The sequence below is a fragment of the Nocardia sp. NPDC024068 genome, assembly GCF_040638875.1.
Lineage (GTDB): Bacteria > Actinomycetota > Actinomycetes > Mycobacteriales > Mycobacteriaceae > Nocardia.
Map to the genome: position 1 here is coordinate 285,955 of NZ_JBEZYU010000003.1, position 56,753 is coordinate 342,707.

Genomic DNA, 56,753 nt, shown 5'->3' on the forward strand with positions numbered 1-56,753 from the left:
TGCACGCCGAGGACTTCGTGGTGCCGGGCGCCGGCGACGACCTTCAGGAAGCCTTCGGTGTCGCCGACCGAGCGCGCTCGCCCCAGCGCGGCGAACGGGAATTTGGCGGTGACGATGTCATGGCCCGCGGCGCGGGCGGCGGCCTCGGTGAGCCCGACGCTCGCGATCTCCGGATGGGTGAAGGTCGCGGCGGGGATGACGTCGTAGTCGATACCGACATCGTGGCCCGCGATGGCATCGGCCGCCGTCAGACCCTGATGGGAGGCGACGTGGGCCAGCAGCGCTCTACCGGTGACGTCACCGATGGCGTACACGTGCTCGACGCCGGTCCGCAGCCGGTCGTCGACGGGGACGAACCCGCGCGAGTCGGTGGCGACTCCCGCGGCGTCCAGGCCGAGTGCGGCGGTGTTGGGGCGGCGGCCGACGCCGACGAGCACGATATCGGCGTCGAGCGCACGCGGGTCTGTTCCGTCGACGTCCACCCGCAGCCCGTCCTCGGTCTGCTCGATTCCGGTGACCGTCGCCCCGGTGAGGACCGTGATCCCGCGACCGGTGAAGGACCGGCCGAGCGCTGCGCCGATCTCGGCGTCCTCGGCCGGGACCAGGCGATCCTGCATCTCGACGACGGTCACCGCGGTACCGAAGGTGGCGAAGAGGCTGGCCCATTCTGCGCCGACCGCGCTACCGCCGATCACGACCAGTCGTTCGGGTATCCCGGTGAGTCCGAACGCTCCGTCGGAGGTGATGACGCCGGGCAGGTCGGCGCCGGGTATCGGGAGCGTCGCCGGCACCGAACCGGTCGCGATGATCACATCGCCGGCGTCCACCGTGCGGATCGGAATGCCGGTCGGCGCGGCCGCATAGCGCGGACCACCGTCGAATACCGGAGATGGACCCGCCTGGAACACCTCGACGGTGGTGGGGCCGGTGAACCGGGCATGGCCTTCGATGACGGTCACGCCGTTGGCCTGTAGCAGGCCGGCCACACCGCTGGTGAGTTCGTCGACAATGCCGTTCTTACGTTCGCGCACCGTGGCGAAGTCCACCTGCACGTCCTTGGTGCTGATCCCGAAAACCGCCGCGGTGTTCACGGTCTGGAAGACCTCCGCGGAACGGAGCATTGCCTTGGTCGGGATACAGCCCCAGTTCAGGCAGACGCCACCGGGGCGCTCCTTCTCCGCCAGCGCGACGCGGAGACCGCGCTGGGCCCCGCGGATCGCGGCGGCATAGCCGCCCGGGCCTCCACCGACGACCAGAAGATCGAATTGTGGCACTTGTGGTGCTCCTCATCCTGAATGCGTGACCCGGCCACCGGTTTGTGGTGTGGGTCAGGATTGGGAGTCTGCTGGGTGGTGAGAGGGCGAACAATTCTCCCCGCGCCCAGAAATCGAGCCCGTTGATTGGGCGCTGCGCCCAATCCGGGCGTACCGATGGCCGGTGCCGGCGGCTCAGTCGGCGACGGGATCGACGAGCGTGTGTGCGAGGAGCGCCAGGTAAAGCTCCAGGTGGAAGCGCTGCCCGTCCAGCGGGTGCCCGATGAGTGCCGCGGTGCGTTGGAGCCGGTTGATCACGGTGTTGCGGTGGCAGTGCAGCAGCGGTGCCGCATGGGCGGCCGAGCAGTCCTGGGCCAGCCACACCCGCAGCGTCGTGAGCAGTAGGTCGCGTTCTTTGACCGGTAGTTCGAGAATCGGGCCGAGGAGCCGGCTCACCAGCAACTGCGCCAGGTCGGGCGAGCGCAGCAGCAGGGCTTCGGGGTAGCGGTCGTGCAGCGAGATCACGACACCGTGGGTGTCTTCCGGGATGGTGTCGAGCGCCAGGACGGCCAGCGTATGAGCGGTGTCGACTTCGGCGATTCCGGTCACCGCGGGTGAGAGCGCGGCGCGCCCGCGGACGAGGGGCTCCAGGACGGTGGCCAGATGCGCCGGCGAGTGCTGATCGAGGGCGATGACGCCGACGGTGTACTCACCGCGGTCGTGCCAGACAGAGCGATATCCGTCGGCCGCCAGCGCGGTTTCGGTGCCCAGCCGGAGCGGGTAGGCGTCGCCGCGGGCAACGACCACGAGATAGGGGCCGATGACCGGAATGTTCAATTCCCGCGACGCGCGCTGGGCGAACCGTGCGTCGCGGCCGCGTCCGGCGAGCACGTCCTCGATCAACGCGTGGCGGCGGCGCTCGTCGAGCCGCACCCGGTCGAGTTCTGCTCCCCGATAGGAGGTGACCAGTGCCGAGGACATTCCGTCGATGACCGCCCACATGGCCGTGCCCAGTTCCCGGAACTCCGCCGCCGAGATCGCGCCTGCCCGGTCCAGCAGCGCCTCCCAGATGATCCGGCCACCCAGGCGGAAGGTTCGCAACATCGCTTCCAACGGCACGCCCTGCACCGCCCGGTGCGCGCCGATCGCCGCGGCGACGTCATCGCGCTCGGCGTCGAGTCCCTTCTCGTCGACGAGATCCAGCACGCGGGTCAGGAACCGCCGGCATCCGTCTTGCAGGTCCGCGCGGGCCACTGCCGAATAATCCGTCCACTCCGGATTGTCGGTGAAGATCGCGGCGATGAGTCGTTCGGTCAGCGCAGGGATGTTCCCGCGACAGGCCGCCACCAATTCCGCGGAGCTCGTCACGGGCCCGGAATGATCAGAGTCGGCCACGTCGGCCACAGTACGTCGCACCGTGGCCCGGTTGCCGCGAGTATCCCGGCGCTATCCGGTCCGGAACCGTATGGGCCGACACCTACCGGGCCGTGAGCTACCCGGCCCCGTTCGGCGGTTTCAACGATTCGGGTCCAGGCCGCCGGGGGAACGGCCGGGCCCTGTGCCGTCGAGCCATTCGGCCGATGGCCATGCCCCCGACTCGACGAGAGCGCGTACCACTGTGACGATTTCGCGTGCGACGACCTCGACGGCCGGTGCCGGGCGACTGGTACGGGGGAGGCCGAGGACGAGGTCTCGGGTCGCCTCGGGATCGTCCAGCGGAGCGGCGCTGAACGAACCCGCCGCCACGTCCGAGGCCACTCCGGCGGCGGGCAGAATCGTCCATCCGGAGCCGGCCAGGACGAGTTGTTTCTGGACGTGCATGGAGTTGGTTTCGATCGCGATCCGCGGTGTCTGCCCGGCCCGGGCGTACACCTGGTCGATCAGGATGCGGAGCCCGTGGCCGGCCACGGGCATCACCATCGGCCGGGCGACCAGGTCGGAAAGGGGCACCGGCCGGTCCATGGTGAGGTCCGCGTGTGGCGGCGCGACCGCCCACAGTTGCTCCCGGAGCAGCGGACGGACGCGCAACGACGGGGTGCTGCGCAGATTGTAGAGCAGAGAAAGGTCCACATCGCCCTGGTCGAGCCACTGCTGGAGATGCCCGGAGTAGGCGGTGAGCAGGCGTAGCCGGATACCGGGCTGGTGGCGCCGCATATGGTCGACCAGGGGTGCGATGACCACATCGAGCGCGCTTTCCAGCAGGCCCAGGGTGGCGATACCGGTGACGGGTCCGGGTTCGGGGCGGATCTCGGCGCGGGCCCGTTCGAGTTCGGTGAGAGCCCGGCGCGCGCGTTCGACGAGGACGGTGCCGGCGGCCGTGAGGCGCATGCCCTGCCGGGTGCGTTCGAACAGCGGGACCCCTAGTTCTTGTTCGAGGGATCTGATCTGCCGTGTCACGGCGGGCTGCACGAGGTGCAGCAGCCGGGCGGCCCCGGTGACGCTCCCTGCCTCCGCGACCGTCACCAGCGCGGTGAGCTGTTTGAGGTCCATGTCGCACTCCTATGAGCCCGAAGTATCGGGGCATCACCAGTTGGCATTTCACAGTATATGTAATCAGGGAACATGATTAATAGCGGATCACGCGCCGACCCCTGTCGCCGCCCTCTGCGTTGCCGACAACGATGAAAGGGCTCGCGTCCGGAGAACAACCACCGAGCCGGCCGCCGCCGGCTCGGCACCGGACGAGCCCGCCGTGGCGCCCGTCCCGCACCGGTCGCCCGGTGACCACCTCTGCGAAAGGATTTTCCGGAATGTATGAATTGGACGAGGACGAAGCGGCCATCGTGGCGCTGGTGGCGGATTTCGTCGATCGCGAAGTCGTTCCTGTCGTCCGTGAACTCGAACACAGCAACACCTACCCGGAGAAGCTCATCGAGCAGATGAAGCGGATGGGAATCTTCGGGCTGGCGATACCCGAACCCTGGGGTGAGGCCAGTGTGTCGGCGCCCTGTTATGCCGCCGTCACCGAGGAACTCGCGCGTGGCTGGATGAGCCTGGCCGGGGCGATGGGCGGGCATACCGTTGTCGCGAAACTCCTGCTGGCGTTCGGGACTCGGGAACAGCAGGACCACTACCTCCCGCGGATGGCGACCGGTGAAATCCGTGCGACCATGGCGCTGACCGAACCCGGTGGTGGTTCGGACCTGCAGGCGATACGTACCTGGGCGAAGCGCGACGGCGACGACTACGTGATCAACGGCGCCAAGACCTGGATCACCAATGCCCGCCGCTCCCGGTTGGTCGCGCTGCTGTGCAAGACCGACCGCGACGCGGTGCCCGCGCATCGCGGGGTGAGCATTCTGCTGGTGGAGCACGGGCCCGGCTTCGAGGTCTCGCGGGATCTGCCGAAGCTCGGCTACAAGGGTGTGGAGAGTTGCGAACTGAACTTCGCCGACTTCCGGGCCCCGTTGAGCGTGCTGCTCGGCACCGAAGAAGGCCACGGTTTCGCGCAGATGATGCGCGGACTGGAAATGGGCCGTATTCAGGTGGCTTCGCGCGCATTGGGTGTCGGGCGTGCCGCACTGGAGGATTCACTGCGCTACGCGCAAGAGCGCGAGAGCTTCGGCCGTCCCATTTGGGAGCATCAGTCCATCAGCAACTACCTCGCGGAGATGGCGACGAAACTGACCGCGGCCCGGCAGTTGGTGATGTATGCGGCCCGGCGCTACGAATCCGGGCAGCGCGCCGATATGGAAGCCGGCATGGCGAAGCTGTTCGCCTCCGAGACGGCGATGCAGATCGCGCTCGACGCGGTCCGGATCCACGGCGGTTACGGTTATTCCACCGAATTCGATGTCGAACGGTACTTCCGCGACGCCCCACTGATGATCGTGGGCGAAGGCACCAACGAGATCCAGAAGAATGTGATCACCCGTCAGTTGATCAAACGTGGCAAGGAGCGCGGATGACCGGCCCACCGTGTATCCATCCCGCCCGGAGTGCCCGGGACCGGTGGCGAAAGGTAGGACATGTATCCACTCGAGGGCATCACAGCCGGTTCACCGCCGGTTCGCGCTCGGGTCCGGCAAGCATCACCTGCCTGGATTGATTAAGCAATCTCGCTTAATATATGCGATGTGAGTGAGACAGCACACCGAACCCGGCGCGCGGCGCCGCGGCTGGGCCGGTCTGCCGGTGCCGTGGGTGATAGGCCATGACCGGGGATTCCGAGGTTCGCCGAATCGACGTCGGTCACGACCCCGAGCGTTATGCCCGGGGCTGGCACTGCCTGGGATTGGCGGATTCCTTCCGGGACGGCAGGCCCCACGCCGTCGAGGCATTCGGCACGAAACTGGTGGTCTGGCCGGACGGCCAGGGCGATCTCCATGTTCTCGACGCCTATTGCCGGCATATGGGCGCCGACCTGTCACAGGGCAGCGTCAAAGACGGTTCGCTCGCCTGTCCGTTCCACGACTGGCGATGGGGCGGTGACGGCCGGTGCACGCTGGTGCCCTACGCGAAGCGGACCCCGAAACTGGCCCGTACGCGCGCCTGGACCACCACCGAGGAGAACCTGCAACTGTTCGTATGGCACGACCCGGAGGGCAATCCGCCGCCGCCGGAGCTGGCGATTCCGCATATCGATGGGATCGGCACGGCGCGATGGAGCGACTGGACCTGGGATTCGGTGCTCATCGAGGGATCCCACTGCCGCGAGATCATCGACAACAACGTCGATATGGCGCATTTCTTCTATATCCACGGCGCCTACCCCGTGTACTTCAAGAACGTCTTCGAGGGCCATATCGCCACCCAGCTCATGCATTCCGAGCCGCGGGCGGACATCCAGAAGGTCGAGGACGCGCTGCTGCGGTCCGAGGCGTCGTACTACGGGCCGTCCTACATGATCAACTATCTGCACAACGATTTCGCCGGTACCACGATCGAGGTGGTGCTGATCAACTGCCACTACCCGGTCACCCACGATTCGTTCGTTCTGCAATGGGGCGTCAGCGTCGAGCGGATGCCGGGTGCTACCCCGGAGGACGCCGCGAAACTCGCGGGAGCCTTCTCGAAGAATTTCGCGACCGGCTTCCTGCAGGATGTCGAGGTCTGGAAGAACAAGACCCGCATCGACAATCCTCTGCTGACCAGTGAGGACGGACCGGTGTATCAACAGCGGCGCTGGTACGAGCAGTTCTACGTGGATATCGCCGAGGTCACCGACGATATGACGGCTCGATTCGAATGCGAGGTCGATACCCGGCGGGCCCGTGGCGAATGGGATCGCGAGATCGCCGCCAATCTCGCCCGCGCCGGCCGGGTCTGATCCGCCGGGCGGCGCCCGTCGCCGACGACGCCCCTCCGAACCGCAGAAAGGCCGACCATGAGGTTCACCTACGCCGAAACCATGACCGACCCCTCGTACTACGTGCCGCTGGCACAGGCCGCCGAAGCCGCCGGGTACACCTCGATGGCACTCGCCGACAGCATCGCCTACCCCCGCGACTCCGACGCCACCTACCCCTACACTCCGGACGGCAGCCGGGAGTTCCTGGAGGACAAACCGTTCGTCGAGACCTTCGTGCTCGCCGCCGCGCTGGCCGCGGCCACCACCACCCTGCGGTTCACTCCGTTCGTGCTGAAGCTTCCGATCCGCCCGCCGGTACTGGTGGCGAAGCAGGCGGCCTCGGTGGCGGCGCTGAGCGGCAACCGGCTCGGGCTCGGTGTCGGAATCAGTCCGTGGCCCGACGATTTCGAGATCTTCGATGTGCCGTTCGAGAAGCGCGGCAAGCGGATGGACGAATGCCTCGATATCGTCCGCGGCCTCACCGCCGGCGGATACTTCGAATTCCACGGCGAGTTCTACGATCTGCCGCCGATCAAGATCTCGCCGGTGCCGACGGCACCGATTCCTTTACTGGTCGGCGGGCACAGCCGGCCGGCGCTGCGCCGAGCCGCGCAGCGTGGCGACGGCTGGATGCACGCCGGAGGTGATCCGGCCGAGCTGGACCGCCTGCTCACCGAACTCGCCACGCTGCGCGCGGAATACGGTGCCGCCGAGAACTTCGAGGTGCACGTCATCTCGCTGGACGGTTTCACCGTGGACGGTGTGAAACGGCTCGAGGACAAGGGCGTCACCGATGTGATCGTCGGTTTCCGCAACCCCTACACCCGCGAGCACGACACGGAGAGCCTGGACACCAAGATCGCGAATCTGTCCCGTTTCGCCGAGCGTGTCATTGCCCGCACGCGGTGACGGCGCCGAGCCCCAGGAGGCGGAAATGACCGATCTGTCGAACAAGGTGGCACTGGTGACCGGTGCTTCTTCGGGCCTGGGCGCCGCGGTCGCGCGCCTCTTCGCCCGGCGCGGAGCCGCGGTATTCGGGGTGGCGCGCGATGAGACCCGGCTGACGGAGGTGTTCGCGGAGGTGCCCGGAGGGCGGTTCACCACCGCCGATATCGCCGCTTCCGTCGAGTGCCGGTCGGTGGTGGAGCGGTGCGCGACGGAGTTCGGACGCCTCGATGTCCTGGTCAACGTGGCCGGCGCGCACCGGATGCGCCGCACCGGCGACGTGCGCGACGAGGAATGGGACCACGATCTGGCGGTGAACCTCAACGGCCCCTTCTATCTGTGCCGCGCCGCCTTGCCGTTTCTTCTCGAGACCGGCGGAAATATCGTCAATGTCGCATCGATCGCCGGCGTCGAGGGCCAGGCCTACTCGGCGGGCTACTGTGCCGCCAAACACGGCCTGGTCGGTCTGACCCGGGCACTGGCGGTGGAATTCACGGCGGACCGGCTACGTGTCAACGCGGTATGCCCCGGCGGGATGCTCACCCCGCAGATCAGCGGATTCTCCCTGCCCGACGGCGCCGATCCGAACCTGGTGCTGCGCGCCGCGGCGCCGCGGGGAATGAACGAGCCGGAGGAGGTCGCCGCTGTGATCGCATTCCTGGCCGGCGACGACGCGTCCGCGGTGCACGGCGCGATCTACCTCGCCGACAACGGCAAGACCGCGGGCTAGGCGGATGTCGTTCGACCGGTGGGCGTGGCGGGTTCACCGGCCGCGGCGGCCGGGTGAACCGGTGCGGTGAGCATCGCGCCGAGCATCGTGACGATCTCCTCGGGGAAGTTCACCGCTGTGGCGTCGGAACGGGAGGTGCGTTCCCATTCGGCCAGCAATGCGAACATCGCGGTACCGACCGCACCGATCCGGCGCCGCTTCGCCGCCGGGTCGGTGGTCGGGATCGCGCGGGCGAGTTCTTCGAGTACCCGCGGCCATACCGTGCCCTGGGTTCCGTCCAGGTCGGTCGGCAGATAGAGCGCCGCGGCCTGGAGGAACCGCGTGTAGTAGTCGCTGTCGACGGTGGTCAGCGGCTGCACGAGTATCCGCAGCATGGATTCGACATCGTGGATATCGTCGAGGGCCGCCAGCATCTCGGCCCGTTCCCGTTCCATCGGATCCAGCCGTCGTGCGACCACCGCGCGGATCAGCTCACGCCGATTGTGGAAGTAATAGTTCACCGCGGAGTTGTTGCGCTGTCCGGCCGCGATCGCGATCTCGCGCAGTGGCACCCGCACGCCCCGCTCGGCGATCAGCTGTTCGGCGGCGTCGAGAATATCGGACCTTGCCTGCTCACCACGACCCACAGCAGTTCAGGATAGCTGCGCGGCAGCCGCCCGGGGACCGGCGGCCACGGTGTTCAGAGGGCCGGGTTGGGCGTCCGCCGTGGTGGTCGAGCCGCTGTGACGCCGGTATCGAATCGCCCCGGCCGCCGGGCCGGGATTTCGCACAGCTAGGGATACAACTTGACCAATACTTTCGATGCCCACCGATGGGTGCCTCCACTGGAATATCCCGCGGGCGCCATCAATGGATACAGGCCGTGACTCAACTCCCAGGGTTCGAGCGCTTCTACCCATCTCAAGTAGTAGTCCTTCTCCGCCCCCTTGTTGAAGATTTTCTGATGGCCGATGAGCTCGGCGGAATCGGCGAGCTTGAAATTATATGCGAGTATTCCGCCATCGGAGAGCGATCCGGCAGCCTTCTCGATCACCTTGTCGAGCTGGTCGTCGGAGAGATGCGGTACACCGCCGTTGATGGATATTCCATCCCACGGGCCGCCGAAATCATCGGTGATCATATTGATCTTTCTGGCGTCGAAACCGGATTCTCGCAGCCTCTCGACGCTTCGCGCGGACGCATCGCTGAGAGTGACGTCGAAGCCGTTGTCCCGGTAGAAATGGCCGTCGCGTGGTCTCGGCCCGCTGGCCAGATCGAGTACCCGCGGTATCTGCCCGCACCGCGCAGCCCTGAGTTTCAGCGATTCCGCATATACGTGGAGCCATCCGCCTAGACTATGGTAGTCCGGATCCGGTTCACGGGTCGACGGCGAACGGGTGAGGTACTCGGCTATGTTGCTGTCGTATGCCTCGATCGTCCGGTCGTTTCTTTTTATAGTCGCCGCGATGTCCGAATCGAGACCCGGCGCGTATCTGCCGAGTTCGTCGACGTTACTACTGATTCGGTGGAGTCCGCGATAGTGGGTGGCCGCAGAGCCGAAAATGAAGTTTTCTGCTTTGGTTGTGATTTGAAGGAGCAGCATAGTGATGTAATTGGGCAAAAGCGTACCTCTGCGATAAAGTTCGGAAACCGACCGATGTTCTCCCCTGCGGTGCAGGGCCACGATCGATGACATGGAATACCCGGCCAAGGAACGATCGCCAGTCGACCGAAGTCCCGGTATGATCGGCGATCGGATGGATATCGGAGATGCCCGGCGCGCCGCCGGGTGCGCCGGTATATACGACTCGAACAGGGCGACCATTCTGGGAAACGAGTGTTCCTGCGTGCGAAGATCGTCGCCATCACCTCAAAATCCTATACCAACGTCGGACATTCCATCATCGACATTGCGTTGTGCAGTATGTACAAAAAACCCTTTCCGGAACGTGTCATGGACACAAACTTCTCGAAATCCCGGGTCGAGATCGTTGTCGCAATCAACCGCTTCGGTAGCGGGTGTGGGGAAGCGGCCGCGGCCAATGTCACCGCGCCCCATTTCCTGCCCGGGAGCGGCGTGGGCAAGAGGGGACGGGCAGATCCTGAGTTCCGCGCGGAGGATATGCGGGCGAGCCGCTCGGGCGGATAGTCGGCGGCTACCGGCACTGGCGCGACCAGGCTCAGCGAATGTTCACCGACCGCACGCTTCGACCAGGCCGCCGCATTGGTGGAGGCATACACGGAGGTTGAGCTACGCGCGTACGGGCAGGCGCGCCCGCCGTAGCGCCGCACCAGTCGCCGATGGACACCGCGCGCCGGGGAACCCGATATCAGGCCGCGGATCGCGGTTCCCCGAGCATTGCCGAGTCGATCCGACAACCGCGGTCGGCGCGGGCGAGGTCGATTCGTCCGGCCGCCGACCCTGCACCGCGGTCACCCGGGTGTGCACAAAGCACTGTCGTCCGTCCGAATTCTGGTCTTTCGGGGCATTTCGTCATCCGCGCGCCCTCATTAACCTCGGGAAGCGTCTTCTGCGTGGAGATCATGTCTCGTACTCGGATCGGCCCGGAAGCCCGCGGCGGGGTAGGTGGTCCCGGGACGACGCGTCCATGCCTGATCCGGCTCGAAAGGATGTCGATATGGACCGGAACCACTTCGAAAATTTCGGTTCCTCCATTCCTGATATGCGCGCGCGGATGCACCGAATGCTGGATGCCTACGAGCAGCAGCAGGCACAGGTCGGCGAGGTGCAGCGCCAGTTGGCCGAGCTGCGGGTTCGGGCCGCCACAGCCGACGACTCGGTGCACGTGATCGTGGATTCCGCCGGGGCGGTACTCGAGGTCCGCGTGACCCCGGCCGCCATGCGCGGTACTGCCGGGCAACTGAGTGTGCTGCTCACCGATACCGCGCGTGAGGCCGCCCGGCTGGCGAAGGAGCAGACCGCTGCCGTCGTGGCGCCGCTGGCCGACCTCGCCGGCGGTATGCCGGACCTATCCGGCCTCCTTCCGGGAGCCCCGGGCTTGTGAGCGGACTGTGCCGCGCCGGTTGACGGCCGGTCGCACAGTAGTGCGCGTTCCTCCAGCGCGGGTATCCGGAACTCCGGTGTCGAGTCTGTTGTCGGGTCGATGGTCATGTAGAGGTGAGTCGGTTGGTCGCGCTGCCGGAGGGCTTTCCGCTGGGGGTGTGTGAGCCGGTACTGGGCCCGTTTCCGCGCGGCGATCCGGAGGCGTTGCGAGCGGGAGGCGATGCCTGGGAACTGGCCGCGCGAAGGTGTCTTTCGGAGGCGGAGGGACTCGAGGGCGTGGCATCGTCGGTGCCGGAGTGTTCGGCCGGTGCCGCAGCGGTTGAGGTGCAGCGGGTTCTGGAACGGTCGGCGGCCCGGAAACGAGATCTGGCCGCGTATTGCGAGAGCAAGGCGGTGGAGTGCCGAGAGACGGCCAACGCCATCGAACTGGGGCAGTTCACGTGGATTGTCATGGGTTCGGCGCTGGTGGTGGAGTTGCTGGCGTCGCTGGCGATGCCCGTGGGCGGGACGGCTGTGGCAGCCGGGGTGCGGGTGGCCGCGCGGAAGGGCTGGCAACTGGCGTGGACGCGGTTGATCGAGTCGGTGATGGCGCTGTGTGCCCGGTTGTCGGCATCGCGTGCGGCGTTGATCGGCCAGGGTGTCGTGGCGGGCGGGGTATTCGGCGGTGGCGTCACCTGGGGTGGGCAGGTGTGGCAGCAGCACCGAGGCGATCGGGACAGGATCGACTGGGAAACGGTGACGGTATCCGGCGCCGGGGGCGCGGCGGGCGGTGTAGGTGCGGGAGTGCTGTACACGCGGCCGGTCGCGGGGGCGCTGGCGCGAGTACAGGAGGCCGGGACGCGGGGCGCGAATGCGGTGGCGATGCTCTTGGCAGGTGGCGCAGCGGGGGCGGCCGGCGGGGTGACGGGCACGTTGGGGGGCGCGGTGGCCGCGAGTGTGTACAGCGGCGGCCTCGTGATGGCTGATGGGTCGGAGTTCTCTCTGGGCGCTGTCAGCGGCGCTCTGGAGGGTTTGCTGTCCGGGGGTGTACACACCATCGGCCGGTCTGCTACCCCACCGACCCCGTCTGCCGGCATGCTCGGCCGCCCTACCCGGTTTCCGAAGCCGAGTGACCTGGCGGAAATCTTCACTCGTCAAATAGATGCGCGCGGGTCGGCACCATCCGGTCGTGCCGACGTACCCGGTGCTACCGCGACCGGCTCTGTACACCCCCCGTCCCGTCCCGGCGGTCGGCCGGCCCCGGCCGCCGCGAGTTCGGTAGGACCTGTTGCGGAATCGGTCGCCGGGGCAGCAGCAACGGCGACCGGTCTCGATCCCGCCGCGGCAAGAACCGAGCACCTTCCACCCGGCGACAGATCGGCACCGGGTCCGAGCCCCGACCCGACCACCCCGGGCGTGACGGCAGAAGCCGGCACCCCCGCGCATACCGGCGCCGACTCACACCCCGGCCGGACCACGCGTGGTGCCCCGGCCGGCCGATCGGACACCGTCATTCGGTTCCCGACCGGTCCCGCCGTCGGCGACAACGCATCCGGCACGACGGTCCCTGCGTCCGACGCCCCGGCTACCACCCCACCGGCCACTGTTCTCGACTCGGCATCTCCGAATCGAGTGCCCGCCGGCGCAGTGACCGGCGGCGAGGGTTCCGACGGCGATTACCGGCACCGGTCCGCTGATCCGGCTGTCGCCGCCGAGTATCGGGCCGAGCCACCGGCACCGGACGACTCGTCGCGCGACGGCCGTATCGGGATGAGGGATACGGACGAGCCGCCCGTGACCCGTCAGGAGGGCGAAGCCGGCCTCCCGATGCCCGGGGAAAGTCCGGCGGCCGACGAGCGCGGGTGGCGGCAGCGGCGCGTTCAAGACGAGTCGGAGTTGGCGCGAGTGCTCTATCACCGGCCGGAGACCAGACAAGCCGTCGTCGCCGTGATCGATCGGATGCGCGAAGTCCTTTCCGGCCTGCATCCGCAGGCGACCCGCGAGCAGATCGACAATGCTTTCTATACGCCCGAGGATACGATTTCGGGCGGGATGGTGTTGCGTTCTGTGCCGTTGGACGAGTTGCGGCGGGACGGAAACCCGCGTGAGTTGATGTCCGCGTTGCAGAATGCGATGTGGCGAAGCCGGGAGATTCCGCACCCGTCGGGCACGACCCTGGACGACGGTCTGGAGAGGATGCTCAATCAGCCGGACTGGGCGGAGCAAGCAGAGCGGCTGGGGCTGAACGTCGACGCGCTGGGCGGGGTACGTGAATCGATCACGGGCGGCGATCCGGGCGGGGTGATCGTCGCACGAGAACTTCGCCAGGTTGCCAACGCCGCAATGAGAGATCCCGAGCATATCGCGATCGGTGCGGAAATCGCCCGCAGCGGCGGGATCAGAAAACCGCGTGAAACATCTGATCAAATCCGCCGGAGCCTCACCGTTCAGGACTGGAGCCGGCTCGGAATGCCGTTGTCGGTGCGGGAACTGGAGGCGATACCCGGCGATCTGGTCGCACTCCGGAAGACCCGGCTCGACGCGAACCGGCCGTTACCGCGTGACGATCGGGGCCGAGTCGATGAGAAAGCGCTGGAAAACCAGCTCGCCGCTGAGGACCGCGCATTTCGCTACGTCCTTCCGCTCTACCGGTACGACGAGCACGGCTCCCGGGTACGAGATGAATCAGGGGACGCCGTCGTGGACGGCATACTGGCATACCACGAGGCAGGAACAGTTGACGCCGCTACCGCATTGCGACTCGACCCGCACCGGTTTGCTGTCCCGCTGCCGTGGCGGCCGGGTGTGGCACGGTTCGAGTTCGACAAGGACGGCGAGTGGTTCCGCCGGACAGCGGTGGAGCGCGGGGTTCCCGTCGGAGCCGGGGTTGCGGGAACGGCGGCGAGAATTGCCTCGCGATTCAACTGGATTATGCCGCAAGGTGTTTCGAATCGTGATTTCGCGGGGGCGATTCTGTCCCTCCTGATACCGCAACATCATTCTCTCTTCGAATCGGTACGAGCAATGCATATGGTCGGGACGTCGGTGGTGGATGCGAAGGTCTTCGGAGCCTCCGACGGTATGGTCGCAGACCTGTACCAAGCGGTGTTCGACCAGTTCGGCATCCCGGCGCCGGATGGCTCGTCGAGGGCTTCGAATTCGAGCGAGGCCGTCGAAGAATTCGAGTTGAGGGATCGCCATATCCAGTCGATCTTCGACAATGAAGTGGCGCCGGCGCTCCTTACGGACCGGCCTACGCGACCCCTGAAGCAGGTGGATGCTCCCGTACTGTATGTGGTCGGCGGACAGCCCGGCGCCGGGAAATCGACACTGGTGGAACGGATTCGCGATCGACTGTTCGATACGGGTGGCGCGGCGTTGATTCAGGCCGATGAGCTGGAAAAATTCCACCCGGCATATTCGCGCCTCTACCGGGAGAACGATTTCACAGCACACGACCATCTGTACCCGGCGGCCGTGAAGCTGCGCAACAGATTCGAGGATATCTTGATACCCTTGCCTCATAATCTGATACTGGAAGGTGGCAATTCGGATCCTCGTGGCACTCTGGCTCGAATTCGGCGGATAGGGGAGGGGCGCAGCCGAATATTCATGGAAGTCATCGCTCTACCGAGAGAGCAGAGTGATCTGGCCAGGTTGGAACGCTTCGTGAACGGCCGTGAAACCGACGGCTTCGGCCGGTATGTCACACGGCGGACTCACGACAGGCTGTATCTCGGCTCTTCGGAATTGGTCCGGCTGGTCGAATCGGAAATGCCGATTCCGGTGGACTCATTGCAGATTCGCACCCGCGCCGACCTCCTCTACGAAAACCATCGGAACGCCGATGGTCAATGGCGTGATCCGCCGCGTGGTTGGGTGGCGTTGGAAGACGAACGAAACCGGGAGTGGACAAGAGCAGAGTGCCGGGCCTTCGAGGACCGAATCATGAGGTTGAGTGAGCTCGTGGATTCGAAGGTAGAGCAGGATCCTGCCCGATGGGCCCCGCTGGTGGACGAGATCGACGAGTTGCGAGTCCTTGCGGCGCCGAAGTTGTCCGGGTCTGCGTTGTAGGAACCGCCGCGCCGGCCGGGTTCGGTCGAGGCGAGTTCGCGTTGGGTCGGTGACCTCGGGAGCTCCGCCGCCGAGTATTTGCAGACGCAGCCGAAGGTGGCGTCCTGTGGGGATGCTGTTGATGAGATCCGTGGCCGCCCGCCCAGATCTCAAACGTGTCGATATTGAGATATGCGCATTCGAGGTCGTACCCGCACCCGAGGCACTCGGCGGCGAGCTCGGCGAAAAGCAAGGCGTCCAAAGACCGGCGAGCATCGGGCGGAGGTGCGCATCGGCTAGCGGGGCTGTGCGCCTCGGAGGAAGAGGCGCACAGCATGTTCGAGGTGTCGATTCTCCTGCTGCTCGGACCGGTAGAGTCCGAAATCCGCCAGTCTGCCGGGAACCAGTTCCACCATCGCCAGGAAATGCTCGGCCGCCAGCTCGATATCGTCGACTTCCACGTCGCCCGCCGCCGCGCCGCGCCGCAGCACCTCCACCACGGCCCGCTGCCGGCCGGACCACATCATGGAGTCCGCGGTGACGGCGAATTCGGGAAACCGCGCCGATTCGCTCATGGCGATGCGGGTCAACCGGACGCTCTCCGGATCCACCGCGCGCTTCAACGCGACGCGGCCGATCTCGAGCAGTGCGGTCTCGATGTCTTCGCCGTCGGCTACGGCTTCGTTGTCCGATGCCTCGTATCGTGACAGGGCCCAGGGGATCACCTCCGCGAAGACGGCACGCTTGTCCGGATAGCGTGCGTACAAGGAGCGCTTGGTGATACCCGCGGCCTTGGCGATCGACTCCATCGTTGCTCCGGCGTACCCGAACTCGAGAAATATCGCGACAGCGGCCTCTCTGACCGTTCGGTCCAGTTTTCTGGCCTCGGCGTGAGTGGGTCGCCCCCGTCTGGTCGTCGACATCCGATAAATATACCATTGAGGATACTTATACTGCCCGCGCATGGTGCCGGGTGCGTGCGGTGGCACGGGCCGGATAGTGGCCCTGCCCGGAATCCGTCACCCGCGGCCGCCTCCACGCTCGGGGCCCGGGCGGCATGGGCCAGAAGTGACTGTTACCAGCGACTTCTGAGTTCTTTTACCGTTTTGTCACAACCCCGTCCTATGTAGAATATGATTCTACTTGTAACGCGAACATGAATCTGAATGAGAAGAATCAAATTCTCATCAGGGCCGCGTCAGCCCGCATCCGACCGAGAATCGCGAGCCGAGCACTCAGGTGCCCGGCCGGACGGTCGCGCGCTCAGGAAAGGCGAAGGTGGATGATGTTCTCCATCGTGAGGCGATTGGGCCGAGGTCTGCTGGTGGTCCTGCTGGTCACCCTGGCGGTCGTGGTGCTGCTGAGTTTCGCTCCGGGATCGGTGGCGCAGGTCATCCTCGGCGACGCGGCCACGCCGGAAGCTGTTGCGGCGCTGAACAGCAAACTCGGCCTCGACCGGCCCGTGTGGAGGCAATACCTGGACTGGGTCGGAAGCGCCGCCCAGGGTGATCTGGGCACCTCACCGCTCACGGGACAATCGGTGACAACGGCGATTACGGAGCGGTTGCCGGTGACGTTCCAATTGGCCGCCATGTCATTGGTCATCGCGCTCGTCAGCGCGGTCTTCCTCGCGGTGGTATCGGCGACGCGGCCGGGAAGTCCGGTCGACCGTGGGACTGCCGCGCTGTCCTCCGTCTTTCTCTCCGTACCCGCGTTCGTCGCCGGCCCGGTGCTCATCTACTTCTTCGCCGTGGAGCTCGGCTGGCTTCCGGTAACCGGATGGAACCGTATCGGCGACGGAATCGGGCCGAACCTGCAGTCCGCTCTGCTACCGGCCATCGCGATGGCGCTGATGGAGATCGCCGCCTTCCACCGGCTGCTGCGGACGGACCTGATCACCACTCTGCGTGAGGATTTCATCGGTGCGGCCCGCGCCAAAGGTATGAACGACTGGTATGTGATGCTCCGGCACGCGCTCCGGCCGTCGTCGTTCTCGTTGATCACACTGGCGGGCATCAATCTCGGGCGCCTGATCGGCGGGACGGTGATCGTCGAAACGCTGTTCTCGCTACCCGGCCTCGGCCAGTTGCTCGCGTCCTCGATCGTTTCCCGGGATCTGATCATGGTGCAGGGAATCGTGGCATTCATGGCGATCGTCTATGTCGTCATCAACATCCTGGTCGACTCGAGCTACGAGCTGATCGACCCGCGGGTCAGGAAGGTGGCGACGGTATGACTCGAGCACAAGTCGAGACCGAGCTCGAGCAGCGGCTCGAGGCACCGGAACCGGAAGTCCCGCGGGTACGCAGATCTCGCTCGATACTGGTGTACCTGTCCTACGCCTGGTTGATCGTGATGATCTCGGCGGCGATCTTCGCCGACCTGCTCCCCTTGGCGTCGTACTCGATCCCGGTCGGCCCACCGCGGCAACCACCGCAACTCGGGTCGCTCGATCTCTTGGCCGGCACCGACAATTTGGGCCGGTCGATGTTGTCCCGATGCGTCTACGGCGCCCAGGTGTCGTTGCTCATCGGCACGGTCGCGACCCTCATCGGGTCGGCACTCGGGTCGAGTATCGGGATGCTGGGCGGCTATTTCCAGAGGCGGACGGATGCGGGGATCCGGTTGCTCAGCGATACGATGCTGGCCTTCCCGCCACTGATCCTGCTGATGGCGCTGACCGCGGTCTTCACTCCGGGACTGCGCACCCTCATGGTCGGCCTGTCCCTGGTGATCATCCCTTCGTTCATCAGGCTCGCCCGGGCGAACACGCTGACGTGGACGGCCCGTGAGTTCGTACTCGCTGCCCGGAACATGGGTGCCGGGCACGGCCGGATCCTGGGCAAGGAAATCCTGCCGAATGTGCTGCCGCCCTTGCTTGCCTATCTCCCGATCATCATGGCCGCGCTCATCGTTGCGGAAGGATCGCTGAGCTTTCTCGGGCTCGGGATACCGCCGCCGACACCCAGCTGGGGCGGAATGATCTCCGACGGCAAGGACAGCCTCGCCACCGCGCCGCATCTGGTTTTCGTGCCCGCCGCCGTCATCTTCTGCACCGTTTTCGCGTTGAACCAGGCCGGTGACCACCTACGCGGCCGGTTCGATCGCACGATGCGTGACTGACAGCCCGTCCACTCCTGAACAGCCATCCCGTGTTAGCCCTGAGGTACCGAATGATGATCCGACGGTGTTGTCTGCTCGTCACAGCCCTGATAATCCTGGCATCGCTGCTGACAGCGTGCGGTGGCGCGAGCAATGAAAGAACAGCCGGTAACGTCCCGGTACCCGGCGGTACCGCCCGCATCGTCCAGATCACCGAGCCGCGCAGCCTCGACCCGGCGACACTGAGTAACCAGTGGGTGCTCAACTCGTTGCTCGGCAATGCCTTGTTCGGGACCTTGATGATCAACGATCCGAAGACCGGCGAGCTCGAGCTCACCATGGCGGAGGGTTTCGCCACCCATGACGGGGGCGCCACGTTCGAGTTGACGTTGCGACCGGATCTGCGGTTCTCCGACGGTAGTCCGCTGGACGCGGCGGCCGTGAAATTCAACTGGGACCGCCTCGCGGACCCTGCCAACGGATCCGCCTATCTGCAGGAAGTATCGATGATGGCCTCGACCGAGGTGGTCGATGCCACCCGGCTGGCCATCACGATGGCCGAGCCGGTGCCGAACTTCGCGGAGGCGGTATACGGCACCTCGCTGAACTGGATCGCTGCTCCCTCGGCGCTCGCAGCGGGCAGACAGCAGTTCGACAGCCATCCGGTCGGGGCCGGCCCTTTCACGCTGAAGCACTGGGCCCGCGGAGACGCCATCGAACTCGTGAAGAACCCCGGGTACTGGGGGGCACCCAAACCGTTCCTCGACGCGATCACCCTCCGTACCAACGCCGATACCGCACAGCGGATCAATACGCTGATCAGTGATGGCGCCGACCTGGTGATCGAGACCAACCCGGCAAGTATCGCGGAGGCCGGCGAGGCGGGCTTCCCGGCCGATACCGTGGCATTACGCGGCGGTCAGACCCTGACCATGAACACGCGCAGGCCACCCTTCGACGACGTGCGTGCGCGTCGAGCGGTCGCCGCGGCGATCGACCTCGATGCGATCGACCTCGCCGTCTACCACGGCGAAAGCCGGGTTCCGAGAGCCCTGTTCGGCGAGTCCTCGCCGTTTCACACCGATCTGCCGCTGCCCCGGCCGGATCGAGAGACCGCGCAACGACTCTTCGATGAGCTGGCCGCCGAGGGCAAGCCGGTATCTTTCACCTTCACCAGCGGCCCCACCGCCGAGATCAGGGCGCTGGCGGAGAACGTGCAGGCGCAACTCGGCGCGTTCGCCGATGTCGAGGTCGAGGTCGCAGTCGCGGATATCACCCAGGTGGTCGAACTGCGCCGGACGAACGATTTCGATATGACGACGAGCTCGGCGAACTTCGCCGATCCGGAACCGGCGTTGTGGTCCGCGTTCCACAGCCGGTCCCGGCGCAACCTGTCCGGGATAGTCGATGCGGAGTTGAACCGCGCACTGCAGGACGGCCGGGCCGGGACCACGATCGGGCAACGCACGGACGCCTATCGCCGGGTCCAGGAACGACTGAACGCGCTTGTCCCGGTGATCTTCCAGGTCAGCAATGAACCCAGCGTCGTCACCCGCAGAAACATCGGTGGTGTCGTGCAGTACGGCTACGGGTCGCTGCTACCGGAAGAACTCTGGGTCGAGAACTAGCTGCCGCAAACCATCCGGGTGCGGAACCGTTACCGATTCACTCCTCGATTCTCTTCTGAGAGGAACAATGATGTTCCGAGTACCACTATTTCGTTCGATCGCTGTGTGCTGCACTGCTCTCGTCCTGGCCGCCTGCGGCGGAACCGGAGTGGGGACCGGAACCGGCCCCGGTGGGGACCCGGTGGCCGGCGGTACCGCGCAGATTCTCCAGATCAGTGAACCGCGCACCCTCGACCCGGTGGCCTTGGGAAATCAGTGGGTGATCAACGCGGTCCTGGGCAATGCCTTGTACGGGACGTTGATGGTCAACAATGCGGACAGCGGGGCCATCGAATACTCCATGGCCACCGATTTCGCCACTCGAGACGGTGGTGCCACGTTCGAATTGACGTTGCGGCCGGATCTGCGGTTCTCTGACGGAACTGCGCTGGACGCGGCGGCCGTGAAATTCAATTGGGACCGTTTCGCCGACCCGGAAAACGGATCGACCTATATCGAGGATGCGGCGGTGATCGCGTCGACCGCGGTTGTGAACCCCACCACGCTGCGGGTGACGATGCGTCACCCGGCACCGCATTTCGCCTACACCATCGTCGAAAGCTCGATGAACTGGATAGCCTCGCCCCAGGCGCTGCAACCCGGGCGCGCGGAATTCGACCGCAACCCGGTGGGCGCGGGCCCGTTCACCCTCCAGCGATGGGCCCGCCAGGATGTGATCGAGCTGGTGAAGAACCCGAACTACTGGGACGCGCCGAAACCGTATCTCGACCGGATCGAGCTGCGCACCTCCGGCGATTCCGTTCAGGGCTACAACACGCTGGTCAGCGGTGGTTCGGACGTGATCATCAGCTCCAACTGGGGAAGTATCGAAAAGCTGAAGAATCAGGGCTTCCCCACCGGGGTGTCACCGCTGCACGGCGGACAGCACCTGTCGATGAATATGCGGCGAGCGCCGTTCGACGATATTCGCGCCCGTCGGGCCGTGGCGGCCGCGGTCGATGTGAACGCGCTCAATCTGACCATCTACAACGGCAGCGGGGAACTCCCGACCACCCTGTTCCGTGAAACCTCTCCGTACTACGCCCCGGATCTGCCCCTGCACACGCCCGATCCCGAGACAGCGCAACGGCTGTTCGACGAACTGGCGGCCGAGGGCAAACCCGTGAAGTTCACCTTCACCACCACCGCGCAGACAGAGAACCGGCTGCTGGCCGAAAGTGTTCAGGCCCAGCTCAGCGCCTTCGGCAATGTCGAAGTCGAAGTGAAGGTCATCGATATCATCGACCTGATCAAGCTGCGTTATACGCACGACTTCGACATGATGACCGGCGGCGCGTTCTTCGACGATCCCGAGCCGCGGCTTGGAACGGCCTTCCACGGGGACTCGAGCCGGAATACCGCCGGTATCCGCGATGAGAGCCTGAACGAGGCACTCGACACCGGCCGGACGTCGACGGATGTGGAACAGCGCAAGGCGGCCTACCGGACGGTTCAGGAGCGGCTGATCGAGCTGATGCCCGCCATCTTCTACACCCGGACCGTCGCGGGCGCCGCGACCGGGAAGAACGTCGGCGGCCTCACCATGTACGGCGCCGGGTCGGTCCGGCCCGAAGAGCTGTGGATCGTCGAGTAGCGGGCACGACCCGAGGAGAGCTGAGACCATGAGTGCTCAACCGAATCTGCAGGTGCGGAATCTGCATACCTACATCGGTACCGAACGCGGTGTCGTACGAGCCGTGGACGGTGTGTCCTTCGATGTGGATCGCGCCCAGGCGCTGGGAGTGGTGGGCGAGTCGGGATCCGGGAAGTCGGTGATGGCCCGGGCGATCATGGGCCTGTTACCGCCCCGCGCCGGATGCTCCGGTGAGGTGATATTCCGAGGCAGGAACATCCTCGCGCTCTCCAAGAAGGAGAAGCTCGACATCTGGGGAAAACAGATAGCCATGGTCTTCCAGGACCCCGGCAGGTCACTCAATCCGGTCGTGCGCATCGAACGCCAGCTCACCGAGGGTATGCGCAAACATCTGGGAACCAGCCGTTCCGAAGCCAGAACTCGCGCCCTCGAGCTCCTGCGGGAGGTCGGGGTCCCGGATCCGCAGCGCCGGCTACGCAACTACCCGCACGAGATGTCCGGTGGTATGCGGCAACGAGTGATGATCGCCATCGCCCTGGCCTGCGAGCCCGACCTGCTGATCGCCGACGAACCGACCACCGCTCTGGACGTGACCATCCAGCGGCAGATCCTCGACCTGCTGCGCCGCGTGCAGCGGGACCGGGGGATGTCGCTGATGTTGATCAGCCATGACCTGTCGGTGGTCGCCGGACGCACCGACCGGGTGTCGGTCATGTACGCCGGGCGGCTCGCCGAATGCGGGGCGACCAGGCAGGTTTTCACCGCGCCTCGGCATCGGTACACCCGGGCCCTGATGGACGCCACCCCGGCGATCGATCACCAGCGCTACGCGCCACTGCGGTTGATCGAGGGCGGCCTGCCGGATCCGGCGGCACCGCCCCCGGGCTGCCGTTTCGCGCCCCGGTGCGCACACGTCGCCGACGAGTGCCGCGAGGCTCCCGGCCCCGCGCTGACCGAAATCGCCGCGGACCACCTGGTGGCCTGCGCGCATCCTGCTCTCGCACCCGCGACAGCCCATTCCGAACCCGGTGGTGATACCCATGGCAGGTAGCGGAACCGCGCATCTACGCGACGAGCCGGCGCTGCTCAGTGTGCGCGACCTGGTGGTCGAGTACGACACGGACGGCGGGACCGTTCGAGCGGTGTCGTCGGTCAGCTTCGACGTCCTGCCCGGTGAAACCCTCGGAATCGTCGGGGAATCCGGGTGCGGGAAGTCCACGACCGGCCGGGCCGTACTCCGCCTGGACACACTGACCTCCGGTCGGATCGCCTTCGCCGGCGAGCAGATCGACGAGGCCGACGGCCGCCGCATGCGTACGCTGCGGCGCGAGATGCAGATGATCTTCCAGGACCCGGTGGCCTCGCTGAACCCGCGCCGGCCGGTGCGCGATATCGTGGTCGAGGGCTTGGCCGTGGCCGGAAAGCCCGCGGACGAACGCGAGTCGACGTCCAGGGAAGTGCTGGCGAAGGTGGGGATAGACGAGCGGCTCGCCGGTGCGCTGCCTCGGCAGTTGTCCGGGGGACAGGCCCAGCGCATCGCGATCGCGCGGGCGCTGGCGCTCAATCCCCGGCTGCTGATCTGCGACGAGCCGGTGTCCGCGCTGGATGTCTCGGTGCAGGCGCAGATTCTCAATCTCATCTCCGAGCTCAAGACCGAATACGACCTGACCGTGGTGTTCATCAGTCATGACCTCGGTGTCGTGCGCACGATCAGCGATAACGTCCTGGTCATGTACCTCGGCAAGGTATGCGAGTTCGGCGATGCCGTCGAGGTGTACGACCATCCGGCGCATCCCTATACGAGGGCGTTACTCGATTCGGTCCCGCTCGCCGACCCCGACGAGGGTTTCGCCGGTCCGGCACTGGCCGGCGATATTCCTTCACCACTCGCACCGCCACGAGGTTGCCGGTTCCGGACCCGCTGCCCGCACGCCCAGCAGCGATGTGCGGAGGAGGAACCCGAGGTCCGTGAGGTCCGCCCGGGGCAGTACGCCGCCTGCCACTTCCCGCTGACCGAAGCCTGAGTCCGGAAGGCACGTAGTCTCGCGCGGTGCACTCTCATCTGAGTTTCGAGAACCCTCCTGCGGAGCCACACGAGGTCGTGGTCGAGACGTTGGAGCGCGCTCTGCGTGACCGCACGGCTGCGGGGGAGGCCGCGAATGTCCTGGTCGGAAGCGCGTTGAACGACGACGTCGAGTTCGTCGAGCACTGGTGCGTGCAGATCGGGACACGGGCTGCGCCGGGTAGCCCGTTGCTGGGGCTGGCCGGCCTGTGCCTGGGACACACCGCCCGGCGTTTCGGGCGACTCAGCGAGGAAGCCCTCGCACTGTCGAAGTCGCTGGCGGCGCGTGCCGAGGCCGACCCGTCGGACGTCGACGGCCGGGCCGTCGATGGGTATGACGACGTACGGGACTTCCTGCACCTGTGGTGAGGCGCCGGTCCGGCCGGGCGGCGTTGCCTACTGCGGCACCGGGCCGTGTGGTGCTACGACACGACTGAAGGAGGACAGCCACCCGCCCTCCCCACTTTCAGAACGCGGACCGGGCGCGGCGGTCGTGCCTTCCGTCGACGATCACGCCGGCGGCCGCCTCGAGTGGTTTCACAATGGTGGTGAAGTCGGAGTCCGGGCCCTCGGACGCTGTGGTCGCCTCCCATCGCTGGGCGACCGTTTCGGCGAGTTCGGTGGGAGTGCCGAGCTGCGCGGCCTCCTCCAGGTAGAGCCGGACGTCCTTGGTCATCAGTCCCGTGGCGAAGCCGAAGTCGAAGGTGCGGGGGAGCACCGCGCGGGGGAACTTGTCCCGGCTGGCGTGGGTGGCGCCCGAGCCGGCGTTGAGTACCTCGATCATCACGGTGGGGTCCAGGCCGGCCTTGACGCCCATGACCATCACTTCGGCAGTGGCGGCCAGGGTGGCGGCGGCCATCAGATTGTTGATCAGCTTCATCGTTTGCCCGGCACCGGGCTCGGTGGCCACGAGGGTCGGCCGGCCGAGTGCCTCGAGAAGTGCTGTGGTGGAGGCGAACGCTTCCGCCGGCCCGGAAGCCATGATGGCGAGCGTGCCGTGACGGGCCCCCGCGACGCCGCCGCTCACGGGACAGTCGAGCATGGCGATACCGCGATCGGCGAGCAGTGCCGACAGCTGCCGGGCGGTATGCGGGCCGATGGTGGAGAGTTCGACGAGCCGACGCACCCGGGAACCGTGGATGATGCCCTCGCGTCCGGTGGCGACCTCCAGCGATGCCTGCGGTGTCGGCAGGCTGGTCAGCACCGTCTCGGTGCGGTCGGCCACGTCCGCGGGGGAGGTCGCGGCTACGGCGCCGAGCGCGACCGCCCGGTCGATCGACTCGGCGCGGGCATCGAACACCACGAGCCGGTGGCCGGTTTCCCGCAGCCGGGCGGCCATCGGGAACCCCATGTTGCCCAGGCCGATCAACCCGATGTCCATGGTGCCCACTAGCCGTTGTCCGTTTCGGCGAGTACTTCCCGGGCGATCCGGAAGCTGTCGACGGCAGCCGGGACGCCGGCGTACACGGCGACCTGCAGCAGTACCTCACGGATCTCGTCGCGGGTCACACCGTTGTTGAGCGCTCCTTTGACGTGGGTGCGCAATTCGTGTGGCCGGTTGAGTACCGAGAGCATGGCGAGGTTGAGCATCGAACGAATCTGCGGCGACAGGCCGTCGCGACCCCATACCGCTCCCCAGCAGTACTCGGTGACGAGGTCCTGTAGCGGCTGGGTGAAGTCGTCGCCGGCGGCGTTGCGGACGTAGTCCGCGCCGAGCACCTGGGTGCGGATCCGGCGACCTGTGTCGTAGGTGTCCTGGTTCATGGATGTTCTTCCTGCCTGTCGCGGGGCGGGTGGCCGTGGCCGGGGATCAGTTCCATGCCTCGTCGCCGGCGATGGTCGTGCGGTGCATGGTCCGCTCGGAGGCCGGATTGTAGGGCAGGGCCCGGTGCAGCATGCCGGTGTTGTCCCAGATCACCAGGTCACCGACCGACCATTCGTGGGTGTAGCGGAAACGCTCCTGGGTGGACCATTCCAGCAGTTCGTCGAGTAGTGCGCGGCTGCTGTCCGGGTCCATGCCGACGATATGGTCCGCGGTGGCGCCGATGACGAGTGAGCGCCGGCCGTCCCGGCGCTGCCATACCAGTGCGCTCTCGTGGGTGGGGATCCGCCGCCACTGCGCGAGTTGCTGTTCGGTGGGGTCGGGGTTCACCGCGCGCTGCGCCGCCTCGAGGCTGTGGACCACACTCAGGTCCGCACAGCGTTTACGTTCGCGCTCCGGCAGGTTCTCGTAGGCGGCGTAGGTGCTGGCGAATTCGGTTCCGCCGCCGACCATCGCGACGTGCCGCGCGGTGAGCATGGTGGCCTTGGCGGGTATCCGGTTCGTGGTGTCGTCGATATGCCAGCAGAAGGTTCCCTTGAGGTATTCGGCGGTGGGATTCTTGCCGGGATCCAGCGAAACGGTGAAGATTTCCCGACCGCCGGGAGCCAGTACGGTACCCAGCTTGCGGCTCAGTTCGAGCTGAGCCGAGTCGTCGAGGTGTGCACCGCGGATCAGCAGTACGCCGCGCCATTTGATCGCCTCCCGGATCCGGGCGACGGTGGCCTCGGACAGCAGATCATCGGCATCGATCAGTTCGGCTCCCAGTTCGGGGCTCATGGCGACTGTTTCCGTCATAGGAACAACTCCTGACATTGTTGTGTGCCGCGTCTCTCGCAGTGGCGGAGGCGACCGCTCGGTCCACCTCGTCGGGTCCGCCGCGTGCCACCGGCCCCAGGGAACGGGACGTCGAGGGGTCGATGTTGTCGTACACCTCCGGGGAGGACACGGCGGCACCGTCGATGAACGATTCGGTAGCAGACATGGGGATTCACCTCGCGACTCTGCGCTACGGCCAAGAGATCTGCGCGGCGGCAGTTACCGTGCCGAGGCCCAGGATATAAGTATCCTTTAGCGTATATTTATGTCAAGCTTTCGGTTCCAGTCCACCGGGTGTTTGTGGGCGCCGCTCGTCACCTGACCGGCCAACCGGTGCCGGTCGGGTCGCGGGTGTCCGGCGCGCGCCGGGGTGCGATGCCGGTGCGGAAATTCTCGGTCGGCGCAACGGTGTGAACCTCGCCGCGGACCGCACGCAGAGCCTGTTGTTTGAAGACGCGGGCGGCGCGGCTGAGCCGGTGGGTGGTGGATTCTGTTCGGTCACCGGGCTTCTCGGCGCACGGCCGCCCCCAGATCGAAACCTCGATCGACCCCCGGTCGAGGCACTCCTGAACTCGTCCGCGCAGCCTGCCCTCGGTGGCCATCAGCGCCGCCGAAATCGCCAAGGCCTGCGGTCGCGGTCCGTGGTGTCGATGGGTGAGCGCGAAGTCCAGATCGAGTGCCTCCGCTCCCAGGATCCGGGCCGGCCGCGGATTGCCGAGGTCGCCGGCGACCACCGTGACCTCCCAGCCGGCCAGTGAGAGATCGAATATCCACCCGCCCGCGGCGCTCACGACATCGTCCATGCTCACCCCGAGCACTGTCAGCCGCGGACGCAGGCCCCGGCGGGCCCGGCTGTCGATATACGCGAGGGTGGCCACCTGCGCCATATCGTCCTGGGGCGGCGGGAGGGTCGAGGCGGATGGGGTCATGGGTTCTCCCTCGTTGTGGAACGGCCGGATCGTCGGGCGCCGAGGGGCGCCCGGGTTGAAAATATCCTGCAGCGTATACTTTGAGTATAGGTCTTCGACGGTGGGGGAGTGTTCGTTTTCCGGGTGCCGCCGCATCGCCTGCGTCGCGAGCCGCTTCATCTTCAGAGGCGGACGAGGCGAATGCGGACCGGTTCTGCGACCGGCTGTACCGGCGGATAGCCGAGCGCGCGACCGCGTCCGGTGGCAACCGGCCGTTGGACGCGGAGCTGAAAGAGCAGATCCGCACCCTCGTGCTGCTCGACGACGAGTTCCGGGTATGGGGCGCAACGGACGGTACGGGTGTGGTGATCCGCTCCGGCGCCCCGGTCGATTTCCATCCGGCCGGCAGGACCGTCGATGTGGTCCTGGTGGAATCGCTCGACGAGGCGATCCGTTATGTCACTGTCGCCACTCAGACCGTCGGATTCTTTCCCTTCGAACGGATGCCGGATTTCCGCGACCGATTGGCGGCCGCGGGCACTCAGCGCATCGTTCACCTCGGGGAGGCCGGTCCCAGTACGATCGGCAACCCGCACGATGCCATGTACCCGCTGCACCGCTTCGTCCACTGGATGGTTCATGAGGATGGGAGAGCCGCGACTTCGTGATTCCCGCGATGCTGCCACGAAAAACGCGCAATCGGCTCCGCAAGGCAGAATGTAATTCTACTCTTTGGTAGAGCCACATTTCGCGATCACGGGCGGGTGGTGGTGCCGGTTTTCGATCCGTTGAGAAGGTCCCCGCTGTATCCGGCCGCCGACGCCGGTGAGAAAACCGGTGACAGGGCCGGAGCCGGTGGTTAGGAGTTGGAGCAGTGCGCCCACCGACCATCTACGACGTCGCGGCGGCGGCGGGAGTTTCCCCCTCGACGGTATCGCGGGCGTTCTCCCGGCCGGGGCGGGTCAATGCCGAGACCGCCGCACGTATCCATCGGGTCGCCGCGGAGCTGGGGTATCGAGCGAATGCCATCACCGGGGCGACAGGGCAGACCTCCGCCGTGGCCCTGGTGGTGCCGGATGTCACGAATCCGGTCTACTCCGGCCTCATCCGCGGATTCGAAGCTGCCGCGTCGGGCGCCGGGTACACCGTGGTCCTGGCCGATACGCGATGGTCGACGGTGCAGGAACGAACAGTGCTGGACCGAATCCTGCCTGCCGTCGACGGCCTGGTGGTGACCGGTTCACGATTGTCCGACCGAGGTATGCGGGCGGCCGCGGGGCACCGGGCCCTGGTGACGCTCAATCGAATCGTGCCCGGGACGCGCACCGTGATGGTCGATACCGCGGCGGGGGTCGACGCGGCACTGCGGCATCTGGCCGGACTCGGCCATCGCTCGGTGACCTACGTCGGGGGGCCGGCGGCGTCCTGGGCCGACGGTATGCGGTGGCGCTCGCTACTCGGGGCGGCCCCGCGATTCGGGCTGAAGGTCTGCCGGATCGGGCCGTACCCGCCGACGATGGCAGGCGGTACCGCGGCCATCGGCAGGCTACTGCGCGACCTTCCCTCCGCTGTGCTGGTATTCAACGATCTCGTGGCGATCGGAATGCTCCACGGTTTGAAAGAAGCCGGTATCGGGGTGCCCGGCGATACGAGCGTTATCGGTTTCGGGAATGTTGTCGGCGCAGAATTCTGCACGCCCCCGCTGACCACGGTCGGGGCCCCGATGCGCGCGATGGGTACCGCCGCCTTCGAGCAATTGCAGCGCGCGATGAGCGGCGAGGCGATGGATACCCGTGCGATCGTCTCGCTGACCGCTCATCTGGTGGTGCGGGGTTCGACCGCGGTCGCGAAGGTGCGCGGGACACGGCCGACGGCGGACGCGGTTCGGCGCGGCAGCCGCTGACCCCCGGACCGAACGGCCGGGATGGATGCGTTCGCACCACATCCCGGCTTTTCGGGTGTTGCGGGCGTTCAGCCGAGTCCGAAGGGTTGTCCCCACAGGGTGACGATCTCTTTGGCCTTCGACGTCTCGACATCCACCTGGACGAACGCGCGGGCCTGCGCGTAACCGGCGCAACCGGCGAGGCTGATGGTGCTGTTCTTCCAGGTGACGCTGCCGGTGGGGGATTTGACACGGTTGAAGGGCCGGTGGCTTTCGTCGCCGAAGGCGTCGGGGGCCTCGACGTCGAGCAGATAATACTTCTTGGCCTGGCCGGGGCCGAGGGTGAGATTGCCGCCCGTGCTGGTGGACAGGTCCGGGGTCTCGCTGCCGGCTCGCTGGGAGGCGCCGGCCCCCGCGTTGACACCGCCGCCGGCGATATTGACCTGGCAGCCCACGATATAGCCGGGCCGGATGGACATGCTCCGGGGCGGCTGGGACGCTTCGGCGCCGGCGCTTGCGGAGACCCACGCGTTGCGGTGCAGAGGTGTGGAACCCAGAGAGGGGCTGATGACGGCGGATTCGCCGGTGAGCCGTACGGTGACGGTGGTGCCGTCGCCCAGGGTTTCGGTGATCTGACCGCCGGGCAGGGGCACGAAGGTGTCGGCGTGTGCCGGAGCCGGCAGCAGCGCCAGGATGGTGGTGGCGAGCAGCGTGCTGCCGGCCGCGGCGAATACGGTGCGCAGGGAATGTGCGGTGTCGGTCATGGTCGGTGAACCTCGTCGTTCTGGTGGTTGTCGGCCCGTGCGGGTGTGTCGGTTGTCCGGGTCAGCCGATGCTGAAAGGCGCACCGTAGAGGGTGGTCTTGGAGTAGTGGTCGCCGATGATTTCGACCACGGTGTAGGAGCGGGCCTGGGCATAGCCGCCGCACCCCTGGATCTCCATTTCGTAGTCCCGGTAACCGAGGGTGTACGTGCCCGGGCCGGGAACATCCTTGATGCCGATCTGCACGAATCTGATCTCCCCCGGCCCGATTTGGATTCCCGCGGAGCCGCTCACGCCGACCTGCGTGGTGGAGACACTGGCGCTCGCGCCGAGCGAGAATGCGCGATCGCCGATACTGACCTGGCAGCCGACGATGTAGCCGGTATTGACCTGCGATACGCCGTGGGTGGACGAGTTGTTGGTGCCGGGGATGTTCTCCGGGGCGCTGTAGGGACCGGGTTCGGTGACAACAGGGGTCTGGGTGATATCGGCGGTGACGGTGCCGGAAACCCACGTGACCCGACCGGCGCCGTTGGCGGCCATGGAGGGGGAGACCAGCGCGCTTTCGCCGGTACGGGTGATGGTGAGGCCGGGTCCCGTTTCGGTCCCGTCGGGAAGCGGTATGAAGGCGTCGGCGTTACCGGTGGCGGTGGTGAGCAGGCCGAATACTGCGGTCAATGCGGCGACGCCGGTTCCGGTGCGGCCGAGGGCCGCGGGCGCGCGAAACAGGGTGGTGCGTTTCATCAGGTGGTTCCTCATCTCGATCGGCCTGTGCGGGCATCCACGTGCTTCCGGGTGCGGGAGGGGGTGGGGTCGATTGCGCCGGGGGTCCGGTCGTCGGATTGCGGCGGGTCGGGTGCGAACGCGATCGGAACGCACCCGAGGGCGAGGAAACCGGTCGGGTTTCCCGTGGACTTGGTGATGCCGGTCACACAGTGCAGTCATGGTTGATGACCGGCCGATCTTCTGGCAAATGTATTGCCGTGAGTTGCCATGGGGCGCAGGGTTTGCCGTGGTCGATTCGTGGTTCGACTCCGGGGCTGCCGATGCGCGCGTGCTGTATCGGAGCCGGCTCCGGTGGCCGAAGTGTCGAAAATGCGAAATCTCCCACAAAAACGAGAATGTGATTCTACTGTGGGGTGGAGTCGCGTTTCGCGCTCGCGCCGGGCCCGTCCCGGCTTCCGACGACCCTGTTCTCCGGCAACGCCGCCGTATGACATCGGCGTGCACGTGCCGGGTGGTTGGAGTTCACCATGCGCACAATTCCTCCGGACCTGGCCCGACGGTATGAAGAGCGGGGGTGGTGGACCCGCGACAGCCTGGGCGATCTGCTGGCGCGTGGTCTCGCTTCCGCTCCGGACACCACCTTTCGGGTGCATTCGGATATCCGGCCCTATTCGGGCACTTTCGGCGATGTCGAGCTGGTGGCGCGTCGGTTGGCCGCGGGCCTACGGGACCGCGGTGTCGGGTCCGGAGATGTCGTCGCGCTTCAGCTACCCAACTGGATGGAGGCCGCGGCCGCTTTCTGGGCGGCATCGCTGCTGGGCACGGTCGTGGTGCCGATCGTGCACACCTACGGCTCGCGGGAAGTCGGCCATATCGTGGACACGGTCCGGCCCAAGGCATTCATCGGCGCCGAGCGCTTCGGGAACCTGGTGTACGACCCCGCGATCTACGCGGATGTCCCGGTCGTGGGTATCGTCGGCGGACGGGACACCCGTCACGATTTCGGCGCGCTTCTCGCCGAAGAGCCCTTTTTCGGTGTGACGCAGGTGGATCCGGCCGGCCCCGCGGTGATCGCTTTCACCTCCGGCACGACACGGGTGCCCAAAGGGGTCGTCCACAGCCACCGGACGCTGGGCTGCGAGACCCGGCTGATGTCACAGCGCTTCCCCGATGATCTGGGACCGCTGATCAACGCCGCACCCATCGGCCATTTCATCGGTATGCTCTCGGCCCTGCTCGTCCCGGTCCGGGACGGAGTCTCCATCGACCTCACCGATGTCTGGAATCCCGGCCGCATCCTGAACCTGATGACCACCTATGGTGTCAGCCTGGGCGGTGGTGTGCCGTACTACGTCACCAGCCTCATCGATCATCCGGACTGCACCCGCGACCATCTGGCGCGGCTGAGATATCTCGGTATGGGCGGCGCGCCGGTCGCCGCGCCCGTGGCCGAGCGGCTGACCGGCCTGGGCCTGACCGTCTACCGGTCCTACGGCAGCACCGAACACCCATCCATGACCGCCTCGCACTGGAACGCACCACAATCCAAACGGCTCTACACCGACGGTGCTCCGCAACCCGGCGTCGAGCTCCGGCTGACCGAGGACGGTGAGATCCTCAGCCGCGGGCCGGATCTGTGCCTGGGATATCTCGACGACACCCTGACCGCGGCAGCATTCGACGACGAGGGCTGGTACCACACCGGCGATATCGGAACCCTCGATGCCGACGGCTACCTCACCATCACCGACCGCACCACGGACCTGATCATCCGCGGCGGGGAGAACATCAGCGCGCTCGAGGTCGAGGAAGTACTGCTGACGGTCCCCGGAGTGGCCGAAGCGGTGGCGGTCGCCGCGCCGGACGCGCGTCTGGGCGAACACGTCGCGGCAGTACTCCGGCTGCAACCCGGCACGACCGCGCCGCTGCTCGAAGACCTGTGCGCCTACTTCGCCGACGCCGGGCTGGCGAAACAGAAGTGGCCGCAGGAGGTCCATGTGGTCGACGATTTCCCGCGCAGCCCCAGCGGCAAAGTGCAGAAGTACAAGATCCGGCAGAGTCTGGCCGGGAGCTGAACCGGGGTCGGGCGCTGTCGCGGTTCCTCGCGGCATCCGGCCCGGTGCGAAACAGGCGAAGTTCCGGGTGCCGAGTAGATCTCGGCCCCCGGAACTCGTCCTCGTGTTCAGACCTCGAGGAGATCGAGGCTTTCGTGCCGGGCGACCGCCGCGCCGAGTCGTCCGGTGAGATGCTCGATAACCGGCCGGTCGACCGCGCGGGTCATCGACCACAGGTAGAACCCGTACGGCAGATGCGCTCGATACATCCACCAGGCATGTTCCCGATCGGGCGGTTCGACCACCCCGTGGGCGGCGAGCCGGTGGAGGTAGTGATCGAGCAGATCGCGCTCGGTCCGGGCGAGTTCGTCCGGGTGCAGGACGGTCGCCAGATGGTAGGCGACATCCTGGGCCCAGTGCCCGCTCTGCACCACCTGCCAGTCGATGAGCCCCGGGCTTCCGTCGGGCATTTCGTAGATATTGCCGGCGTGCAGATCACCGTGGACCAGGCACCGCGAGGACGAGGAGCTCAGGGTGTCCATGGCCGCCATGGCTGCCAGCAGCCGCTCCGCGCGACGCACGTCCGCCGGAATACCGGCCGCCCGCCCGTCGTCCAGTAGCGGTTGCAGCTTCTCGACGGTCATATGCCCGGCCAGCGAAGCCAGGCGCGGCGGAAACAGCGTGCCAGCCTGCGGGCGCCCACCCTCCCAGGTCGCCGCGTGGAGGGCGGCGAGCTGGTCGAGGGTTTCCGAAGCCTGGTCGGAGCCGTAGCCGACCAGGGGGTCGAGAAAACGGGCACCCACCGCCACCAGGTCGTGCATGAGGACCAGCGCGTGTCCGGTTTCCTCGTCCACGGCGGCGTGTACGCACGGTGGGGTGCGCACCGGAAGATCGTGGGCGAGATCCCGGTAGAAATCCGCTTCGGCCCGCGATCCGCGGCGCCACCGCGGATTGAAATATCCCTTGGCGCACAGCGCCGGGGGAGCGTCGGTCGGATGCGCGTAGGTCACGCGGAAACGTAGTTTGGTGGCCACCGTTTCGATCCGCTCCACCACCTCGGTCGCGGTCGGGACCGCGCCGGGACGGCCGGGTTCCAGCACTCCGGCGAGCCACTCGGGCGACAGCACGACCGCTTCGTCGAACGGCGCGGGATCGGTGGTGGTCGTCACAGGCCCTCCTGCGGTTCGGGAATCCCCACCAGTTCGCAGGCGCGCCGCAGGAAGGAGTACCGCCGGGTGCTGCCGACGACCGGCGGCAGCCGCAGGACTCGCCGGGTACGGAGGCTGAGCAGACCCGCTTTGAGGCAGGCGAAGACCTCGTGCCAGAACAGATCGTCGGCCCGGAGCCCGGTCAGGTCCTGCCAGAGGGCGATCGTCTCGTCCCTGGTCCCGAGGCCGTCGAGCCGGGGGACGCCCAGGCCCGTGCTGTGGGCCTCGTCGAACACCAGCCACCACGCGAGATCGGCGACCGGGCCGGCCATCGACGCCTGCTCCCAGTCCATGACCGCGGAAACACGGAAGTCGGTGCCGAACACGATGTTCCCGATGCGGGCATCGCCCCACGACAGTCCCGGTACGGAGTCCGCCGGCCGATTGTCGGTGAGCCACCGGAGAAGAGTGCGGACCGTGTCCGGAATATCCTCGCCCAGGGTCCAGCGTGCGTGGGCGCTCCAGTAGGCGAGTTGCTGCTGATTGCCCGAGGCTCCGTATTCGGGCCGGTCGACGAACGTGACGGCGTCGACGGGTACCCGATGGATTGCGGCCAGTTGACTCATCGCGTCCTCCCACAGCGTCCGACGCTGCCGGGGGGTGGCCTCCGTGAGGAAGCCGGACACGTTGTACACGGGCATACTCACCGGCACCGAACCGGTGACCCGTCGCATCAGGTAGAACGGCCGGCCGAGCACCGACGGATCCTCTTCCAGCCACAACGGTTCCGCGACCCGTACTGCACTGTGATCCCGCAGGGCCACCAGGATCTGGTGCTGAATCCGGAACCGCGGGTCGAGAAACATCTGGTACTCGGCCGCCGGCGCGACTCGCAGAACCACCTGCTCTGTTCCGCGCGCGGAATGCACTCGGACGAAGACGGTCTCGTTGGATACTCCGGCGCCCTGCGGATAGGCCGGATCGTCGATTTCGACGGCAGTGATCTCGTCTCGTGCCGCCAGCCACGAATGCAGGATCGTGGCGGTGGTTTCCAGATCACGACCTTTGGGAAATGCAGGCGCGTGCTTCATTGCTTGTGCCCCGTTACTTATCAGGTGGACGACCGCCGAAAGCGGTCGAACAGAATGACCACAATTGTTCGGTGACGGCTTCGATGTTCTCGCGCGGCGCATACGCGAAATGGTGGTAAACCGACATCACCAGGTTCACCGCCAGCCAGGCGTCGGCGGCCGGGTCGTTCGGGTGCAACAATCCCGCCTGGGCCGCTTCCCGCAACTCCCGCTCGAGCAATCCGGCGAAAGGCTGGTTCACCTGTGCCATCTCCTCCGGAAATATCTGGTAGAGCCGCCAGTGCTCGGATGTGATGAATTGACGTGCGGTGCCGCCGTCGTCGGTACGCAGTGATCGCAACGCCGCGAGGATGTAGAAACGTAAGCGCGCCACCGGATCCGGCAGCTCACTCGCGGCCGCCGCCATCTCGGCCATCCGATCGGAGATCACATCCTCGAGGACGGCGAGTAGTAGATGGTCCTTGCTGGGGAAATGCCGGTAGAAGGTCTGCAGGGCGATCCCCGCCTCCTTCGACAATTCTTGAGTGGTGAAGGCGGACCCCTTGACCTCGATCAGCCGCTGCGCGGCCGCGACGATCGCCTGCGCCTGCTCGATGGTGCGAGCCCGTGATCGCCGGACCGATTGCGATTGATCCGCGGCCCGGTCGGCCCATCCGGGCGGCGGGGTGATCGGGGCATCGGGCCGGGCGGGCCTCTTGGGTGTGGACACGCCTGAAGTCCTATCATGACGGGCTGAGCACGACGAGTGGGATGACGCGGCTGGTCCGGGTCTGATAGACGTCGTAGTTCGGCCAGTATTCCGTGGCGAGCCCCCACAGGCGCGGCCGTTCCGCCGCGGTGGCGGTGCGCGCTGTCACCCGGATGCGCTCCGCCTTGATCCGGATTTCGGCTTCGGGGTTCGCTCGCAGGTTCAGGTACCACGCCGGATGCTTCGCCGCGCCGCCTGCCGAGGCCACGACCAGGTAGTCCGCGCCGTCGCGGCCGTAGATCAGCGCCGAGGTGCGCGACCGGCCGGTTTTGCGGCCGGTCGTCGTGAGCAGCAGGATGTGGGTGCCGTTCCACACGTACCCGACCTCGCCGTCGGTCTCCTCGTATCGGGCGACGTGGGTGGCCCCGACCAGGCCGAGGTCGGGCGGCCGGTAACCGGGTTCGTTCATCGACTCTCTCCTCTTCCAGGGACCGATCGGTCAGCCGAAAACCACAGGTATTTCGGTCGGCCCTCGTTCGTACATTCCGATGAAACGGGTGGGTTCGGCCGCCGGGTCGGCCCGCAGATTCGGCAGCCGGTCGAGCAGGGCGCCGATCCCGGTCGTCATTTCGGCCTTCGCGACATGCATGCCCAGGCAGGCGTGGGCTCCACCGCCGAAGGCGAAGGAGGGCCGCAACCGCCGGGTGATATCGAATTCGTCGGGGTTGTCCCAGCGTGCGGGGTCCCGGTTCGCGGCCCCGATGCACAGGTGCAGGACCGATCCCGCGGGGAGCGGCACACCCTGCAATTCGGTATCCCGGGTGACGTACCGGGAGAACATCGGATCGGTCGGTGTCCACCGCAGTGCCTCGTCGATGGCCGGCCGCAACAGGGATCGGTCCGCCGCGACCGCCGCGAGCACGTCCGGGCGCTGCAGCAGCGCCGTCAGTGTGATCCCCATCTGTTTCCAGGTGGTGCCGGATCCGGCGGCCAGCAGCAGCACCACGAAGGAGTGGATCTCGGCGTCGGTGAGCCGCTGGGTGGTGCCGTCCTCACCTTTCAGTTCGGCCTCGACCAGCACACTGATGAGGTCGTCGCGGGGTGCCTTCCGGCGTTGCGCGACGATCGGCCGGATCAGGTCCACCACGGCGTCCGGCCGGCCCAGGGCGGCGCGGAACTCCAGGGCCTGCTCGATCGGTACGCCGAAGCTGCCGGTGATCGTCAGCACCGGGATGGCCGCGCAGAAATCGACATTCAGTTCGGCGCGGCCGTCGGCGGCGAACCCGTCGATCAACTGATGCACGGTCTGTTCGATCCAGTTGCGTATCCACCATTCTGCTCTGGCGGGTACGAACGAGGGCTGGACGAGTGCCCGGTAGCGTCGGTGCTGCGCCCCGTTCATCGAGATCATGCTGTTGAGAGCGCCGAGTTTGCCCTTGTTCGGGTCGACCGGTTCGGGCGCGGAGGCGAACAGGTCGGGATTGCGGTAGGCGGTATCGCAGGCGGCGAAGCCGAATGCGGAGAAATGCGGGCGATCGGGTTGCGGCAGTCCGCTGAACGCCGCCGGGCCCGGGTATCCGGTCAGTTCGTGCACGGTGCCCGGATGCACCTCGGACTCGGCGCGCAGCCGGTGCCATATCGGGTAGGGGTCGTCGCGGTACCCGCCGCCTGTTTGCGCCAGGTAGGCGCCGCGCAGGTCGAACAATTCGCGCACACGGTCGCGATCCAGAGTCGTCGCAGGTTTCATTCGGCTCACCTCGCCACGTAGCCGCCGTCGACCGGAAACAGGACTCCGGTGATGTTCGCGGCGCGATCGGATACCAGGAATACGGCTGCCTCCGCGCAATCCCGCGCCGTGATCGGGCGGCCCAGGGGATGGTTGGCGGCGGTGCGTTCGGCCATTTTCGCGGTCATTTCCGGGCTGTCCTCGAGGCCGCCGGCCGCCATGAATCCGGTATAGGGCATCCCGGCCGGGCAGAGCGCGTTGGCGCGGATCCCGAAGGGCGCACCCTCGATCGCCACGGCCTTGGTGAGCTGGTGCACGGCGCCCTTGGTCGCGGCGTAGACCGCGCCGCCCCAGGCAACCAGACCCGCGACCGACCCCGTGTTGAGGATGACGCCGCCACTGCCCTGCCGTTTGAATTGGAGTACGGCATAGGTGCAGCCGAGGAACACCCCGCCGATGTTCACCGACACCAGCCGTTGGAAATCCTGGAGGGTGTGGTCCTCGAGCGCGGCACCCAGGCGCGGTGTCGGGATCCCCACATTGTTGAAGACGATATCGACGTGACCGAACCGGTCGGCGGCGGTGGCGATCATCGCGGCGACATCCCGCTCATGGGTGACATCGGTCTCGACCGCGACGGCCACCCCGCCGGCGGCTTCGATCCGGCGGGCAGTCTCCTTCGCCCGATCGAACTGGATATCGGCGCAGACGACCGAGGCGCCTTCCTCGGCGAATCGCTGGGCCGAGGTGGCACCGACGCCGGATCCGGCGCCGGTGACCACCGCGGTCTTTCCTTCGAGCAGCACGTGTCTCACCCTTCTCGTTCGACAATGGCGATATCGGTGATCGCCAGGCTCAGTGCCCCGGTCGGGCAGCTGTCCACGGCCGCCCGGACCTCGTCCAGCGGATCGGCCGGCGGATCGCACAGCACGGCCAGGCCCTCGCCGTCCTGGGTGAAACTGCCCGGTGCGTAGGCCGCGCAGACCCCGCAGCCGAGGCAGCGGGTCCGGTCGACGTGGACAGTCCAGCCCGGCATCTCAGCCCGCTGCCCGGACCGGCGGTGCGGCCGGGGTGAACCGGTAGAGCCGCTCGGCGTTGCCGCGCAGGATCTTGTACTGCGTCGTCTCCGGGAGGTGGTCGATCTGTTTGATGACGGCATCGATACAGTTCGGCCAGGTGGAATCGGAATGCGGGTAGTCGGTTTCGCACATGATGTTGTTCTCGCCGATTTCGGCGATGCTGGCGATACCGTGCGTGTCCTCGATGAAGCAGCCGAAGATGTGGTCACGGAAGGTCTGGCGGATATCGAGGGTGTCGAGATCGACGCCGTGACTACCGGCGTGGTCACCCCAGTTCATTCCCCGTTTCACCCAGTGCCGCTGTTTGTCCAGGACCTGCTCGGCGCGTTCCAGGAAGTACGGCATCCATCCGATCTCGCCCTCGGACAGCGCGATCTTGAGGTTGGGGAAGCGCTGGAACATACCGCTGAACAACCAGGACAGCATCGCGCCGGAGGTCCGGGTCGCACCCCAGGCCAGGTTGGCCAGGAACGGGGCGTCCTTCGAGATCTGCGGAACCGTCGAGGACGAACCGACGTGCATGGAGACGACCAGGTCCAGATCGTTGGCCGCGGCCATCACCGGATCCCAATAGCCGCTTGGATCGTGGATCGTCGGCAGGCCCAGGGGTGCGGGGTTCTCCGAGAACGCGAAGGTGGTCGCGCCTTTCGCGGCGCAACGCTCCAGCTCCTTCACGGCCAGTTGCGGATCCCACAGCGGGATGAGGACGAGCGGGATATAGCGGCCCGGTGCCGCGCCACACCAATCCTCGATCACCCAGTCGTTGTAGGCCTTCAGGCAGACCAGGCCGAAGTCGCGGTCGCCGGCCTCCATGAACAGCTGGCCGCAGAACCGGGTGATCGTCGGGAAGCAGAGGGAGGCGAGGATTCCCGCGCGGTTCATATCTTCGACCCGGGCGACCGGGTCGTAGCATCCGGGTCGCATCTCGCTGTACGACAGCGGTTTCGGGCTGAACTCCTCCTTCTCCTTACCCGCGACCGCACTCAGCCCGGAACTGGGGAAGCGTTTGCCGTCGTAGACCCAGCAGTCCACGCCGTTGTCGTCGAATTCCATATGCGGCGCGCGGTCCCGGTCGGCGCGCGGTACGCGGTCCAGCCACAGGTTCGGCGGTTCGAGAATGTGGTCGTCGACCGAGATCAACCAGTCGAGTGTGAGATCGGTGGACATGCTTACTCCTTCGGGTCGGGCGGGCGGTCACCTGAGATCGCCGATGACAAGATGTTTGACTTCCTGGAAGGCCCGGATCCCGTCCGGACCGCGTTCGCGGCCGAGGCCGCTCTGCTTGTAACCGCCACCCGGGGCGTAGGCGCTGAACAGCGCGGTGTTGACATTGACCGCGCCGGTGCGCAATCGGCGCGCGACGGCCGTGGCGGCGGTGGGATCGCCCCCGTACACCTGACCGGACAGGCCATATCGGCTGTCGTTGGCGATCCGGACGGCGTCGTCGATATCCCGGTAACCCAGCACCGACAGGATCGGGCCGAAGATCTCCTCCTGTGCGGCCGGGTTGCCGTTGTCGGGAACATCGAGCACGGTCGGTTCGAAGTAGTAACCGTGCGGGAAGCCGCTGGGCCGGCCGCCGCCCTGCACCACGGTCGCACCCTTGTCGACGGCGCGTTCGACGATTTCTTCGCACCGCTGCCGTTGCGCGGCACTGATCAGCGGGCCGATCGTGGTCGACGGATCGGCCGGCGCACCGACGACGAGACCGGCATAGGTGCGGGAGACCAGCTCGAGTACTTCGTCCTTGCGCTCCCTGGGGACGAGCATCCGGGTCGCGGCTACACAGGCCTGCCCGGCGGTACCGCCGATCACGGCGGCGGCGCCGGTCGCGACTTTGCCGACGGCGTCGTCGAGATAGATCTGCGCCGATTTACCGCCGAGTTCGAGCGCGACCCGTTTGAGGGTGGGTGCGGCCTGCGCCATGATGTGCCTGCCGACCGCGGTCGACCCGGTGAACGACACCATGTCCACCGCGGGGTGGGTGGTGAGCAGTTCCGCACCGGCGGAACCGGATTCGACCACAACGCTGAGCACACCGCGGGGGAGCCCGGCGGCCTCGGCGGCGGCGCCGAAGATCAGTGACGAGATCGGAGTGAGCGGACTCGGACGCAGGATCACCGAGTTACCCGCCATGAGCGCGGGAACCAGCTTCTGTAGCGCCATGATGAACGCCGCGTTGTACGGGGTGATCGCGGCGACGACGCCCACCGGCTCATGCCTGCGGAGGCTGAGTGCCACCCGCCCGCGGATGAGTTCGCCGACGGGTACCGGATTGGGTTCCTCGTGCGAGAGGGACAGGTAGAGGTCGATCATGCCGCGGGCCATGGCCAGCCCCGAAGTGAACTGGGAGCGTTCGGCGAACATCCGCGGCTGGCCGGCCTCGGCGACCATGGTCGCCACCAGTGGTTCCCGCCTCGTCTCGAGATACGACAGCAGCGCCCGCAGCGCCGCGGCCCGTTCCCCGGCCGGGGTATCGGCCCATACGCCACTGTCGAAGGCGCGCCGCGCTTCGCGTATCGCGCGATCGATCTCGGGCAGCGGGGTGGCCGGTATCTCGGCGAAGCAGGACTCGTCGGCGGGGTTCTCGACGGCGATGGTGTCGTCACCGGTCACCCAACCGCCGGCGATATAAGAGCGGTGCTCCGTGAGAATTGTTTCCATGGGTTCGGGCTCCTGTTGCCGCGGGGCGGCGGTGGTCTCGGACGGTTCAGCCGGGTTCGGTGGTGTAGGCGACGACGCCGCCGTAATGGGGCGAGGAGTGACAGGCCAGAGCGGTGGTCACACCGGTACGAGCGCGGTCGCCGGCGCGACCGGCCAATTGCAGGTAGCACTCGAGCATCTGAGGTATGCCGTGCATACGCCCGTTACCCAGAGCTCCGCCACCCGACAGCACCGGAAGGCGACCGGGCGCGTCGCTGTCGATACCGCCGTCGCGGACGAAACTGTGCGCCTCTCCGCGCGGGCAGAAGCCCAGGGCTTCGAGCCAGAAATACACGAAGGGCGAGAATCCGTCGTAGAGCTGGGGTAGGTCGACGGCGGCGGGCTGTAATCCCGTCGCATCCCGGAGGCGCCGGGCCACGACCTCTCCACCTGCCATGATGTCGTCTAGCGGCCAGTGCAGCCCCACCCGCTGCCGCGGCGGTGGGCTCTGCGCGTAACCGGCCACGTACACGGGCCGGTGCGGAAGGTCGCGGGCCCGTTCGGCGGAGGTGAGGACGAAGGCGGCGGCTCCGTCCACCGGCAGATCGCAATCGAAGCGCCGGACCGGGTCGCTGATCATCGGTGCCGCCAGGTATTCCGCAGTGGTGAGCGGCTTTCCGTACCAGTGCGACCACGGGATACGCGCGCCGTTCTTGCGGGCCTCGACCACGACCGCGGCCAGCGTGGCGGGATCGGCCCGGTACCGGTTCAGGTACTCGCGATAGGGGAGGGCGATCATCGGCAGCGGGCCCCCGAAACCCTGCGGGGCGGTCCACTGCTGTGCGCCCTCGGCCGCCGTCATCGGATTGTCGTGATAACCACCGGCCGGGTTGTGCAGGGCGCGGTGTACGACGACGTAGTCGGCGGCACCGGAGACGATCGCGTTCACCGCCAGCGCCATCGCGCCGGGTATCTGGCCGATACCGCTGAACCCGGCGATATACCGTGGCGAACCACCCATTCTCGCCGCCAGCCAATCCGCCGACACCGTACTCACACCGTCGGTGACGCGGTGATCGCCGGAGGTCGGGAACAGCGCCGAGGTGACGAATCCGTCGATCTGCTGCGGCCGCAACCCCGCGTCCGCGACGGCCGCCCGCGCCACCTCGACGGTGACGGCGCCCAGCGGCTGCTCGCAATGACGGCGGATGCCGCTATGGGCGTATCCGACGACAGCGACTCGCCCGTGCCCGTGGAACCGGCCGGTCACGACGATCCCCCGGTGGCCAGAGTGAAGGCCGGCACCGCTGTCCCCGGCGCGACATCCTCGAACGCCACCCGCACCGGAACCCCTTCGCGCAGGACGGTATCGGGACCGTCGAGGAGTCTTCCGATCATCCGCAGTCCGGCCTGTTCGGACAATTCGACATCGACCAGCAGATAGGGCACGTCGCCGGCGAAGCCGAGTAGCGAGGCGCGGTGGACCACCGTCCAGGACCGAACGACGCCCAGCCCGCTGACGAGTTCGAAACGGAAATCGGGATCTGTGGTGCCGCAGTGCGAACACGTCGCGCCGGGCGGTATCTCGAATCGGTCGCACCGGGCGCAGCGGGCGATCGCGAGCTCATGCCGCGCCGCCGCGGCCCAGTACGGAGCCGAGCGGGCATCGGGGACAGGAAGCGGACGGGCGGGCATCGTCACGGGACCACCCCGGAATCCTGGAGTTCGGCGATATCGCTCCAGGAGTACCCCAGCTCCAGCAGCAGGGCCTCGGTGTGCTCACCGTGTTCCGGTGCCCGCCGCAGGACGGGCGGCCGTTCGTCGAATTGCACCGGTCCGGTCGGGAGCCGGTATGCCGCACCCGTTTCGGTTTCGACGTCCCCCAGATACTCGTTGGCCAGCACCTGGGGGTCTTCGAGGAGTTCGCCGATGGATTGCACCGGGGCCCACGGCGCGTCCAGCCGGGACAGCAACTGCTTCCACTCGTCGAAGGTGCGGCGCGCGAACTCCGCGTCGAGTTCGGCCACGCATTCCGCGCGGTGCGCCGCACGCGACGCCATATCGGCGAAACGTGGATCACTCCGCAGATCGGCGCGCTGTACAAGGTCGCAGAACTGCGCCCAGTACCGGTCGGCCTGGAGAAAGACCAGCTGGATATGCCGGGCGTCCTTGGTGCGATAGGCGCCGACCAGGGGGTTGGCCGAACCTCCGCGCCCGGAGACGGCGACGGGGGAGTTGCCCGCCAATTCCGCGAGTACATCGGAGGACAGCATCCACATCGCCGTCGCGAGCAGTGAGACATCGACCACCGATCCGCGGCCGGTGCGTTCCCGTCGCAACAGCGCGGCAGCCATCGCGAAGCCGAGCGCCATCGCGCCGTTGCGGTCACCCATCGCACCGCGCTGGCTGATCGGATACTCGCGGTCGCGCGGTGTCAGAACGTAGGCGGGTCCGCCCTGCGCCCAGAATGCCGAGGAGTCGTAACCCGGTTTGCCGGCCTCGGGGCCGCGCACGCCATAGCCGTGCCCGCGGGCATAGACGAGACGTGGGAACCGCTGCGTGAGTTGTCCGGCATCGAGTCCCAGGCGGCGTAGCGCCGCGGGCCGGAAATTCGTCAGGAAGACGTCGGCGGTCGCGAGCAGTTCGTCGAGCAACTCCCGGCCGCGGTCGGTCCGTAGATCCAGCGCGACCGAGCGTTTTCCTCGATTGGCCAGGGCCACCGACAGATTCACCCCGCCGCTGTCGGCGCCGATGCCCTGGGTGGCGAGGTTGCGGTAGGGGTCTCCGTCGGGGCGTTCGACCCGGATGACATCCGCCCCCCAATCCGCCAGCAATGCGCCGGCCACCGGGACGAAGACCCACTGCGCGAGCTCCACGACGCGGATCCCGCTGAACGCGTCATTGTCCATCGCTGCCTCCGCTTGTAGAACCACAATCTACCTAATCGTAGAATCAGATTCTCGTTAGCGGTGGAAAATGACGCCCTGTCAGAGAAATGACGCTCTATGGCGATTTGTTCAGTAGTTTTTACGGCGGAAGCCACTCTCGAGCGTGTGCTGCGTCATTTCGAGCGTGTGCTGCGGGGCCTTGCGTGGTCCGATGCGACCCCGCCGGCCGCTGTTTCACCTACCGGTGATCACGGCTGACCGGTCGCGAACGCCTGTACGGCGCCGAGGAACTCCGGCCCGCCCATGATGTACCCGCCGACGGTTCCACCGACCAGCACACCCACGGGGATGCTGACGCCCCAGATCAGGAACAGGCATGCGCCGAGGAGGCCGCCCACGATGGCACCGCCGACGACGCCGGGCAGGTTCTTGTTGATCTGCTCCGCGAGGCGGCTGTAGGAGCTGATGTCCTTCAGTTGCGCACCAGCTTCTGCCGTGGGGCTCGTTGTCAGCGTCAGGGTGCGGCCGCCGGCACCGATATGCGGCGCAAGTGCGATCGAACGTCCCTCGGCGGCGTACCGTTGCGGCACTTCGGCCACCGCCGTTCCGTCGCCGGTCTCGAGCATCACCGCGCCGTTCTGCCCGATCTCGAACCGGCCGTTCTCGACGGTGGTGACAACTCGCCTGTCGACCGGCGCAACGGTGACCCGGAAATTGATTCCGTGGTCCGCGCCGGAAGTCGTGTCCCCCGCGGTCACTGCGGTCGGCTGCTGCGTGACGGCCGGCTCGGCACGGGCGGTTACGGCAGTGATGCCCACGGCCGAAATGGCCATGAAAACGGCAGCAGTGATTCTCTCGGACTTCATTCGTCGAACCCCTCCACTCAGCTGCCCCTGATGGGCGGACCGAGTGAGACCTTAGGCGGTGTCGGATCAAACGGTCTGTACGCCACACAGGTCGAAGCCACTGGACTCGTGCTGTTTCTGGACGATCGGCACAGAGCCCGGAACTTCGGTGGCGTCCAGTCGAGAGCGGGGCCGGCCCGGCCCGCCACGATTTCTGGTCGTCACACGCCGGGCTCGGGGGCCGAATTTGCCGTCACACCTCGGGCGAGGGCCTGCGGGCCGTATCGAGAGGAGATCAGGGTCCATGGGTCGGCGTAGGGGCCGCGGTGTTCGAATCGACGCTGCACGGCCAGGGCCGTGCGTATCGCCGGCCGCAGGAGGGGACCGGTCGTACGGAGCAGTGTGCGCAACAAGCGCGGCTGGGCCTCGGCGATCCAGGCGACCGTCTCCGGCCACTCGTGCTGTTGGAAGTCCAGCAGTGCTTGTGATTCCGAGGTATCGAACCAGCCGGTGAATGCCCAGCCCCGATCGTCTCCGGGGTCGCCGGGCAAACTGGCCGAAGGCCCGAGCCGGCCGATGCCCATGGCTTCGAACATGGCGTCCTCGACGTCGCGATGTGTGTGGGTATAACTCCCGTTGCCGGCGATGAGCAGTACTTTGCCGTTGACACTGTCCCGGCGGTCCGCAGCGTTGGCGAACGCCATTGCGACATCGCGAGCGTCGACGCCGTGTAGCCGGTTGTCGCCGGGGGTGGCGCGGATGAGTACGAGATGGTCGGTGTTGATACCGGCGGTGGTGTCGGGAGAAAGTACGCCGCCGAGCCGTAGGAACGCATGGGGGAGTCCGCTGTGTGTGATGACGCCCTCGGCCAGTACCTTGTCCTCGCCGTACTGGTCGATCGGGGCTACCGGGGTGTCCGCGGTGATGCGTTCGGGGTGGCGGTGCGGATTGCGGGAACCGTATACCGCTGCGCTGGAAGCGAAAAGCAGCAGCGGAGCGGTCGATAGCCGCTGACCCGCACGCACCAGGTTCTCGGTGCCGCCGACGTTGATCCGCCGGGCCAGCTGCGGGTTGCGGTAGGACTGCGGGGAGAACATGGCGGCAAGATGGATGATCGTGCCGGGGCGGTGTTCGTCCACGAGGGCCTCGACAGCGTCTGAGTCGAGCAGATCGGCGAAGGTGGTGTGCAGAGTGCCCGGCACTGTGGCACCGGCCAGTTTTTCCGCAGCGGACAGCGCCGTGTCGGTGCGCAGATCCGTGGCCACCACGGTATGCCCCCTGGACAGCAGGAGTTCGGTGACGCGTTTGCCTACCTGGCCGAATGCGCCGGTGACGAGGACGGGAGCGCTCATGGTGCCTTCTTTCACGCCGCGCCACGCGGAACTTGTGCAGCCGCCCGCGAAGTCGCAGGAAATGATCGTCAGGGAAGTTTGACGACGGATAGATACATTTCGAGGATCGGCCGGTAGAGGTCGATATCGTCCAGTTGGCTCCCGAGGATCACGGAATCGCTGGTGGCGATGAGTACCTGGGCGAAGGCTCGCGGGGTGATCGTCAGGCTGCCGCCCACGCGCTCGAGGTTCTCGGCGACGAATGCGGCGAGTTCTTCGGCCACCTCCAGGCGCTTGGCCGCTACCCGTGCCCGGGCCTCGGGATTCCGCAGGAGGTAGAGAGTGAACTCGTGCCCCAGCGCGGCGTGCTCGGCGCCGCGGTCGTGACTCAGCCGGCGCCACCGTTCGGCGACTCGGTCGAGTTCGTGCGGTCCCACCGCCGTGACGTTCGAGAGGACTTCGGCGAAGTTGTCGAAGTAGCGGCGCCAGTATCGATCGCTCACCGCCAGGAACAGCTCTTCCTTCACCGAGAAGTGTTTGTAGATGGCGCCCTTCGTGTAGCCGGCCGCATGGGCGATGTCGTCGAGGGTGGCGGCCGCAAAACCTTTTTCGGCGAACACTTCCTCGGCAGCATCCAGCAGGAGCGCGCGGGTGCGCTCCAATCGCCGCTCTTTCGTCCAACGCTCCACCACGGACTCGATCCTAACATGGATCTCAGAAACCCATTGTGATGATAGATACCCTTGGGTATCTTGGCGAAGGGCCGGTCGCCGGAAGGAGGCGGACTTCGCCGTGAGAACGGACTTCCATTGCGGCGCCGGTGGTATCGAGCGCATCGCTGAGTTTCCGCTCGCAGTGGTCGGGCCCGCGAGCGCTCCAGAACGCAATCCAGAAGGGGCAGTTGCATGAGCGAACTGTCGAACAAGAAGACCGCCGAGGTCACCGAAACACTCGGCGCCGCGACCCTCGGCTCCGAGAATCGGCAAACGAGCAAAGCCCTCTATATCTGGGCCGTCGTCGGCGGGCTGATCCTGGCGCTCCAGGTGTATGTGTGGATCCGATGGATCACCGGCCCCTACTTCGAGCGGGTACCCACCGGCCCGAACGATCCGCCGATGCTCATGAAGACGATCCTGAGCATCTGGACCGCCGGCGTCCTGATCGGTTTTCCCTTCGCCATCTACTGGTGGATCATCAGGCCGTGGTGGCGCGAGCGCCGGATCACCCTGGACGGCATCCTGCTGGCGTCCATGGGCCTGATGTTCTTCCAGGACCCGTTCCTGAACTATGTGAACACGTGGTGCACGTACAACACCTGGATGTTCAACAGGGGTTCGTGGGCGCCCTACGTTCCTGGTTGGGTATCGCAGGAGGAGCCGGGTGCCCAGGTCGCCGAACCACTACTGATGAACGTCCCTGGTTATGCGTGGGGCGTGCTGCTGATCACGATCGTCGTGTGCTGGTTCATGCGGAAGGTCAAATCGCGCTGGCCCGGGATCAGCAATCTCCAGTTGATCGGCGTCACCTTCGCGTTCACCTTCGTCCTGGACTTCATCATGGAAGGCTGCATGCTGCTGCCGCTCGGGCTCTACACCTTCCCGGGCGCGATCCAGTCGGTGTCGTTCAACGCGGGTCACTACTACCAGTGGCCGATCTACGAGGGCCTGATGTGGGGTGCGGTCCAAGCGGGTCTGGCCTGTCTGCGTTTCTTCACCGATGATCGCGGGCGCACGATTGTGGAGCGTGGGCTCGACCAGGTCCGCGGCGGCGTCGTCCGGCAGCAGCTCACGCGTTTCCTGGCGATATTCGCCGCGGTGAGCGCGATCTTCTTCGTCTTCTACAACCTTCCCGCGCAATGGGTCGGCCAGCACGCGGATCCCTGGCCCGAAGATATCCAGGAGCGTTCGTACTTCACCGGCGGCATCTGCGGGGACGGGACGGACAAGCCCTGCCCCCATCCCGATCTGCCGATGCCACGCAACGACTCCGGCTACATCAACAAAGACGGTCAGCTCGTCCTTCCGGACGGAGTCGAGGTTCCGAAGATCGTCCCGTTCCAGCCGGAGGACTGATATGACGACCACCGCTACAGCCGTGAGCCGCCCCGATGTGCAGGCACCGTTCTACCGGGCGGTCGGAGACGAGGCCGAAGTATTCCGCGCGGCGTCCTGCCGCGGAGTGCCGGTCCTGTTGAAAGGCCCCACGGGGTGCGGGAAAACCCGCTTCGTCGAGGCCATGGCGCACGAACTGGGCCGCCCGCTGATTACCATCGCCGGTCACGAAGATATGACCTCCGCAGATCTGGTGGGCCGCTTCCTGCTCAAAGGCGGCGAAACGGTGTGGGTCGACGGACCCTTGACGCGCGCCGTCCGCGAGGGCGGAATCTGCTATCTGGACGAGATCGTGGAGGCGCGTCAGGACACCACTGTGGTGATCCACCCGCTGGCAGACCATCGCCGCGAACTGCCCGTCGACCGGCTCGGCACCACGGTTCCGGCAGCGCCGGGCTTCCAGCTGGTGATCTCCTACAACCCCGGGTACCAGAGTGTTCTGAAGAACATCAAGGAGTCCACCCGGCAGCGATTCGTCGCAATCGAACTCGGCTTTCCGCCGCCCGAGATCGAACGCGAGGTGGTGGCGCGCGAGGCCGGGGTCGCTCCGGAGATTGCGAATGCTCTGGTCACGCTGGGTAACGCCATCCGGAACCTCGACGGATCACCGCTGCGTGAAGCGTCGTCGACGAGGATGCTGATCCTGGCCGGGTCCCTGGTGGCGGGTGGGCTCAACCTGCGCGCCGCCGTGCGATCCGCTGTCGTCCAGGCCCTGTCCGACGATCCGGATATCGTCCGCGCCCTCGGTGAACTCGCGGACGCTGTCCTGCCGTCGTCATGACCCCATCGGAAACCGGAGGTCCGGAACGGTTCCGGCTCCTCGCCACCTTCCTCGCCGGCCGGCCCGTCGCAGTCGCGGCGGCCCCGGCCGGCGAGGCCGCGTACACCGACGGCGATGCGGTCTTCGTCTCCGCGGGCCGCTCCCGCGGCCATCAGCGCAGGGAAGTGCTGGTGCAGTGCGCGCTGCTGCGGGCGGGAAGCCTGGACCCACGCGTGGTCAAGGGGCTCCGGGGCCGTCCCCGCGTCGCACGTCGCTACCTGGCACTCGAAGGCCGGCGAGGGCTCACCGAACTCGCTCACCGGGTTCCGCTCGCCGCTGGGCTCGTTCCGTACGGGGAGGCGACAACCGCCACCGCCGACGAATCGCTCGCCCTCGCCCGAGGTAAGGCAGTGATAGCCGATTCGCCGGAGTGGTTCGGGGTCATCGAACCCGCGCGAGTACTGAAGTCCGGCAGCGGGCCGACCGCTCGGGCCACCGATAAAGATCTGCAACTGGACTTCGATCTCCTCGACCAACTCGAGGACGAGGACGATGACGAGGAAGCCGGCAACCAGGAGAGAGCCGGAACCAGCCGGATCCTGAAATTTCTCGAGAACCCCCTGGTCAACTCGGAGAAGCTTGCCGATTTCCTGCGCAAGTTGCTCGGTACTTCGCGTGCCCCCGGCGACAGCGATGCCGGTGCCCAGATGAAGGTTCGTGCCGTTCGGCGGGGCGGCACGGCCAGTGCCGATGCCCGGCCGCTACCGACCGCGATCAATTTCATCGTCGACGGAAAGCCCGGTGCCGTCAGCGGCATAGGCGGAGCGTGGTACCCGGAATGGGACTGCCACGCGAATCGGTACCGGGCCGAGTGGTGCCGGGTTCTGAACTTCCCACTGACCACCGAGGCCGATACCTCCGCCGCCGACATACCGCACGACGAGGAGCTTCGGCGGCGCCTGGCCCGTGTCGGTCTGGGCCCCAAGGTGCTACGCCGACGTCCCGACGGGGACGAACTCGATATCGATGCACTGCTCGATCTGGTGGTCGATGTTCAGTCGGGACACTCACCGGCGGAGAACGTGTACGCCGAATCCCGAAAACTCGCCCGCAATCTCGGCGTCCTCATCCTGCTCGACACCTCCGGGTCCGCCACCGATACCGACCCGGACGGCCTGGCCGTCCACGAGCACCACCGCCGGGCGGCCGCCACCCTCGCCGCCATACTCGAGGAGCTGGGGGACCGCGTCGCCGTCTACGCATTCCGCTCCGACAGCCGGCACGCCGTTCATCTCCCCGCGATAAAAACCTTCGACCAACGATTCGGTGCCGTCGAGCGTGCGCGTCTCAATCAGCTTCGGCCTGATGGCTACACCAGACTCGGTGCCGGTATCCGCGGGGCCGGCCGGATTCTCGAGGCCGAAGCGGGCACACCATATCGTCTGCTCCTCGTCCTTTCCGACGCTCTGCCCTACGACCACGGCTACGAAAGCCGCTACGCGGAAGCCGATAGCCGCAAGGCAGTCGACGAAATCCGGGCCGAGGGGATCGCGTGCCTGTGCCTTTCGATCGGTGCGGCCACCACCGACGACACGCTCGAACGTGTCTTCGGGCCGGCCGGGTACGCGAATGCCGCGACACTCTCCGACCTGAGCCCGTACATGGACGAATTGTTCTCGGCGGCGCTGCGCGAGCTCAGCGCACCGAAACCCCAAGGAAGTCGATGATGCCCGCCGAGGTGTACAGACTCCCTTTCGAAAGGAAACAGCAGTGGACACAGGACACCCGCCGCCGGACTCGGGCCGGGCCCGCGCGCTCTATCACTTCGATCGCCACACCCCGGAGTATCGGGGCCGATTCGCCGCGATCACCCGGGAAATGCACGAAAAATGCCCGGTGGCCTGGACCGGCACCTACGGTGGCCACTGGGTCGCCGCCGGCCACCGGCAGGTGTTCGAACTCGCGCGGTGCCCGCACGTATCCAACGATCGCGACTACAAGAACGAGCGCCGCGGGTATCTCGGCATCACCATTCCGTTCGCCGAGACCCCGATGCCCATGCGTAACGGCATCCTGGAAATGGACGATCCCGAGCACCGGTTGTTCCGTGCGGTACTCAATCCGTACCTGTCACCGAGCGCGGTACGCCGGTGGGAGCCTTTCATCGATGAGCTGGTGCGCGCCTGTCTCGACGAGAAGATCGAGTCCGGGCGGATCGACTTCGTCGATGATCTCGCGAATATCGTCCCCGCCGTCGTGACTCTCGGCATGCTCGGAATACCGCTGGAGAAGTGGGTTGTCTACAACGAACCCTCGCACGCGGTGGTGTACACCCCACCGGATTCACCCGACCGGGAGCGGGTGCAGGAACTGAACATGGCGATGGGTCTGGATCTGCTGGCGAATTTGCACGAGATACGGGAGAACCCGCGACCCGGCCTGATCGACGGACTGGCCCGGTTGGAAATCGACGGCGAAAAGCCCGAAGACATCGATCTGCTCGGCATGCTCGGGCTGCTCATCGGCGGCGGGTTCGATACGACCACCGCCCTGACCGCGCACGCACTGGAATGGCTGTCCGAACATCCCGGCGAGCGGGACACCCTCAGTCGCGAACGCGACCTGTTGCTGAACCCCGCGACCGAGGAATTCCTGCGTTACTTCACCCCCGCGCCCGGTGACGGCCGCACGATCGCCGCGGACTGTGAAATCGCCGGCCAGCGGTTCGAAGAAGGCGAGCGGCTCTGGCTGTCCTGGGCGATGGCGAACCGCGACCCCGCGGTATTCCCCGAACCCGACACCCTGGTCCTGGACCGTAAAGGTAATCGGCACACCAGCTTCGGGCTCGGCATACACCGCTGCATCGGGTCCAATCTCGCGCGCACGGTATTCAAGCGGATGCTGGTCGCCGTCCTCGACCGGATGCCGGACTTCGACTGTGATCCCGAAGGTACCGTGCACTACGACACCATCGGGGTGATCCAGGGGATGCGCAAACTACCCGCGACGTTCACGCCGGGCCGCCGTTCGGGACCGGGTCTGGACGACACTCTCGTCGCCCTGGAGCGGATGATCGACGAACAGGGGCTCGCCGCCCCCGTCACCGCGGGGTCGTGATCGCAGCCGGCCGGGGCGACCCGGCCGGACCGTGCGGAGCCGCCTCGACGGGCGCCGTGCGCCCGGGTATGTCACGCCTCGCGTTCGGGGCCTTCCACTTCGCGGAGGAAGTCCTCGATGAGGGTGGTGATCTCGGCGTGCCCGCTGTCGATATCGAACGACTCCTCGATGCGCAGGAAGCGGGAGACGCTGGACATGAGCATGACCAGGGTTATCGGCGTCCACGCGGTGTCGCCGTGGTTGCGCAGGGCGCGGGTGACTATCTCGAGCTGGAGTTCGCGGAATCGTTTGGACGACTGGGTGATCTCGGTCCGGATCGAGGGCCGGTGAGTGGCCAGGGAGACGAATTCCATGGTCAGCGAGGTCCGGGACTGGTCGTGGATCGCGGCCCACAGCGCCCAGAGCGGCTGATCGGATCCGGCGGCCGCGAGGAGGCGTTGATAGCTGCGTTCGGAGCCCCGGCGGAAGAGGGCGACGAACAGGTTGTCCATGGTGCCGAAGTAGTAGTGGACGAGCGCGGAGTTCACCCCCGCGCGGGCCGCGAGCCGGCGGGAACTCACCGCGGCGTAGCCCTCTTCGAGCATGACCTGCTGGGCGGCGTCGAGCAGCGCGCTCCGAGTCGACAGGCTTGCCGGGTCGGCGGGGCTTTCCCGGCCGCCGCGGTCGCTCGGTTCCTTCTTGTTCATGGTGCCTCCATCTGCTGCCGCGGGAAGTCGGCACGCCCACCGTGCTCTGCTGCCGCGGACCCGGTGCTGGTACGGCCGCCTTCTGATCATAGAAACCCTGGCTTTCGCGGTACGGATGGCCCGGGAGAGGGGGACGTCGCGGGACGATCCGGGGGTGTGAACGTGCTTCACGCGAGGTTCTTTTCGGCCCTTGACGGACGCCGAGTGGCAGCCGTATAACTTTAATCAGTCGAGTAATTAATCACCTGCTTAATGGTCGGTCGATTCTGTCACACCGCTACGTCGGCTCCGGAAGAGGAGAACCGTGGAACGCATCGAGACGGGGCAAGGGGCCGGTTCATCGCGCGTCACCGCTGCCCTGCCTGCGGAGCGGGCGGGCGTGAGGTCGACCCGGGTGACGATTCGCTGCGGCCGCCGTACCGCCGGTGCCGAACACCGCGACGGTATGACGATCTTGGAAATGGCGCGATTCCTCGGGATGGATCCGCCTTCGACCTGCGAGTCCGGCCACTGCGGCGCCTGCACCGCCCGGATCGAGGCCGGCGGGGGCGTCGAGATGCGCCGCAACGAGGTTCTCACGACTGCCGAGGTCGCGGAGGGCTGGGTGCTGACCTGTCAGGCCCACCCGACCGGTGCATCGGTGCACGTGGTCTACGAGTAGAGGAGCTCACCGATGAACAGACCCGCACACACAGCGGCACCGGACAAGGTTCCACCCGGTGACAACGGCTCCGCGGGGCGCGTGACGATCGTGACCGGCGGCGCCTCGGGGATGGGACTGTCGGTCTGCCACCGGCTGGCCGCGAGTGGCGATCGTGTCGCCGTATTCGACCTCGACGGTGTCGCCGCCGAGCGCGCCGCGGACGAGCTGCGGTCGGCGGGCGGTACGGCGATGGCCTTCGAGGTCGATGTCACCGACCGGGGGTTGATCGACGAGGCCGTGGGCAAGGTGCGGGCGGCCTGGGGGCCGGTGCAGGTGCTCGTCACCAGCGCGGGGGTTTTCGCGTTCGAGCCGTTCACCGAAATCTCGACGGATTCGTGGCAGCGCATCCTGGATGTCAACCTCAACGGCACGTTTCACTGCATCCAGTCCGTGATCCAGGACATGATCGAGTCGGGCTGGGGGCGCATCGTCACCATCTCGTCCTCCAGCGCACAGCGCGGCTCGCCGAAGATGGTGCACTACACCGCTTCCAAGGGCGCGGTGATCGCGATGACGAAAGCGCTGGCCCGGGAGTACGCGCAGTCCGGTATCACCGTGAACACCATCCCGCCGTCCGGTATCGACACCCCGATGTCGCGGGTTTCCCAGGCGGCCGGGCATCTGCCCGACAACGCGACGATGGCGCGGGCGATCCCGGTCGGATATCTGGGCAGCGGTGAGGATATCGCCGCGGCCTGCGTATTCCTGTGCTCGGAGGAGGCTCGGTTCATCACCGGCCAGGTACTCGGAGTGAACGGCGGGGCAGTGATATGACCTCGACGGTTCCCCGGCTCGCACCACTTCCGGTAGGGGAGTGGACCGAAGACGCGCGGGCGATGTTGCGTGGACGCGTGGCCCGGGCCGACCGATACCTGTCCGGAGCGCCCGACGCGCCACCGATGCCGAATATTCTCGGGATCCTCGGACATCACCCCGAACTGGGCGGCGCCTGGCTGAAATACAACGGGCTGCTCCTGGAACGGGCGACGCTCGATCCGCGACTGCGAGAACTGGCGGTGCTGCGGGTCGCGTGGCGGACACGCTCGGCCTACGAGTGGCGTCAGCACACCCGGATGGCACGTGATCTCGGGATCGGTGACCAGACGATCGAGGACATCGCCTGCGGGGAGACCGGGACCTGGCCCGAGCCGGATCGGCTGGTGCTGGCGGCGACCGATGAACTCCTCGACCGGTACCGGGTATCCGATGCCACCTGGGCCGCGCTAACCGGCCATCTCGACACCCACCAGTTGCTCGAGCTGTTGTTCGTCGCCGGCTCCTACCTGTGCCTGGCCCTCGTATTCAACAGTGTGGACCTGCAACCCGACCCCGACGCCGGCCCCGCGGCGGCACCCGAAGTACCCGAATCGGAGGAATGACGATGGCGCGATGGCCGAAGCCGGCGGAAGGAACCTGGACCCGGCACTATCCGGAACTCGGTACCGGACCGGTGTCGTTCGAGGATTCGATTTCACCGGAGTTCTACGAGCTGGAGCGGGAGGCGATCTTCAAACGGGCCTGGCTCAACGTGGGCCGCGTGGAGCAGGTGCCGCGGGTCGGCAGCTATTTCACCAAGGAGATCCATATCGCCCGCACCTCGGTGGTCGTGGTGCGCGACCGCGAGCAGCAGGTGCGCGCGTTCTACAACATGTGCCGGCACCGGGGGAACAAGCTGGTGTGGAACGAAGTACCGCGCGCCGAGGTGTCCGGGACGTGCCGGCAGTTCACCTGCAAATACCACGGCTGGCGGTACGGGCTCGACGGAGAACTCAACTTCGTACAGCAGGAGGGGGAATTCTTCGACCTCGACAAGAAAGATTACGGGCTCGCGCCTGTGCACTGCGAGGTGTGGGCGGGATTCATCTTCGTGAACCTGGCCCCCGAACCACCGCAGACCTTGCGGGAATTCCTCGGACCGATGGTCACCGCCCTGGAGGACTACCCCTTCGACCGGATGACCGAATGGTACGAATTCCGGGCCGAGAATCAGAGCAACTGGAAACTGTTCGCCGACGCGTTCCAGGAGTACTACCACGTCCCCGGCCTGCATTCCCAGCAGGTTCCGGGCAAGGTGCGAAATCCCGACCCGAGTTTCGAATGCGCGCATTTCCAGACCGACGGGCCGCATCGTGTGGTGAGCACCGGCGGCGCGCGGCGCTGGACGCTGGACCCGGAATACATGTATCCCATCGAGCGCGCCACCCGCAGCGGGCTGGTCGGCCCGTGGGAATCCCCCGATATCGGCGAGTTGCCCCCGGGTATCAACCCGGGGCGGGTCGAACCGTGGGGTATCGATAATTTCCAGATCTTCCCCAACCTGGAACTGCTGTTCTACCGCGGCTGGTATCTGATCTACCGCTATTGGCCCACCTCCTACAACAGCCACCTGTTCGAGGCCGTTCTGTGCTATCAACCGGCCCGCACAGTGCGTGAGCGAGTAGAGCACGAGGTGTCCTCGGTGGTGTTCAAGGAGTTCGCGCTGCAGGACGCCGGAATGCTCACCGGCACCCAGACCGCGCTCGAATCCGCCTACCGCACCGCGCGGATCACCGACTATCCCGTCAACGATCAGGAAATCCTGGTGCGCCATTTCCACAAGGTGGTCGCCGACTGGGTCGACGGGTACCGCGGCGCGGGGGTAGGAGCGTGATGAGCGAGAACCTGCTACCACCCGCGTTCGCCGAATTCGAGCGGTTCGCCCCTATCTGGTGCCTGGCCACGGAATCCGAACGCTGGCAGCGCCGGATGGACAGTTCGATGGAGGAACTGTCGGAGTTCTACACCGCCTTCTTCCCCCGCCTGGAAGAGGCCATCGTCTACTGCGACAAATTTCCCCTCGACGATCTGCCCGACGAGGTCCTGCACCTGCTGCAACTCGTCTACTCGCTGTCCATGGTCGCCATGGCGGTCGAGATCTTCCTCCAGCCCAGGCCGGTCGACAGCGCCGATGCCGAAATCGAACGGACCGGTGAGCCGTGGCCATGAGTCCGCCGACCTGCCACGCGACGCCCGAACGAAGGACACAGTGATGCCCACCCTGACCGTCGAAAAGCTGAACCACGAGATCGGCGCGGAGATCGTCGGCCTCGACTCGGACCGGATGATCTCCGACGAGACTGTGCCCGGCGCGATCCTGGAGGCCCTGGAAGCCAACGGGGTGCTGGTCTTCCGGGGCCTGCATCTGGAACCCGAAGTACAGGTGGAGTTCTGCCGCAAGCTCGGTGATATCGACACCTCGGCCGGCCACCACCCGGTATCCGGGATCTACCGGGTGAGCCTGGACACCGC

General features: G+C 66.5%; 55 protein-coding genes (2 of these 55 only partly in view). 27 read left to right on the plus strand and 28 right to left on the minus strand.

Going from position 1 to position 56,753, the window contains the following annotated elements; all coding sequences use genetic code 11:
* From lpdA to AB0F41_RS06395, 3 genes are all read right to left on the minus strand, one after another.
* Positions 1 to 1,274: the 5' portion of a dihydrolipoyl dehydrogenase gene (gene lpdA / locus AB0F41_RS06385; RefSeq protein WP_357421659.1), read on the minus strand. Its footprint begins 199 nt before the window's first position; 1,274 of the gene's 1,473 nt are visible here — the first part of the coding sequence; it begins with the start codon at positions 1,272 to 1,274; its stop codon lies off the left edge, out of view.
* Positions 1,275 to 1,448: 174 nt separating this feature from the next.
* Positions 1,449 to 2,621, minus strand: a complete 1,173-nt coding sequence (locus AB0F41_RS06390; protein ID WP_357421660.1) for a helix-turn-helix domain-containing protein — start codon at positions 2,619 to 2,621, stop codon at positions 1,449 to 1,451.
* A gap of 147 nt (positions 2,622 to 2,768) precedes the next feature.
* Positions 2,769 to 3,743, minus strand: a complete 975-nt coding sequence (locus AB0F41_RS06395; protein WP_357421661.1) for a LysR family transcriptional regulator — start codon at positions 3,741 to 3,743, stop codon at positions 2,769 to 2,771.
* Between the two features lie 260 nt (positions 3,744 to 4,003).
* On the opposite strand from AB0F41_RS06395, the gene AB0F41_RS06400 reads away from it, so the two are divergent.
* From AB0F41_RS06400 to AB0F41_RS06415, 4 genes are all read left to right on the plus strand, one after another.
* Complete coding sequence (locus AB0F41_RS06400; RefSeq protein ID WP_357421662.1) at positions 4,004 to 5,161, plus strand: acyl-CoA dehydrogenase family protein; 1,158 nt, start codon at positions 4,004 to 4,006, stop codon at positions 5,159 to 5,161.
* 245 nt (positions 5,162 to 5,406) lie between these two features.
* Positions 5,407 to 6,522: a Rieske 2Fe-2S domain-containing protein gene (locus AB0F41_RS06405; protein WP_357421663.1), complete on the plus strand. Its 1,116-nt coding sequence runs from the start codon at positions 5,407 to 5,409 to the stop codon at positions 6,520 to 6,522.
* Positions 6,523 to 6,579: 57 nt separating this feature from the next.
* Positions 6,580 to 7,452, plus strand: coding sequence for a TIGR03619 family F420-dependent LLM class oxidoreductase (locus tag AB0F41_RS06410; RefSeq protein ID WP_357421664.1), 873 nt, complete (start codon positions 6,580 to 6,582; stop codon positions 7,450 to 7,452).
* Positions 7,453 to 7,477: 25 nt separating this feature from the next.
* Positions 7,478 to 8,218, plus strand: a complete 741-nt coding sequence (locus AB0F41_RS06415) for an SDR family oxidoreductase (RefSeq protein WP_357421665.1) — start codon at positions 7,478 to 7,480, stop codon at positions 8,216 to 8,218.
* On the opposite strand, the gene AB0F41_RS06420 is transcribed toward AB0F41_RS06415, so the two are convergent.
* On the minus strand, positions 8,215 to 8,844 hold the full coding sequence (locus AB0F41_RS06420; RefSeq protein WP_357421666.1) for a TetR family transcriptional regulator: 630 nt from the start codon (positions 8,842 to 8,844) through the stop codon (positions 8,215 to 8,217). The two genes, AB0F41_RS06415 and AB0F41_RS06420, sit on opposite strands and share 4 nt — an antisense overlap.
* Before the next feature lie 146 nt (positions 8,845 to 8,990).
* Complete coding sequence (locus tag AB0F41_RS06425) at positions 8,991 to 9,893, minus strand: class I SAM-dependent methyltransferase (protein ID WP_357421667.1); 903 nt, start codon at positions 9,891 to 9,893, stop codon at positions 8,991 to 8,993.
* A gap of 141 nt (positions 9,894 to 10,034) precedes the next feature.
* On the opposite strand from AB0F41_RS06425, the gene AB0F41_RS06430 reads away from it, so the two are divergent.
* From AB0F41_RS06430 to AB0F41_RS06440, 3 genes are all read left to right on the plus strand, one after another.
* Positions 10,035 to 10,346: a hypothetical protein gene (locus tag AB0F41_RS06430; RefSeq protein WP_357421668.1), complete on the plus strand. Its 312-nt coding sequence runs from the start codon at positions 10,035 to 10,037 to the stop codon at positions 10,344 to 10,346.
* 490 nt (positions 10,347 to 10,836) lie between these two features.
* Complete coding sequence (locus AB0F41_RS06435) at positions 10,837 to 11,223, plus strand: YbaB/EbfC family nucleoid-associated protein (protein WP_357421669.1); 387 nt, start codon at positions 10,837 to 10,839, stop codon at positions 11,221 to 11,223.
* Positions 11,224 to 12,833: 1,610 nt separating this feature from the next.
* Complete coding sequence (locus AB0F41_RS06440; protein WP_357421670.1) at positions 12,834 to 15,275, plus strand: zeta toxin family protein; 2,442 nt, start codon at positions 12,834 to 12,836, stop codon at positions 15,273 to 15,275.
* Between the two features lie 275 nt (positions 15,276 to 15,550).
* On the opposite strand, the gene AB0F41_RS06445 is transcribed toward AB0F41_RS06440, so the two are convergent.
* Positions 15,551 to 16,177 carry a TetR/AcrR family transcriptional regulator gene (locus AB0F41_RS06445; RefSeq protein ID WP_357421671.1) on the minus strand — a complete coding sequence of 209 codons (627 nt, stop codon included), beginning with the start codon at positions 16,175 to 16,177 and terminating at the stop codon, positions 15,551 to 15,553.
* Between the two features lie 362 nt (positions 16,178 to 16,539).
* On the opposite strand from AB0F41_RS06445, the gene AB0F41_RS06450 reads away from it, so the two are divergent.
* Genes AB0F41_RS06450 through AB0F41_RS06480 form a run of 7 tightly spaced genes read left to right on the plus strand, consistent with a single transcriptional unit; the run spans position 16,540 to position 24,048 of the window.
* Positions 16,540 to 17,490: an ABC transporter permease gene (locus AB0F41_RS06450; protein WP_357421672.1), complete on the plus strand. Its 951-nt coding sequence runs from the start codon at positions 16,540 to 16,542 to the stop codon at positions 17,488 to 17,490.
* Positions 17,487 to 18,377 carry an ABC transporter permease gene (locus AB0F41_RS06455; RefSeq protein WP_357421673.1) on the plus strand — a complete coding sequence of 297 codons (891 nt, stop codon included), beginning with the start codon at positions 17,487 to 17,489 and terminating at the stop codon, positions 18,375 to 18,377. Before AB0F41_RS06450 ends, AB0F41_RS06455 begins: the two co-directional genes overlap by 4 nt.
* Positions 18,378 to 18,427: 50 nt before the next feature.
* Positions 18,428 to 19,984 carry an ABC transporter substrate-binding protein gene (locus AB0F41_RS06460; RefSeq protein ID WP_357421674.1) on the plus strand — a complete coding sequence of 519 codons (1,557 nt, stop codon included), beginning with the start codon at positions 18,428 to 18,430 and terminating at the stop codon, positions 19,982 to 19,984.
* Entirely contained in the window at positions 19,926 to 21,617 is a 1,692-nt protein-coding gene (locus AB0F41_RS06465) for an ABC transporter substrate-binding protein (RefSeq protein WP_357421675.1), read from the plus strand. The genes AB0F41_RS06460 and AB0F41_RS06465 overlap by 59 nt, the downstream gene beginning before the upstream one ends.
* Before the next feature lie 28 nt (positions 21,618 to 21,645).
* Positions 21,646 to 22,668 (plus strand): ABC transporter ATP-binding protein, encoded by a 1,023-nt coding sequence (locus AB0F41_RS06470; protein WP_357421676.1) that lies wholly within the window; start codon positions 21,646 to 21,648, stop codon positions 22,666 to 22,668.
* The gene (locus AB0F41_RS06475; RefSeq protein ID WP_357421677.1) at positions 22,658 to 23,641 is read left to right on the plus strand and encodes an ABC transporter ATP-binding protein; all 984 of its coding nucleotides are present in this window, start codon (positions 22,658 to 22,660) and stop codon (positions 23,639 to 23,641) included. The genes AB0F41_RS06470 and AB0F41_RS06475 overlap by 11 nt, the downstream gene beginning before the upstream one ends.
* A gap of 26 nt (positions 23,642 to 23,667) precedes the next feature.
* Positions 23,668 to 24,048, plus strand: a complete 381-nt coding sequence (locus AB0F41_RS06480) for a hypothetical protein (RefSeq protein ID WP_357421678.1) — start codon at positions 23,668 to 23,670, stop codon at positions 24,046 to 24,048.
* Positions 24,049 to 24,145: 97 nt separating this feature from the next.
* Here the strand turns inward: AB0F41_RS06480 and AB0F41_RS06485 are convergent, their stop codons facing one another.
* The 4 genes from AB0F41_RS06485 to AB0F41_RS06500 all read right to left on the minus strand — a co-directional run bounded on the left by AB0F41_RS06485 (position 24,146) and on the right by AB0F41_RS06500 (position 27,246).
* The gene (locus tag AB0F41_RS06485) at positions 24,146 to 25,060 is read right to left on the minus strand and encodes an NAD(P)-dependent oxidoreductase (RefSeq protein WP_357421840.1); all 915 of its coding nucleotides are present in this window, start codon (positions 25,058 to 25,060) and stop codon (positions 24,146 to 24,148) included.
* Between the two features lie 8 nt (positions 25,061 to 25,068).
* Entirely contained in the window at positions 25,069 to 25,443 is a 375-nt protein-coding gene (locus AB0F41_RS06490) for a carboxymuconolactone decarboxylase family protein (protein WP_357421679.1), read from the minus strand.
* Positions 25,444 to 25,489: 46 nt separating this feature from the next.
* Positions 25,490 to 26,296: a TauD/TfdA family dioxygenase gene (locus AB0F41_RS06495; protein WP_357421680.1), complete on the minus strand. Its 807-nt coding sequence runs from the start codon at positions 26,294 to 26,296 to the stop codon at positions 25,490 to 25,492.
* Between the two features lie 335 nt (positions 26,297 to 26,631).
* A complete protein-coding gene (locus AB0F41_RS06500; RefSeq protein WP_357421681.1) occupies positions 26,632 to 27,246 on the minus strand; it encodes a hypothetical protein in 615 nt (204 codons plus the stop codon).
* Positions 27,247 to 27,500: 254 nt separating this feature from the next.
* Between AB0F41_RS06500 and AB0F41_RS06505 the strand changes: the two genes are divergently transcribed.
* The gene (locus AB0F41_RS06505) at positions 27,501 to 27,893 is read left to right on the plus strand and encodes an acyl-CoA reductase (RefSeq protein ID WP_357421682.1); all 393 of its coding nucleotides are present in this window, start codon (positions 27,501 to 27,503) and stop codon (positions 27,891 to 27,893) included.
* Positions 27,894 to 28,099: 206 nt separating this feature from the next.
* Complete coding sequence (locus AB0F41_RS06510; RefSeq protein WP_357421683.1) at positions 28,100 to 29,128, plus strand: LacI family DNA-binding transcriptional regulator; 1,029 nt, start codon at positions 28,100 to 28,102, stop codon at positions 29,126 to 29,128.
* Between the two features lie 68 nt (positions 29,129 to 29,196).
* Here the strand turns inward: AB0F41_RS06510 and AB0F41_RS06515 are convergent, their stop codons facing one another.
* Positions 29,197 to 29,871, minus strand: coding sequence for an MspA family porin (locus tag AB0F41_RS06515; protein ID WP_357421684.1), 675 nt, complete (start codon positions 29,869 to 29,871; stop codon positions 29,197 to 29,199).
* Between the two features lie 61 nt (positions 29,872 to 29,932).
* Complete coding sequence (locus AB0F41_RS06520) at positions 29,933 to 30,613, minus strand: MspA family porin (RefSeq protein WP_357421685.1); 681 nt, start codon at positions 30,611 to 30,613, stop codon at positions 29,933 to 29,935.
* A 509-nt stretch (positions 30,614 to 31,122) separates the two neighbouring features.
* On the opposite strand from AB0F41_RS06520, the gene AB0F41_RS06525 reads away from it, so the two are divergent.
* Positions 31,123 to 32,670, plus strand: coding sequence for an AMP-binding protein (locus AB0F41_RS06525; RefSeq protein WP_357421686.1), 1,548 nt, complete (start codon positions 31,123 to 31,125; stop codon positions 32,668 to 32,670).
* Between the two features lie 107 nt (positions 32,671 to 32,777).
* Here the strand turns inward: AB0F41_RS06525 and AB0F41_RS06530 are convergent, their stop codons facing one another.
* The 15 genes from AB0F41_RS06530 to AB0F41_RS06600 form a co-directional block, all read right to left on the minus strand.
* Complete coding sequence (locus AB0F41_RS06530; protein WP_357421687.1) at positions 32,778 to 33,818, minus strand: phosphotransferase; 1,041 nt, start codon at positions 33,816 to 33,818, stop codon at positions 32,778 to 32,780.
* The gene (locus AB0F41_RS06535; protein WP_357421688.1) at positions 33,815 to 34,888 is read right to left on the minus strand and encodes a phosphotransferase family protein; all 1,074 of its coding nucleotides are present in this window, start codon (positions 34,886 to 34,888) and stop codon (positions 33,815 to 33,817) included. Before AB0F41_RS06535 ends, AB0F41_RS06530 begins: the two co-directional genes overlap by 4 nt.
* A gap of 13 nt (positions 34,889 to 34,901) precedes the next feature.
* Entirely contained in the window at positions 34,902 to 35,597 is a 696-nt protein-coding gene (locus tag AB0F41_RS06540) for a TetR/AcrR family transcriptional regulator (RefSeq protein WP_357421689.1), read from the minus strand.
* A 13-nt stretch (positions 35,598 to 35,610) separates the two neighbouring features.
* Positions 35,611 to 36,045, minus strand: a complete 435-nt coding sequence (locus AB0F41_RS06545; protein ID WP_357421690.1) for a nitroreductase family deazaflavin-dependent oxidoreductase — start codon at positions 36,043 to 36,045, stop codon at positions 35,611 to 35,613.
* 30 nt (positions 36,046 to 36,075) lie between these two features.
* Positions 36,076 to 37,323: a cytochrome P450 gene (locus tag AB0F41_RS06550; protein WP_357421691.1), complete on the minus strand. Its 1,248-nt coding sequence runs from the start codon at positions 37,321 to 37,323 to the stop codon at positions 36,076 to 36,078.
* A gap of 5 nt (positions 37,324 to 37,328) precedes the next feature.
* Complete coding sequence (locus AB0F41_RS06555; protein WP_357421841.1) at positions 37,329 to 38,108, minus strand: SDR family oxidoreductase; 780 nt, start codon at positions 38,106 to 38,108, stop codon at positions 37,329 to 37,331.
* A gap of 5 nt (positions 38,109 to 38,113) precedes the next feature.
* The gene (locus tag AB0F41_RS06560) at positions 38,114 to 38,338 is read right to left on the minus strand and encodes a ferredoxin (protein WP_357421692.1); all 225 of its coding nucleotides are present in this window, start codon (positions 38,336 to 38,338) and stop codon (positions 38,114 to 38,116) included.
* A 1-nt stretch (position 38,339) separates the two neighbouring features.
* A complete protein-coding gene (locus AB0F41_RS06565) occupies positions 38,340 to 39,548 on the minus strand; it encodes an amidohydrolase family protein (protein WP_357421693.1) in 1,209 nt (402 codons plus the stop codon).
* 27 nt (positions 39,549 to 39,575) lie between these two features.
* A complete protein-coding gene (locus tag AB0F41_RS06570) occupies positions 39,576 to 41,045 on the minus strand; it encodes an aldehyde dehydrogenase family protein (protein ID WP_357421694.1) in 1,470 nt (489 codons plus the stop codon).
* A 46-nt stretch (positions 41,046 to 41,091) separates the two neighbouring features.
* On the minus strand, positions 41,092 to 42,294 hold the full coding sequence (locus AB0F41_RS06575; protein WP_357421695.1) for a thiolase family protein: 1,203 nt from the start codon (positions 42,292 to 42,294) through the stop codon (positions 41,092 to 41,094).
* Positions 42,291 to 42,719, minus strand: coding sequence for an OB-fold domain-containing protein (locus AB0F41_RS06580; RefSeq protein WP_357421842.1), 429 nt, complete (start codon positions 42,717 to 42,719; stop codon positions 42,291 to 42,293). Before AB0F41_RS06580 ends, AB0F41_RS06575 begins: the two co-directional genes overlap by 4 nt.
* A gap of 2 nt (positions 42,720 to 42,721) precedes the next feature.
* Positions 42,722 to 43,933: a CoA transferase gene (locus tag AB0F41_RS06585; protein ID WP_357421696.1), complete on the minus strand. Its 1,212-nt coding sequence runs from the start codon at positions 43,931 to 43,933 to the stop codon at positions 42,722 to 42,724.
* 227 nt (positions 43,934 to 44,160) lie between these two features.
* Entirely contained in the window at positions 44,161 to 44,778 is a 618-nt protein-coding gene (locus tag AB0F41_RS06590; protein ID WP_357421697.1) for a hypothetical protein, read from the minus strand.
* Positions 44,779 to 44,978: 200 nt separating this feature from the next.
* Positions 44,979 to 46,109, minus strand: a complete 1,131-nt coding sequence (locus tag AB0F41_RS06595; RefSeq protein ID WP_357421698.1) for an NAD(P)-dependent oxidoreductase — start codon at positions 46,107 to 46,109, stop codon at positions 44,979 to 44,981.
* Positions 46,110 to 46,177: 68 nt separating this feature from the next.
* Positions 46,178 to 46,780: a TetR family transcriptional regulator gene (locus AB0F41_RS06600; protein ID WP_357421699.1), complete on the minus strand. Its 603-nt coding sequence runs from the start codon at positions 46,778 to 46,780 to the stop codon at positions 46,178 to 46,180.
* A 213-nt stretch (positions 46,781 to 46,993) separates the two neighbouring features.
* Between AB0F41_RS06600 and AB0F41_RS06605 the strand changes: the two genes are divergently transcribed.
* The 4 genes from AB0F41_RS06605 to AB0F41_RS06620 are packed head-to-tail and all read left to right on the plus strand — an operon-like array spanning position 46,994 to position 52,076.
* Positions 46,994 to 48,160 carry a spirocyclase AveC family protein gene (locus tag AB0F41_RS06605; RefSeq protein ID WP_357421700.1) on the plus strand — a complete coding sequence of 389 codons (1,167 nt, stop codon included), beginning with the start codon at positions 46,994 to 46,996 and terminating at the stop codon, positions 48,158 to 48,160.
* 1 nt (position 48,161) lies between these two features.
* Positions 48,162 to 48,980, plus strand: a complete 819-nt coding sequence (locus AB0F41_RS06610) for a CbbQ/NirQ/NorQ/GpvN family protein (RefSeq protein WP_357421701.1) — start codon at positions 48,162 to 48,164, stop codon at positions 48,978 to 48,980.
* Complete coding sequence (locus AB0F41_RS06615; RefSeq protein WP_357421702.1) at positions 48,977 to 50,686, plus strand: VWA domain-containing protein; 1,710 nt, start codon at positions 48,977 to 48,979, stop codon at positions 50,684 to 50,686. The genes AB0F41_RS06610 and AB0F41_RS06615 overlap by 4 nt, the downstream gene beginning before the upstream one ends.
* A 43-nt stretch (positions 50,687 to 50,729) precedes the next feature.
* A complete protein-coding gene (locus tag AB0F41_RS06620; protein ID WP_357421703.1) occupies positions 50,730 to 52,076 on the plus strand; it encodes a cytochrome P450 in 1,347 nt (448 codons plus the stop codon).
* Positions 52,077 to 52,147: 71 nt separating this feature from the next.
* Here the strand turns inward: AB0F41_RS06620 and AB0F41_RS06625 are convergent, their stop codons facing one another.
* Positions 52,148 to 52,762: a TetR/AcrR family transcriptional regulator gene (locus AB0F41_RS06625; protein WP_357421704.1), complete on the minus strand. Its 615-nt coding sequence runs from the start codon at positions 52,760 to 52,762 to the stop codon at positions 52,148 to 52,150.
* 394 nt (positions 52,763 to 53,156) lie between these two features.
* Here AB0F41_RS06625 and AB0F41_RS06630 point away from each other — a divergent pair, with 394 nt between their 5' ends.
* The 6 genes in view from AB0F41_RS06630 to AB0F41_RS06655 are tightly spaced (at most 43 nt apart) and all read left to right on the plus strand, a layout consistent with a single transcriptional unit that may run on beyond the window.
* Positions 53,157 to 53,423, plus strand: coding sequence for a 2Fe-2S iron-sulfur cluster binding domain-containing protein (locus AB0F41_RS06630; RefSeq protein ID WP_357421705.1), 267 nt, complete (start codon positions 53,157 to 53,159; stop codon positions 53,421 to 53,423).
* A gap of 12 nt (positions 53,424 to 53,435) precedes the next feature.
* The gene (locus AB0F41_RS06635) at positions 53,436 to 54,239 is read left to right on the plus strand and encodes an SDR family NAD(P)-dependent oxidoreductase (protein ID WP_357421706.1); all 804 of its coding nucleotides are present in this window, start codon (positions 53,436 to 53,438) and stop codon (positions 54,237 to 54,239) included.
* Positions 54,236 to 54,844 (plus strand): carboxymuconolactone decarboxylase family protein, encoded by a 609-nt coding sequence (locus tag AB0F41_RS06640; protein ID WP_357421707.1) that lies wholly within the window; start codon positions 54,236 to 54,238, stop codon positions 54,842 to 54,844. Before AB0F41_RS06635 ends, AB0F41_RS06640 begins: the two co-directional genes overlap by 4 nt.
* A gap of 2 nt (positions 54,845 to 54,846) precedes the next feature.
* Positions 54,847 to 56,115, plus strand: a complete 1,269-nt coding sequence (locus AB0F41_RS06645; RefSeq protein ID WP_357421709.1) for an aromatic ring-hydroxylating dioxygenase subunit alpha — start codon at positions 54,847 to 54,849, stop codon at positions 56,113 to 56,115.
* Entirely contained in the window at positions 56,115 to 56,450 is a 336-nt protein-coding gene (locus AB0F41_RS06650) for a hypothetical protein (protein ID WP_357421710.1), read from the plus strand. The genes AB0F41_RS06645 and AB0F41_RS06650 overlap by 1 nt, the downstream gene beginning before the upstream one ends.
* A gap of 43 nt (positions 56,451 to 56,493) precedes the next feature.
* Positions 56,494 to 56,753, plus strand: the beginning of a protein-coding gene (locus AB0F41_RS06655; RefSeq protein ID WP_357421712.1) for a TauD/TfdA family dioxygenase. Its footprint extends 583 nt past the window's final position; only the first 260 of its 843 coding nucleotides appear in the window; it begins with the start codon at positions 56,494 to 56,496; its stop codon lies beyond the right edge, outside the window.

Excerpts from the sequence above, each read along its gene's own strand:
- AB0F41_RS06395 (WP_357421661.1), bottom strand. The coding sequence starts at position 3,743 with ATGGACCTCAAACAGCTCACCGCGCTGGTGACGGTCGCGGAGGCAGGG.
- AB0F41_RS06400 (WP_357421662.1), top strand. The coding sequence starts at position 4,004 with ATGTATGAATTGGACGAGGACGAAGCGGCCATCGTGGCGCTGGTGGCG.
- AB0F41_RS06405 (WP_357421663.1), top strand. The coding sequence starts at position 5,407 with ATGACCGGGGATTCCGAGGTTCGCCGAATCGACGTCGGTCACGACCCC.
- AB0F41_RS06410 (WP_357421664.1), top strand. The coding sequence starts at position 6,580 with ATGAGGTTCACCTACGCCGAAACCATGACCGACCCCTCGTACTACGTG.
- AB0F41_RS06415 (WP_357421665.1), top strand. The coding sequence starts at position 7,478 with ATGACCGATCTGTCGAACAAGGTGGCACTGGTGACCGGTGCTTCTTCG.
- AB0F41_RS06425 (WP_357421667.1), bottom strand. The coding sequence starts at position 9,893 with ATGTCATCGATCGTGGCCCTGCACCGCAGGGGAGAACATCGGTCGGTT.
- AB0F41_RS06435 (WP_357421669.1), top strand. The coding sequence starts at position 10,837 with ATGGACCGGAACCACTTCGAAAATTTCGGTTCCTCCATTCCTGATATG.
- AB0F41_RS06445 (WP_357421671.1), bottom strand. The coding sequence starts at position 16,177 with ATGTCGACGACCAGACGGGGGCGACCCACTCACGCCGAGGCCAGAAAA.
- AB0F41_RS06450 (WP_357421672.1), top strand. The coding sequence starts at position 16,540 with ATGTTCTCCATCGTGAGGCGATTGGGCCGAGGTCTGCTGGTGGTCCTG.
- AB0F41_RS06455 (WP_357421673.1), top strand. The coding sequence starts at position 17,487 with ATGACTCGAGCACAAGTCGAGACCGAGCTCGAGCAGCGGCTCGAGGCA.
- AB0F41_RS06460 (WP_357421674.1), top strand. The coding sequence starts at position 18,428 with ATGATGATCCGACGGTGTTGTCTGCTCGTCACAGCCCTGATAATCCTG.
- AB0F41_RS06470 (WP_357421676.1), top strand. The coding sequence starts at position 21,646 with ATGAGTGCTCAACCGAATCTGCAGGTGCGGAATCTGCATACCTACATC.
- AB0F41_RS06475 (WP_357421677.1), top strand. The coding sequence starts at position 22,658 with ATGGCAGGTAGCGGAACCGCGCATCTACGCGACGAGCCGGCGCTGCTC.
- AB0F41_RS06485 (WP_357421840.1), bottom strand. The coding sequence starts at position 25,060 with ATGGACATCGGGTTGATCGGCCTGGGCAACATGGGGTTCCCGATGGCC.
- AB0F41_RS06490 (WP_357421679.1), bottom strand. The coding sequence starts at position 25,443 with ATGAACCAGGACACCTACGACACAGGTCGCCGGATCCGCACCCAGGTG.
- AB0F41_RS06495 (WP_357421680.1), bottom strand. The coding sequence starts at position 26,296 with ATGACGGAAACAGTCGCCATGAGCCCCGAACTGGGAGCCGAACTGATC.
- AB0F41_RS06500 (WP_357421681.1), bottom strand. The coding sequence starts at position 27,246 with ATGACCCCATCCGCCTCGACCCTCCCGCCGCCCCAGGACGATATGGCG.
- AB0F41_RS06515 (WP_357421684.1), bottom strand. The coding sequence starts at position 29,871 with ATGACCGACACCGCACATTCCCTGCGCACCGTATTCGCCGCGGCCGGC.
- AB0F41_RS06520 (WP_357421685.1), bottom strand. The coding sequence starts at position 30,613 with ATGAAACGCACCACCCTGTTTCGCGCGCCCGCGGCCCTCGGCCGCACC.
- AB0F41_RS06525 (WP_357421686.1), top strand. The coding sequence starts at position 31,123 with ATGCGCACAATTCCTCCGGACCTGGCCCGACGGTATGAAGAGCGGGGG.
- AB0F41_RS06535 (WP_357421688.1), bottom strand. The coding sequence starts at position 34,888 with ATGAAGCACGCGCCTGCATTTCCCAAAGGTCGTGATCTGGAAACCACC.
- AB0F41_RS06545 (WP_357421690.1), bottom strand. The coding sequence starts at position 36,045 with ATGAACGAACCCGGTTACCGGCCGCCCGACCTCGGCCTGGTCGGGGCC.
- AB0F41_RS06550 (WP_357421691.1), bottom strand. The coding sequence starts at position 37,323 with ATGAAACCTGCGACGACTCTGGATCGCGACCGTGTGCGCGAATTGTTC.
- AB0F41_RS06560 (WP_357421692.1), bottom strand. The coding sequence starts at position 38,338 with ATGCCGGGCTGGACTGTCCACGTCGACCGGACCCGCTGCCTCGGCTGC.
- AB0F41_RS06565 (WP_357421693.1), bottom strand. The coding sequence starts at position 39,548 with ATGTCCACCGATCTCACACTCGACTGGTTGATCTCGGTCGACGACCAC.
- AB0F41_RS06570 (WP_357421694.1), bottom strand. The coding sequence starts at position 41,045 with ATGGAAACAATTCTCACGGAGCACCGCTCTTATATCGCCGGCGGTTGG.
- AB0F41_RS06580 (WP_357421842.1), bottom strand. The coding sequence starts at position 42,719 with ATGCCCGCCCGTCCGCTTCCTGTCCCCGATGCCCGCTCGGCTCCGTAC.
- AB0F41_RS06585 (WP_357421696.1), bottom strand. The coding sequence starts at position 43,933 with ATGGACAATGACGCGTTCAGCGGGATCCGCGTCGTGGAGCTCGCGCAG.
- AB0F41_RS06590 (WP_357421697.1), bottom strand. The coding sequence starts at position 44,778 with ATGAAGTCCGAGAGAATCACTGCTGCCGTTTTCATGGCCATTTCGGCC.
- AB0F41_RS06595 (WP_357421698.1), bottom strand. The coding sequence starts at position 46,109 with ATGAGCGCTCCCGTCCTCGTCACCGGCGCATTCGGCCAGGTAGGCAAA.
- AB0F41_RS06605 (WP_357421700.1), top strand. The coding sequence starts at position 46,994 with ATGAGCGAACTGTCGAACAAGAAGACCGCCGAGGTCACCGAAACACTC.
- AB0F41_RS06610 (WP_357421701.1), top strand. The coding sequence starts at position 48,162 with ATGACGACCACCGCTACAGCCGTGAGCCGCCCCGATGTGCAGGCACCG.
- AB0F41_RS06615 (WP_357421702.1), top strand. The coding sequence starts at position 48,977 with ATGACCCCATCGGAAACCGGAGGTCCGGAACGGTTCCGGCTCCTCGCC.
- AB0F41_RS06625 (WP_357421704.1), bottom strand. The coding sequence starts at position 52,762 with ATGAACAAGAAGGAACCGAGCGACCGCGGCGGCCGGGAAAGCCCCGCC.
- AB0F41_RS06635 (WP_357421706.1), top strand. The coding sequence starts at position 53,436 with ATGAACAGACCCGCACACACAGCGGCACCGGACAAGGTTCCACCCGGT.
- AB0F41_RS06640 (WP_357421707.1), top strand. The coding sequence starts at position 54,236 with ATGACCTCGACGGTTCCCCGGCTCGCACCACTTCCGGTAGGGGAGTGG.
- AB0F41_RS06645 (WP_357421709.1), top strand. The coding sequence starts at position 54,847 with ATGGCGCGATGGCCGAAGCCGGCGGAAGGAACCTGGACCCGGCACTAT.
- AB0F41_RS06650 (WP_357421710.1), top strand. The coding sequence starts at position 56,115 with ATGAGCGAGAACCTGCTACCACCCGCGTTCGCCGAATTCGAGCGGTTC.